Source organism: Streptomyces sp. CT34 (assembly GCF_000805335.1).
Taxonomy (GTDB): domain Bacteria; phylum Actinomycetota; class Actinomycetes; order Streptomycetales; family Streptomycetaceae; genus Streptomyces.
In genome coordinates, this window is record NZ_KN708638.1 from 1,388,383 (window position 1) to 1,444,596 (window position 56,214).

General features: G+C 72.3%; 51 protein-coding genes, 4 pseudogenes and 1 riboswitch. Of the genes and pseudogenes, 21 read left to right on the top strand and 34 right to left on the bottom strand.

The genetic code is table 11. The features are described from left to right. From RZ84_RS40720 to RZ84_RS06250, 6 genes and pseudogenes are all read right to left on the bottom strand, one after another. Window positions 1–110 (bottom strand): annotated as a pseudogene (locus RZ84_RS40720) (cytoplasmic protein); the annotation flags it as partial. Window positions 111–121: 11 nt separating this feature from the next. After that, window positions 122–700, bottom strand: coding sequence for a transglutaminase-like domain-containing protein (locus RZ84_RS06230; RefSeq protein WP_043269262.1), 579 nt, complete (start codon window positions 698–700; stop codon window positions 122–124). Between the two features lie 48 nt (window positions 701–748). Further along, complete coding sequence (locus tag RZ84_RS06235; RefSeq protein ID WP_043263429.1) at window positions 749–1,666, bottom strand: DUF2268 domain-containing putative Zn-dependent protease; 918 nt, start codon at window positions 1,664–1,666, stop codon at window positions 749–751. Window positions 1,667–1,766: 100 nt separating this feature from the next. After that, a complete protein-coding gene (locus RZ84_RS06240; protein ID WP_347232734.1) occupies window positions 1,767–2,837 on the bottom strand; it encodes a threonine aldolase family protein in 1,071 nt (356 codons plus the stop codon). After that, on the bottom strand, window positions 2,834–3,595 hold the full coding sequence (locus RZ84_RS06245; protein WP_198540124.1) for an SDR family NAD(P)-dependent oxidoreductase: 762 nt from the start codon (window positions 3,593–3,595) through the stop codon (window positions 2,834–2,836). The genes RZ84_RS06240 and RZ84_RS06245 overlap by 4 nt, the downstream gene beginning before the upstream one ends. A 59-nt stretch (window positions 3,596–3,654) precedes the next feature. Continuing rightward, on the bottom strand, window positions 3,655–5,052 hold the full coding sequence (locus tag RZ84_RS06250; protein ID WP_043263432.1) for a DUF6421 family protein: 1,398 nt from the start codon (window positions 5,050–5,052) through the stop codon (window positions 3,655–3,657). Between the two features lie 479 nt (window positions 5,053–5,531). On the opposite strand from RZ84_RS06250, the gene RZ84_RS06255 reads away from it, so the two are divergent. After that, window positions 5,532–6,215 carry a glycerophosphodiester phosphodiesterase gene (locus RZ84_RS06255; protein ID WP_043263433.1) on the top strand — a complete coding sequence of 228 codons (684 nt, stop codon included), beginning with the start codon at window positions 5,532–5,534 and terminating at the stop codon, window positions 6,213–6,215. A 268-nt stretch (window positions 6,216–6,483) separates the two neighbouring features. Here RZ84_RS06255 and RZ84_RS06260 read toward each other — a convergent pair whose 3' ends face one another. Further along, complete coding sequence (locus RZ84_RS06260) at window positions 6,484–7,017, bottom strand: GNAT family N-acetyltransferase (RefSeq protein ID WP_043263434.1); 534 nt, start codon at window positions 7,015–7,017, stop codon at window positions 6,484–6,486. A 145-nt stretch (window positions 7,018–7,162) separates the two neighbouring features. Between RZ84_RS06260 and RZ84_RS06265 the strand changes: the two genes are divergently transcribed. After that, window positions 7,163–7,549, top strand: coding sequence for a VOC family protein (locus RZ84_RS06265; RefSeq protein WP_043263435.1), 387 nt, complete (start codon window positions 7,163–7,165; stop codon window positions 7,547–7,549). Between the two features lie 1,076 nt (window positions 7,550–8,625). Then, entirely contained in the window at window positions 8,626–9,879 is a 1,254-nt protein-coding gene (locus tag RZ84_RS40725; RefSeq protein ID WP_241777606.1) for a hypothetical protein, read from the top strand. Between the two features lie 446 nt (window positions 9,880–10,325). Here the strand turns inward: RZ84_RS40725 and RZ84_RS06275 are convergent, their stop codons facing one another. The 3 genes and pseudogenes from RZ84_RS06275 to RZ84_RS06285 all read right to left on the bottom strand — a co-directional run. Then, complete coding sequence (locus RZ84_RS06275) at window positions 10,326–11,051, bottom strand: hypothetical protein (RefSeq protein ID WP_157878778.1); 726 nt, start codon at window positions 11,049–11,051, stop codon at window positions 10,326–10,328. A gap of 189 nt (window positions 11,052–11,240) precedes the next feature. Continuing rightward, the gene (locus tag RZ84_RS06280) at window positions 11,241–12,548 is read right to left on the bottom strand and encodes a chymotrypsin family serine protease (RefSeq protein ID WP_052229806.1); all 1,308 of its coding nucleotides are present in this window, start codon (window positions 12,546–12,548) and stop codon (window positions 11,241–11,243) included. A 547-nt stretch (window positions 12,549–13,095) separates the two neighbouring features. Beyond that, window positions 13,096–13,347, bottom strand: a pseudogene (locus tag RZ84_RS06285) (TetR/AcrR family transcriptional regulator); the annotation flags it as partial. Window positions 13,348–13,402: 55 nt separating this feature from the next. Here RZ84_RS06285 and RZ84_RS06290 point away from each other — a divergent pair. The 6 genes from RZ84_RS06290 to RZ84_RS06315 all read left to right on the top strand — a co-directional run bounded on the left by RZ84_RS06290 (window position 13,403) and on the right by RZ84_RS06315 (window position 19,139). Then, entirely contained in the window at window positions 13,403–13,681 is a 279-nt protein-coding gene (locus RZ84_RS06290; protein ID WP_043263438.1) for a hypothetical protein, read from the top strand. Window positions 13,682–13,855: 174 nt separating this feature from the next. Next, window positions 13,856–15,391, top strand: a complete 1,536-nt coding sequence (locus tag RZ84_RS06295) for an FAD-dependent monooxygenase (protein WP_043263439.1) — start codon at window positions 13,856–13,858, stop codon at window positions 15,389–15,391. A 353-nt stretch (window positions 15,392–15,744) separates the two neighbouring features. Continuing rightward, a complete protein-coding gene (locus tag RZ84_RS06300) occupies window positions 15,745–16,332 on the top strand; it encodes a DUF5134 domain-containing protein (RefSeq protein WP_043263440.1) in 588 nt (195 codons plus the stop codon). Window positions 16,333–16,474: 142 nt separating this feature from the next. Further along, entirely contained in the window at window positions 16,475–17,410 is a 936-nt protein-coding gene (locus RZ84_RS06305) for a M56 family metallopeptidase (RefSeq protein ID WP_043263441.1), read from the top strand. 33 nt (window positions 17,411–17,443) lie between these two features. Beyond that, window positions 17,444–18,205: an HAD family hydrolase gene (locus RZ84_RS06310; protein WP_052229807.1), complete on the top strand. Its 762-nt coding sequence runs from the start codon at window positions 17,444–17,446 to the stop codon at window positions 18,203–18,205. A 157-nt stretch (window positions 18,206–18,362) separates the two neighbouring features. Beyond that, window positions 18,363–19,139: an SDR family NAD(P)-dependent oxidoreductase gene (locus tag RZ84_RS06315; RefSeq protein ID WP_043263442.1), complete on the top strand. Its 777-nt coding sequence runs from the start codon at window positions 18,363–18,365 to the stop codon at window positions 19,137–19,139. Window positions 19,140–19,350: 211 nt separating this feature from the next. Here the strand turns inward: RZ84_RS06315 and RZ84_RS06320 are convergent, their stop codons facing one another. Then, the gene (locus tag RZ84_RS06320) at window positions 19,351–19,698 is read right to left on the bottom strand and encodes a hypothetical protein (protein WP_043263443.1); all 348 of its coding nucleotides are present in this window, start codon (window positions 19,696–19,698) and stop codon (window positions 19,351–19,353) included. A gap of 70 nt (window positions 19,699–19,768) precedes the next feature. Between RZ84_RS06320 and RZ84_RS40730 the strand changes: the two genes are divergently transcribed. Continuing rightward, window positions 19,769–21,784, top strand: a complete 2,016-nt coding sequence (locus RZ84_RS40730) for a LysM peptidoglycan-binding domain-containing protein (RefSeq protein WP_063772663.1) — start codon at window positions 19,769–19,771, stop codon at window positions 21,782–21,784. Between the two features lie 11 nt (window positions 21,785–21,795). On the opposite strand, the gene RZ84_RS06330 is transcribed toward RZ84_RS40730, so the two are convergent. Continuing rightward, window positions 21,796–23,190 (bottom strand): peptidase C39 family protein, encoded by a 1,395-nt coding sequence (locus RZ84_RS06330; RefSeq protein ID WP_043263444.1) that lies wholly within the window; start codon window positions 23,188–23,190, stop codon window positions 21,796–21,798. A gap of 175 nt (window positions 23,191–23,365) precedes the next feature. On the opposite strand from RZ84_RS06330, the gene RZ84_RS06335 reads away from it, so the two are divergent. Both RZ84_RS06335 and RZ84_RS06340 read left to right on the top strand, forming a co-directional pair. Next, a complete protein-coding gene (locus tag RZ84_RS06335) occupies window positions 23,366–23,950 on the top strand; it encodes a uridine kinase family protein (protein WP_043263445.1) in 585 nt (194 codons plus the stop codon). A gap of 497 nt (window positions 23,951–24,447) precedes the next feature. Continuing rightward, window positions 24,448–26,337, top strand: a complete 1,890-nt coding sequence (locus RZ84_RS06340; protein WP_043263446.1) for an AAA family ATPase — start codon at window positions 24,448–24,450, stop codon at window positions 26,335–26,337. Between the two features lie 170 nt (window positions 26,338–26,507). On the opposite strand, the gene RZ84_RS06345 is transcribed toward RZ84_RS06340, so the two are convergent. The 10 genes from RZ84_RS06345 to ribD form a co-directional block, all read right to left on the bottom strand. Next, window positions 26,508–27,635, bottom strand: a complete 1,128-nt coding sequence (locus RZ84_RS06345; RefSeq protein WP_043263447.1) for a hemolysin family protein — start codon at window positions 27,633–27,635, stop codon at window positions 26,508–26,510. After that, window positions 27,632–28,990, bottom strand: coding sequence for a hemolysin family protein (locus RZ84_RS06350; RefSeq protein WP_043263448.1), 1,359 nt, complete (start codon window positions 28,988–28,990; stop codon window positions 27,632–27,634). Before RZ84_RS06350 ends, RZ84_RS06345 begins: the two co-directional genes overlap by 4 nt. A 174-nt stretch (window positions 28,991–29,164) precedes the next feature. Continuing rightward, a complete protein-coding gene (locus tag RZ84_RS06355) occupies window positions 29,165–29,635 on the bottom strand; it encodes a PH domain-containing protein (RefSeq protein ID WP_043263449.1) in 471 nt (156 codons plus the stop codon). A 60-nt stretch (window positions 29,636–29,695) separates the two neighbouring features. Continuing rightward, window positions 29,696–30,544: an ATP phosphoribosyltransferase gene (hisG, locus tag RZ84_RS06360; protein WP_043263450.1), complete on the bottom strand. Its 849-nt coding sequence runs from the start codon at window positions 30,542–30,544 to the stop codon at window positions 29,696–29,698. Window positions 30,545–30,598: 54 nt separating this feature from the next. Next, on the bottom strand, window positions 30,599–30,871 hold the full coding sequence (locus tag RZ84_RS06365) for a phosphoribosyl-ATP diphosphatase (protein WP_043263451.1): 273 nt from the start codon (window positions 30,869–30,871) through the stop codon (window positions 30,599–30,601). A gap of 129 nt (window positions 30,872–31,000) precedes the next feature. After that, window positions 31,001–31,486 carry a 6,7-dimethyl-8-ribityllumazine synthase gene (gene ribH, locus RZ84_RS06370; RefSeq protein ID WP_043263452.1) on the bottom strand — a complete coding sequence of 162 codons (486 nt, stop codon included), beginning with the start codon at window positions 31,484–31,486 and terminating at the stop codon, window positions 31,001–31,003. Window positions 31,487–31,531: 45 nt separating this feature from the next. Beyond that, window positions 31,532–32,860 (bottom strand): bifunctional 3,4-dihydroxy-2-butanone-4-phosphate synthase/GTP cyclohydrolase II, encoded by a 1,329-nt coding sequence (locus RZ84_RS06375; protein ID WP_043263453.1) that lies wholly within the window; start codon window positions 32,858–32,860, stop codon window positions 31,532–31,534. A gap of 91 nt (window positions 32,861–32,951) precedes the next feature. Beyond that, window positions 32,952–33,608, bottom strand: a complete 657-nt coding sequence (locus RZ84_RS06380) for a nicotinamide mononucleotide transporter family protein (RefSeq protein ID WP_043263454.1) — start codon at window positions 33,606–33,608, stop codon at window positions 32,952–32,954. Next, window positions 33,605–34,240 (bottom strand): riboflavin synthase, encoded by a 636-nt coding sequence (locus tag RZ84_RS06385; protein ID WP_043263455.1) that lies wholly within the window; start codon window positions 34,238–34,240, stop codon window positions 33,605–33,607. Before RZ84_RS06385 ends, RZ84_RS06380 begins: the two co-directional genes overlap by 4 nt. A gap of 1 nt (window position 34,241) precedes the next feature. After that, window positions 34,242–35,369, bottom strand: coding sequence for a bifunctional diaminohydroxyphosphoribosylaminopyrimidine deaminase/5-amino-6-(5-phosphoribosylamino)uracil reductase RibD (gene ribD / locus RZ84_RS06390; RefSeq protein ID WP_043263456.1), 1,128 nt, complete (start codon window positions 35,367–35,369; stop codon window positions 34,242–34,244). A gap of 150 nt (window positions 35,370–35,519) precedes the next feature. Next, a riboswitch (FMN riboswitch) is annotated at window positions 35,520–35,650 on the bottom strand. Window positions 35,651–35,828: 178 nt separating this feature from the next. Here ribD and RZ84_RS06395 point away from each other — a divergent pair. Together RZ84_RS06395 and RZ84_RS06400 are read left to right on the top strand one after the other, a co-directional pair. Next, complete coding sequence (locus RZ84_RS06395) at window positions 35,829–36,605, top strand: SDR family oxidoreductase (RefSeq protein WP_043263457.1); 777 nt, start codon at window positions 35,829–35,831, stop codon at window positions 36,603–36,605. 140 nt (window positions 36,606–36,745) lie between these two features. Further along, window positions 36,746–37,981, top strand: a complete 1,236-nt coding sequence (locus tag RZ84_RS06400; RefSeq protein WP_043263458.1) for an MFS transporter — start codon at window positions 36,746–36,748, stop codon at window positions 37,979–37,981. 57 nt (window positions 37,982–38,038) lie between these two features. Here RZ84_RS06400 and RZ84_RS06405 read toward each other — a convergent pair. Continuing rightward, window positions 38,039–38,430: pseudogene (locus RZ84_RS06405) on the bottom strand (acyl-CoA thioesterase); the annotation flags it as partial. Window positions 38,431–38,835: 405 nt separating this feature from the next. Between RZ84_RS06405 and RZ84_RS06410 the strand changes: the two are divergent. After that, window positions 38,836–39,069 carry a cold-shock protein gene (locus tag RZ84_RS06410; RefSeq protein ID WP_043263459.1) on the top strand — a complete coding sequence of 78 codons (234 nt, stop codon included), beginning with the start codon at window positions 38,836–38,838 and terminating at the stop codon, window positions 39,067–39,069. A 139-nt stretch (window positions 39,070–39,208) separates the two neighbouring features. Here RZ84_RS06410 and RZ84_RS06415 read toward each other — a convergent pair whose 3' ends face one another. After that, window positions 39,209–39,562, bottom strand: coding sequence for a hypothetical protein (locus RZ84_RS06415; RefSeq protein WP_157878779.1), 354 nt, complete (start codon window positions 39,560–39,562; stop codon window positions 39,209–39,211). A 362-nt stretch (window positions 39,563–39,924) separates the two neighbouring features. On the opposite strand from RZ84_RS06415, the gene RZ84_RS06420 reads away from it, so the two are divergent. From RZ84_RS06420 to RZ84_RS06430, 3 genes are read left to right on the top strand one after another with little or no spacing between them, the layout of a single operon-like run. Next, a complete protein-coding gene (locus RZ84_RS06420) occupies window positions 39,925–40,428 on the top strand; it encodes a hypothetical protein (RefSeq protein ID WP_157878780.1) in 504 nt (167 codons plus the stop codon). Between the two features lie 37 nt (window positions 40,429–40,465). Then, a complete protein-coding gene (locus RZ84_RS37945; protein ID WP_043263462.1) occupies window positions 40,466–40,975 on the top strand; it encodes a hypothetical protein in 510 nt (169 codons plus the stop codon). A 45-nt stretch (window positions 40,976–41,020) separates the two neighbouring features. After that, a complete protein-coding gene (locus RZ84_RS06430) occupies window positions 41,021–41,272 on the top strand; it encodes a hypothetical protein (protein ID WP_043263463.1) in 252 nt (83 codons plus the stop codon). A gap of 169 nt (window positions 41,273–41,441) precedes the next feature. Here the strand turns inward: RZ84_RS06430 and RZ84_RS36250 are convergent. Then, a pseudogene (locus tag RZ84_RS36250) lies at window positions 41,442–41,937 on the bottom strand (solute carrier family 23 protein); the annotation flags it as partial. A gap of 395 nt (window positions 41,938–42,332) precedes the next feature. Here RZ84_RS36250 and RZ84_RS06440 point away from each other — a divergent pair. Further along, window positions 42,333–42,986 (top strand): DUF5995 family protein, encoded by a 654-nt coding sequence (locus RZ84_RS06440; protein WP_043263465.1) that lies wholly within the window; start codon window positions 42,333–42,335, stop codon window positions 42,984–42,986. A gap of 243 nt (window positions 42,987–43,229) precedes the next feature. On the opposite strand, the gene RZ84_RS06445 is transcribed toward RZ84_RS06440, so the two are convergent. From RZ84_RS06445 to RZ84_RS06455, 3 genes are all read right to left on the bottom strand, one after another. Further along, window positions 43,230–44,936: a flavin monoamine oxidase family protein gene (locus RZ84_RS06445; protein WP_043269272.1), complete on the bottom strand. Its 1,707-nt coding sequence runs from the start codon at window positions 44,934–44,936 to the stop codon at window positions 43,230–43,232. Window positions 44,937–45,224: 288 nt separating this feature from the next. Then, window positions 45,225–46,052, bottom strand: a complete 828-nt coding sequence (locus RZ84_RS06450; protein WP_043263466.1) for a carbon-nitrogen hydrolase family protein — start codon at window positions 46,050–46,052, stop codon at window positions 45,225–45,227. Window positions 46,053–46,571: 519 nt separating this feature from the next. Then, the gene (locus tag RZ84_RS06455) at window positions 46,572–47,486 is read right to left on the bottom strand and encodes a LysR family transcriptional regulator (RefSeq protein ID WP_043263467.1); all 915 of its coding nucleotides are present in this window, start codon (window positions 47,484–47,486) and stop codon (window positions 46,572–46,574) included. Window positions 47,487–47,541: 55 nt separating this feature from the next. Here RZ84_RS06455 and RZ84_RS06460 point away from each other — a divergent pair, with 55 nt between their 5' ends. Both RZ84_RS06460 and RZ84_RS06465 read left to right on the top strand, forming a co-directional pair. Next, on the top strand, window positions 47,542–49,137 hold the full coding sequence (locus RZ84_RS06460) for an MFS transporter (protein ID WP_198539943.1): 1,596 nt from the start codon (window positions 47,542–47,544) through the stop codon (window positions 49,135–49,137). Window positions 49,138–49,197: 60 nt separating this feature from the next. Beyond that, a complete protein-coding gene (locus RZ84_RS06465; protein ID WP_241777607.1) occupies window positions 49,198–49,884 on the top strand; it encodes a nuclear transport factor 2 family protein in 687 nt (228 codons plus the stop codon). A gap of 158 nt (window positions 49,885–50,042) precedes the next feature. Here RZ84_RS06465 and RZ84_RS06470 read toward each other — a convergent pair whose 3' ends face one another. From RZ84_RS06470 to RZ84_RS06495, 6 genes are all read right to left on the bottom strand, one after another. Then, a complete protein-coding gene (locus RZ84_RS06470; protein WP_043263468.1) occupies window positions 50,043–50,498 on the bottom strand; it encodes an Lrp/AsnC family transcriptional regulator in 456 nt (151 codons plus the stop codon). 10 nt (window positions 50,499–50,508) lie between these two features. Next, window positions 50,509–51,900 (bottom strand): amino acid permease, encoded by a 1,392-nt coding sequence (locus RZ84_RS06475; RefSeq protein ID WP_107068239.1) that lies wholly within the window; start codon window positions 51,898–51,900, stop codon window positions 50,509–50,511. Between the two features lie 446 nt (window positions 51,901–52,346). Continuing rightward, the gene (locus RZ84_RS06480; RefSeq protein WP_043263470.1) at window positions 52,347–53,810 is read right to left on the bottom strand and encodes a GuaB1 family IMP dehydrogenase-related protein; all 1,464 of its coding nucleotides are present in this window, start codon (window positions 53,808–53,810) and stop codon (window positions 52,347–52,349) included. A gap of 168 nt (window positions 53,811–53,978) precedes the next feature. Then, on the bottom strand, window positions 53,979–54,422 hold the full coding sequence (locus RZ84_RS06485; RefSeq protein ID WP_043263471.1) for a barstar family protein: 444 nt from the start codon (window positions 54,420–54,422) through the stop codon (window positions 53,979–53,981). 106 nt (window positions 54,423–54,528) lie between these two features. Continuing rightward, complete coding sequence (locus RZ84_RS06490; RefSeq protein WP_043263472.1) at window positions 54,529–55,002, bottom strand: guanyl-specific ribonuclease; 474 nt, start codon at window positions 55,000–55,002, stop codon at window positions 54,529–54,531. A gap of 127 nt (window positions 55,003–55,129) precedes the next feature. Then, the gene (locus tag RZ84_RS06495) at window positions 55,130–56,119 is read right to left on the bottom strand and encodes a sugar-binding transcriptional regulator (RefSeq protein ID WP_043263473.1); all 990 of its coding nucleotides are present in this window, start codon (window positions 56,117–56,119) and stop codon (window positions 55,130–55,132) included. Window positions 56,120–56,214 lie beyond the last annotated feature (95 nt).

The window sequence follows — 56,214 nt, forward strand, 5'->3', positions numbered from 1 at the left end:
CCGGTGTCGTCGCTCGGCCCGTTGGTCAGGCCGTGTGCCTCCACCGCGAGGTAGCCGAAGCCGGGGGCGAGCGCGCGGACCTCGTCGGACACGTGCAGGGGGCGGGGCATGGGTCGGCACCTCAGAGTTCGGTGGGGAGCAGCTTCCAGAGGTGAGACCGGTCGACGGCCTCCCGGAGGCATTGGAGCACGACGGGGTGTGGTTCAGCAAACAGCACCGGGTAGTCCACTTCATTGCACTCCGGACGCACCGGGAACGCGATCCGCTCCCGGTCCACCCGGAACTCCGCCGCCGCCCCCGGCTCACCGCCCCGCGGATCCTGCCGCACCCAGCGCTCCGCCCCCGGCAGCCGGACCGCCACCAGACCGTGGACGACCTCGAACTTCTGGTAGCACAGCGCCGCCGGAATCCCCTCCGCACGCAGCAGCGCGACCAGCGCGTGCGCCTTGGCGCAGCAGATCCCGGTCCGCTTCTCCAGCACGTCGGAGGCCCGCCAGGTCACCCGCGGGTCGCCGGTGTCGGCCGAGTGCGGAATGCGGTCGCGGACGAACGCGAAGGCCGCCTCGGCGTATGCATATGCATCGTCGACCGCGGCGGACAGCTCCGCCGCGGTCGCCCGGACGCGCGGATGCCCGTGGTCGATGGCCTCGGATTCCGCCAAGTAGGCGGAAATATCAGGGTCGTTCTGGATCAGCTCCACGAAGGGGAGCGTAGCCAGGCCCACAGACACGGGTCAATAATATTCCCTTCACTCGCATTTCCATCCATCCCGCTGTGCGGTGGTCGGAACGCCCGCGTTGGTGAGGATCTCGCCCGCCGGCAGCGCGACGCTGCGTGCGGCGGTCAGCCCGGTGGCCGCCAGGTGGGCGTCGACGATCCGCAGTCCCACCCCGTATCCGGCGAAGTCCGGCAGTCCCACGCTCGGCTGGCCCATGCGCTCCGCGGTGGCGTCGCCGAGCATGTACGCGGTCAGGTTGCGCATCCCCGCCAGGTCGATGTCACCGGTGATCTTCTCGTAGGCGCTGTCCAGTTCGGCGCCGGTCAGTGCCGCGGTCCACGGGCCCATGGCCCGCTCACCGGCCAGCTCCCGTACGAACGCCTCGGCCAGCCCCTCGGCGACGACCCATTCGCCGAGCGTGACGGTCATCGGGTTCCAGGCCACGTTCGCGTAGCGCACGTTGTGGTGGAGCTCGTGCGCGGCGGCGTGGCCGATCTTCTCCAGGGTCATGTCGGTGGGCCACATGACCAGTTGGATCGCGCCCGGGAAGCCGCCCAGGCCGAAGTATCCGGCGCTGCGGACCATCAGGTGGTCGTCGTCCGGGTTGCCGAGCACCACGACGACATGCACGGTCTCGGCGTGCTCGACGCCGGGCGCCGCACTGCTGATCCGCTCCCAGGCGGTGGTGAGCGAGTCCTCGATCCGGCTCCACACGCCCGCGTCCCGCATCCGGTGCAGGGCGGACACGTACCGGCGATCGTCCCGGTCGAGCCGGAAGCCGCTGCCCAAGCTCCGGTGCTGCTGGACCAGGTCCAGATCACCGACCACCGTGGACATCACGCTGTGCAGGGGGGCGAGCATCTCCCGCAGGGCGTCGGGGCGCTCGTCCTGGGGGAGATGCAGGAGGTCGAGCATGGCGGTCGCGGTGTCGTGAACAACAATCTTCATGGCCCGGGACCGTAGGGCCTCCTGTTACCGGAGGGTCAAGCGCGATGGCCGGCGCGGTCGGCGGGGAGCCGCGGGATGTGCGGCTCCCCGCCGACCGCGGCTAGCGCTTCATCTCCTCCCGGAGCGCTGCCAGGAAGCCGTCGACGTCGTCCTCCGTGGTGTCGAACGAGCACATCCAGCGGACGTCGCCGGCCCGTTCGTCCCAGAAGTAGAAGCGGTAGCGCTTCTGGAGGCGTTCGCTGACGTCGTGCGGGAGGCGGGCGAAGACGGCGTTGGACTGGACGGGGTAGAGGATCTCCACGCCGGGGATCTCGCGGACGCCGGCGGCCAGCCGCTGGGCCATGGTGTTGGCGTGGCGGGCGTTGCGGAGCCAGAGGTCCTTGGCGAGGAGGGCCTCCAGCTGGACGGAGACGAAGCGCATCTTGGACGCCAGCTGCATCGACAGCTTGCGGAGGTGCTTCATCGCCCGGACCGCTTCGGGGTTGAGGACGATGACCGCCTCACCGAAGACGGCGCCGTTCTTGGTGCCTCCGTAGGAGAGGATGTCGACGCCGACGGCGTTGGTGAAGGCGCGCATCGGGACGTCGAGGGAGGCCGCGGCGTTGGTGATGCGGGAGCCGTCGAGGTGGACGAGCATGCCCCGTTCATGGGCGTGGTCGCAGATCGCCCGGACCTCCTCGGGGGTGTAGACCGTGCCGAGTTCGGTGCTCTGGGTGATCGAGACGACCTGCGGCATGGCCCGGTGCTCGTCGTCCCAGCCGTGGGCCTCCCGGTCGATGAGGTCGGGGGTGAGCTTGCCGTCGGGGGTGGGGACGGTGAGGAGCTTGAGGCCGCCGACGCGTTCCGGGGCACCGCACTCGTCCACGTGGATATGGGCCGTGTCGGCGGCGATCACCGCGCCCCAGCGGTCGGTGACCGCCTGGAGCGCGACGACGTTGGCGCCGGTGCCGTTGAACACCGGGAACGCCTCCGCGCGCTGGCCGAAGTGGCTGCGGACGACGCGCTGGAGATGTGCGGTGTAGTCGTCCTCGCCGTAGGCGATCTGGTGGCCGCCGTTGGCGAGGGCGAGCGCGGCGAGGATCTCCGGGTGCGCACCGGAGTAGTTGTCGCTGGCGAACCCGCGTATCCGGGGGTCGTGGTGCTGCCGGGCGTCGGTCTTCGCTCCGGTCACGGCTCGGGGGTCAGCCACAGACGCTGTCCATTCACTTCCTGGGCGGGCCGGCTCCAGACTCCGGCGATGGCCTCGGCCAGCTCCTTGACGTCCGTGAAGCCCGCGAACTTGGCGTTCGGTCGCTCGGCGCGCATCTGGTCGTTGACGAGCGCCTTGACGATCAGGATGGCAGCCGCGGCGCGCGGCCCCTGCTCGCCCCCCGACTTGCGGAAACCGTCCGCCATGGCGAGCGTCCACGCCTCGGCGGCGGCCTTGGCCGCGGCGTAGGCGGCATTGCCCGCGGTGGGCTTGCTGGCGCCGGCCGCGCTGGTCAGCAGGAAGCGGCCGTTGCCGCTGCGTTCGAGGGCCTCGTTGAAGGCGAGGGAGGTGTGCTGCACGGTACGGACGAGGAGCTTGTGGAGGACGTCCCAGTCCGCGAGGTCGGTCTCGGCGAACGTCGAGCAGCCGCGCCAGCCGCCCACGAGGTGCACCAGACCGTCGACCCGGCCGAACTCCTTCTCCGTACGGGCCGCCCATTCACGGGTCTGGTCGACGTCGAGGAGGTCCACGGTTTCGCCGATGACGGTGGCGCCGCCGTGGGCATAGCGGGCCGCGTCGACGGCCTCCGCGAGCCGTTCGGGGTTGGAGTCCGAGCCGACCACCACCGCGCCGGCCTCGGCCAGTCGCAGCAGCGTGGCACGGCCTGCCGGGCCGGCCGCTCCGGCCACCGCGATGACCGCACCCTCCAGCGGCCCCTGGCCGCCCGTCGAAGTAACCATCTCCGTCGCCTCCTCGTCCTGCCCCTGGGCGGCCGTCCGCCGGGTCTTCCGGTCGGTCCTCACGCCGCCGCCAGCGTGTCACTGTGGGCCGTGATGCCCTTGGTCGATGCGATCACAGCACGCAGCTTCTTGGCGAGCGCTTCGTAGAACATGCTCAGCGGGAACTCGTCGGGAAGCACGTCGTCCACGAGCTTGCGCGGCGGCTGGTCCAGGTCGAGGGCGTCCGGCCCCTTGGCCCAGACCGAACCCGGGTGCGGAGCGAGGTAGGTCGAGACGAGGTCGTAGGCGGCGAACCAGTGGACCAGCTTCGGCCGGTCGATGCCGTCGCGGTAGAGCCGTTCGATCTCGCCGCACAGCTGGTTGGTGACCTTGGGCGCCCGCTCCCAGTCGATGTGCAGTGTGTTGTCCGTCCAGCGTACGACGTCGTGCTTGTGGAGGTATGCGAAGAGCAGCTGGCCGCCGAGGCCGTCATAATTGCGCACCCGGGCGCCGGTGACGGGGAACCGGAACATCCGGTCGAAGATCACCGCGAACTGCACGTCGCGCGCCTGCCGGTAGCCCTCGGCCTCCAGCTTGACGGCTTCCCTGAAGGCGGTGAGATCGCAGCGCAGCTCCTCCAGGCCGTACATCCAGAACGGCTGGCGCTGCTTGATCATGAACGGGTCGAACGGCAGGTCGCCGTGGCTGTGGGTGCGGTCGTGGACCATGTCCCACAGGACGAACGCCTGCTGGCAGCGCTCCTGGTCACCGATCAACGCGGCGACGTCCGGCGGGAGTTGCACGCCCAGGGCCTCGACGGCGGCCTCGGTGACGCGGCGGAAGCGGGCGGCCTCGCGGTCGCAGAAGATGCCGCCCCAGCTGAACCGCTCGGGGGCCTCGCGGACCGCGATGGTCTCGGGGAACAGGACGGCGGAGTTGGTGTCGTAGCCGGCCGTGAAGTCCTCGAAGGTGATGCCGCAGAAGAGGGGGTTGTCGTAGCGGGTGCGCTCCAATTCGGCGAGCCACTCCGGCCAGACCATCCGCAGGACGACGGCCTCGAAGTTCCGGTTCGGGTTGCCGTTCTGGGTGTACATGGGGAACACGACCAGGTGCTGGAGGCCGTCGGCGCGCTGCCGGGCGGGCTGGAAGGCGAGCAACGAGTCGAGGAAGTCGGGCACGCCGAAGCCGTCGTCGGCCCAGCGGCGCAGATCGGCGGCGAGCGCCCGGTGGTAGGCGGCATCGTGCGGTAGCAGCGGGGCGAGTTCGCCGATGGCGGCGATGGCTCGCTCGACCTCGTCGCGGACGGCCTCGGCGCGCGGTGCGCCGTCCGCCGCGAGGTCGATCGAACCGTCCTTGGACTGCCAGGGGCGGATCGTTTCCACGGCGTCCTTGAGCACGGGCCATGCCGGGTGCGCGACCACACATTCGGTCGCGGCGGAGCTGTCCCGGACACCCACAGGCGAAAGAATTTCCGTCATGACTGCCCTCCGGCGGTAGATCGTCCTGTCAGAACACCGTAACCAGCCGAGGATCGCCCGTTCAAGTGGGGTCGATGAAAATTATTCTGTTCGGACCCCATGATCACGCTCAATCTTCCTGCTACTGAAGCTCTTCACAACATTTACTGCCAGTAGAACCCCGCCTTCCCGCACTTCCTCCGGAAGGAGCGACAGATCCGGAGAGCCGTGGCCCTTCGCGGGGCGGCGCCACCGGACGACCTTGAACGCCGGCCTCCGGGAGCCGCGCGGCACCGGCCGCGCCCCCGTCGCCGTCCGGGCCTGCGGACGGTGCGTAGACGGCGGAATACGGGGGCACTCGTACGGGCTAGGAGGCACTTGTCCCTACGGCTCCGCCGCTCGTGAACGGATTAGGCTGTGGGCCATTTCGGGCAGCAGATCGCCGGCGGCCGACACGTGCACGGACCGACAGCAACCGATCCGACAGAATCGAGGCAGCCTTGACCTTCCTGACCATCGGGCACCGCGGGATGATGGGTGTGGAGCCGGAGAACACGCTGCGCTCCTTCGTGCGCGCCGAACGCGAGGGCGTCGATGTCATCGAGCTGGATCTGCACCTGAGCAAGGACGGCGCGCTCGTGGTGATGCATGACGCGGACGTGGACCGGACGACCGACGGCACCGGCCCGATCGCGGAGCGCACCCTCGCCGAGCTGCGCGAGCTGGACGCCGGGCTGGGCGAGCGGATTCCGGTCTTCGAGGAGGTCGTGGACGCGGTCCGCGTGCCGCTCCAGGCGGAGATCAAGGACGTGGCGGCGGCGCAGGCGCTGGCCGAGGTGGTGCGGACGCGCGATCTGGCCGGCCGGGTGGAGGTGATCTCCTTCCACGACGAGGCGCTGGCGGCGATCCGCACGCTGCTGCCGGCGGTGCGGACGGCGCTGGTGGGCGACCGCTACGGGGCCGATGTCGTGGACCGCGCGAAAGCGGTCGGCGCGGGCACGCTGTCGCTGAACATCCGGCGGCTCACCCTCGAACTGGTCGAGCGGGCGCATGCCGCGCAGCTGAAGGTGCTGGGCTGGACGGTCAACACCCACGACCAGCTGCGGCTGGCGCGCGGCCTGGGGCTGGCGGGTGTGGTGACCGATCAGCCGGAGATCCGGCGGGCGGTGCGCTTCACCGCCTGAGGCCCGCGGCGGGCGGGGCGTACGGGCGGCCGGGGCTCCGCGGCAGAGCGGAAATCCGCGGTTCGCAGGAGAGTTCACAGGGGCGCAACGAGCTTCCGCCATAGGGACGTTCGGCCCGGTGGTCGCGCGGGACGGCCCGGTGATCTCGGCAGGCGGCCGGGGCGCCGGCGCTCTCCGGGCGCGCGACCGCCCCCTCGCCCCGTACGCCTCGCCGGGTGCGCCACCACCGAACATCGAGGCGGGGCGGGGACAGGGGCCATGCGGTGGGTCAGCCGAGGGGCTTGACCAGGAGCTCGAATTCCAGGTCGTCGCGCTGCGGGATGCCGAACCGCTCGTCGCCGTACGGGAACGGGCTGAGCTGTCCGGTGCGGCGGTAGCCGCGGCGCTCGTACCAGGCGATCAGCTCGGCGCGCTGCCGGATGACGGTCATCCGCATCTCCGGGGCGCCCCAGGTGGCCAGCGCGGTGCGCTCGGCCTCGGCGATGATCACCTTGCCGAGGCCGCCGCCCTGGAGGGTGGGGCGCACCGCGAACATGCCGAAGTAGGTGTGGTCCCCGCGGTGGTCGAGCTGGCAGCAGGCCACCAGTTCGCCGTCCCGCTCGGCGACCAGCAGCCGGCCGTTCTCCTGGCGCACCACCTCGGCGACGCCGGCCGGGTCCGTGCGCTGCCCCTGGAGGAGGTCCGCCTCGGTCGTCCAGCCGGCCCGGCTGGCGTCCCCGCGGTACGCCGATTCGATCAGCTCGACGAGGCCGGGTATGTCGGCGTCGGTGGCGGTGCGGAAGGTCAGCGGGCTGGTGGGCATGGGTGCGGGGTCCTCTCGGGCCGTACGAAGGGCTGCCGCGAGGCTAACAAGGGGGGGGCTGCGGAGGTCAGGGGCTTTCGTCCTGCGGACCGCGGCGGTGCGCCGCGGCGGGGACCGCCCGGGCGCGCGGCGTAGGGTCCGTGCCATGGTGCAGGTACTGAGCAGCAGGGTGCTGGTGCGGCCGAGCGATCCGGAGCGGTCACGGGCGTTCTACGGCGAGGCACTGGGGCTGGCGGTCTACCGGGAGTTCGGTACGGGCCCGGAGCGCGGCACGGTGTACTTCCTCGGCGGCGGCTTCCTGGAGGTCTCCGGCCGGGCCAGCGGCGCGGCCACGCCGACCCTCCAGCTGTGGCTCCAGGTCGCGGACGCGGCGCGGGCGCACGAGGAGCTGGTGGGGCACGGGGTGGAGGTGCTGCGGCCACCCGTGCGGGAGCCGTGGGGACTGATCGAGATGTGGATCGCCGATCCGGACGGGCACAAAGTTGTAATCGTGGAAATCCCGGCGGACCATCCACTCCGATTCCGACCCTGACGAAAACGCAGCCTAACGGGACCTCGGGTCACATTCCATAGGCTCTTCGAAGCCGCCGCCCTTGCCGGAGGCACTGCGCACCCCACAGCCAATCGTGTGCGACCACGGGCTCTATCTCCCGTGCCGAGATGCTCAATCACTAGGCAGTGTTCCTGGTTCGGATCAAGGTATGAGGGGGGTGTGCTGCCAGTGCTTCGTGCCGTCTCCGTCATGGGCGTGTGGAGCACGGGCAGCGCCCGTCGTACGCGCAAGGTTCCCGCGGCGTCGATCCGGCACGGGGGCGCCGCGGCACGTGAAGCGCCGGTACGGCACGTGGTCCATGAGAGCCGGTGGGAGCCGGCCCGGCTGCTGCTGGCGGACTTTGGCAAAGGCCCGTCCGAGGTGCCCGGAACCGCCGGTGATGACAGGCAGCCGCGGGACCAGCGTTGGCGCAGCGAGCTACGGTGGCCAGGCGTCGGTGCAGGAGTGCCGGGCGTTTGCCAACAGTGCGATCCGGTCGACGTCGGCCTGGCGCACCGTCCTTTCGCGCTGCAGTACCACCTCCCGCGCGCCGCCCTCCGGAGCGCCCCACCCCACCGTTCCAGACCTCCCGTGCCGCCCCTGTTCACGGCTCATTTCGGCATTCCAACGTCCCAAACTGCCTAGCTCCCCTGGTAATTGCAATGGACTCTCTGCAAGCTCTGGTCGTGCACAAACTCCCGGGCCGGCCACAGCCGCTGAAAATGCCCCCTTCGTATTGACGTGGGCCTGACGAGTGTGCGGATCGTGTCTTTGTTTGTTCGATTCCAAAGCTCTGAACGAGGGGGACCCTTCATGCGATTACCGGCGGTGCTGCGCCCCAGCGCCTCGTCGCGCTCCAGACCGCACAGGTCACGGCTGGCAGCGTTCTTCGCTGCCATGCTGCTGACCGCCGGCCTGTTGTCGGTGCCGTGCCCGGCTCGGGGGGTCCCGCGGCGCGCGCGGACGACCGGTCGACGGGGGCGTCAGGCCCGACCTCCGGCGACGCCCGGTCGTTCGCCACGTACAGCATGCAAGGATCCAACAACGGAGAGCGCTGGACCGGCGGAGTCGCCCCGTTGTCGGAGCGTCACCCAGTCGTCGCCCTCCAGGAGGCCGGCAGCGGCCCACCCCCTCCTGCGTACGAGACCCAGCGTGAGGAGATCCCCATCACCGGGGACGACTGCCCCCCAGGGCTGCCGACCTCCATCGTCCACACGCAGTGGCAGTACGATGTGAACAGGGAACGTCGTCGCGTGCACGTGTACTTCCTGCAGACCGACCCGCAGCACAGCAGCACGACGGAACAGGACAGTTGGATAGGCGGCCGGGTCAATCTGGCGATCGTCAGCCACGAACCCGCCACCGAAGCCGATGTCCGCGTCATCGAGAACCCGCTGTACAACGGGGCCGAACCCGCGGGGCGCAGCTCGGACCACTACCCCGTCGAATTCGAACCGGCGCCCACCCCCGTACCGGCCCCGCCCAACGTCGAACGCGACTTCTCCACCGCTCTGGAGAACGCCCAGAACGGGTGGGTCGCGGGCGTGACCAACGACGGCCAGGTGATGAGCACCAGCGATGGATTCAACGCCAGCCAGCGGTTCCGTGTCGGCACCGTGGCGGGGCACTGGTGGCGCTTCCACCCCGGCGACAGCCCGCCGGTCGATTCCGCCACCCACGGCGCTGTCGCCGGCCGTGCGGCTGCCGACGAGTGCCTCGCCCTCAACCCGATGCTGCCGCTACAGGTCATGTTGATGCCGTGCGACTCTCGCGTCGCCCAGTGGCGCCCCGAGCCACCTGAGGTGCCCGACGGCACGTTGAGCTGGCACAACTCCGCCTACCCGGAGCTGTGTCTGACCGGTTCGCCGCTGCTGGATCCGATCGGGGCCCTCCCGTGCGACGGCAGCCGATACCAGCAGTGGTGGGACAACTCCCGCGCGGTGCCCGACAAGGCGTGGCAGCCCGGTGCGAGCCGGGTTCGGCTGCGCGCGTCGAACGGCCTCTACCTGTCCGCCGAGAACGGGGGCAAGAAAGACGAGACCCCACTGACCGGCGACTCGCACGGGGCCATCGATCGATGGGACATGACATCCAGTACGCCGGTGCCGGCGACAACATCGCCCGGATCCGGGGGATCGACAGCGGCAAATGCGTCGACGTCCTGGACGGCAAGCATGCCGGTGAAGGCACCGCTTCCGTGCTCGGCGACTGCGGCAGCCGCAACAGCGGGAACGATGGCACGGGCCGCCGGTGGTTGGTGGAGACCTACGCCGACGGCGGCGTCCGCCTCCGCAACGAGGCCGATCACCTGTGCCTGGTACGGCCGTTGAAGGAGCAGAGCTACGTGACGGTCGACGAATGCCGCAACGAAGCGCGCCAGCGCCGGACGATCGAACCGTGACGCAGTAGCGGCGAGACGAACAGGGCTCGGACCGGTCGCCCACGCGCCCGGTCCGAGCCCCAGCCGCGCTCACGGTCGGACGAGCCCCGCGACTCGATCGTCCATCACTGTCCGACTCACCCTGATACGCCCATCATCCCGACCCCGGTGGTCGCCAGCCAGCCCACTGACTGTCACAAGCCCGGCCCTGGAGGTGCCCGTGATTATCAACGATAGGCCAACGGCGTCACTGTCAACTACACGCGGATTCCACCGTTTCGGCCGGAGCCAATGCCAACGAATCCGCGCACCCTACAGCAGACCGGGGTGGTGGCCGCCCCAGGTGGCAGCCGTGGCCGCCCGGGCCGTCCCTCGCGTCAGGCGATGCCGTTCCCGTCAGGCGGCGATGCCGTTCGCGACCTTCATGAGTTCGTCCGCCGACAGCACGTGCTGTGCGTCGTCGCTGAGCACGTTGAAGGTGTACGTGCCGTCGAACCACGTCAAGGACCGGAAGGAGACATTGTCCGCCTGCGGCCCCTCACGGAGTCGGCCCCGGTGCCCGTGGACGTCGACGGGTGTGCCGGTGGCGTCGGCGGACTTTCCGGTGATCTGGGTGATGCTCAGGTAACCGTGGTGGGGTTCGCGCTGGTAGAAGCGTTCCCACGTCGGGGTCGGGGGCTTGGCGTAAGGGCGGGGGATCGCGTCGCCCTGGGGATTGGAGAACGGGATGAGGTCGGTCGGGGTGAAGCCCGCGGGCAGGTAACGGGGAGTGGCGAGCCGTCGCTCGTCGAAGGACGCGATGGCGTCGTGGCCGACGGCATCGGTGAGCCGGCGCGAACCCAGCGGCGCGGACAAGGTGACGGTCAGCTGTCTGGCACCGCTGTTGCCGCAGACGGTGTCGGGGCGGGAGTCGTCCTCCCGGTGCAGCGAGAGGGTGACGCCCTGCGCGGACTCCTGCGCCACGAGCCGCGGTTGCGTTTCACAGTCGTCCCACCGCGCCCCGATGGTGAGCGTGCGGCCGTCGGCGCCGAGCAGTACCTCCCCGTCGGCCTCGCTCTCGTAGCGGTGCCCGTGGGGCTGGGACGTCCAGGCCGCGGTCACGGCCAGGGACACGGCCGCCACGGCACCCGCCACCATCGCTGTGACGCGCGTCGCGCGCCGCCGCCGGTGCCATAACTTCGCGCTGAATGAGCTCATGTCCCCTCCGGGCGGACAGCGTACCGAGACGCCGACACGGTAACCCGCCACGGGCGGACTGCCGTCGGACGATCGAAGGCAGTCCGCCGCGCGCGGATCAGGCCGTCGAGTGGATCAGGCCGTGTTGATGCTCCAGTGCATCTCGGTCAGGGTCTGGTAGATCGGCACGAAGTAGAGGCCGCCGTAGCATGCCTTACTCGTGTCCTGCAGAGCGATGTTCGCCGGGCACGAATCCATCCCGTACTTGTTCATGCTGATGGTGCCCCGCGCCTCGTCGGCGGTGTAGCCGTTGACTCCCGCGAAGACCGGCCCGCCACTGTCTCCGTCGGCGGAGGCGATATGCGTGGCCCAGGTATCCGTCTGCATGGCCAGATCCACGATGGGACGGGTATACCCATCGGGGCCCGTTTCGGAGATGTCGGTCTGCTGAACCGCAAGGTTGCAGTGCGCTCCCGAGTTCGCCCCGGAAGAGCAGAGGTAATCACCCACGAAGTTGTGCCCCCACCCGGTGACCGGCTTGCTGTATCCGGTGGAGTCGTCCGAAGGACCGTCATAGACATACCCGGCGGTGGCCCCGCTGTCAGGAATGATTCCGACGGTGTCTATGGTGTGGATCGCCAACCCGTTGGATTGTCCGATGTACCTCTTCGGGTCGCCGTCCCAGGTGCTCCACCGCCAGCCGTTTCCGTCACAGTGCGCGGCCGCCGTGAGCAGTTGCCTCCCGTCCTCGTTGCTGGTGACACCGAAGCCGCTGGAGCAGATGCCGCCCGTCGGGTTGGTCATTCCCGCGCCGCCGAACCAGGGGGACGCGTCGAACTGCCGCGTATTCCCCGACGTCATGGGCGACGTGCTCTTGGCCCGGTTGGCAACCGGGCGTTCCGCGGCGGGAGTTGGGCTCACCGGCTGGTAGGAGACGCGGGTGTCGACGCCCGTCAGGTGTTGCGTCGCCGTCTCGACCTCCCGTGTCTTGGCCTGCCGTGTCGGCTTGCCCAGCGGATCGGCGAGAGACGGCTTCGCCTCGGCCGCACCATCGTCGTAGCCGATCTCCAGGCCACTGCCGTCAACGGCCGGGGCGATGCTGGTGATGCGGCTCGGCTGAGCGGTGAGCCGCGAGGGGATGGCCCCGAGAGCCCCGTTGTGCATCAGCTTGTTCCTGGCCGCGTGCAGCTCGGCCTTGGAGTACTTGGCGGGAACGACATCCGCCGTCACGCCCGAAGGGAGCTTGTGAAGGGAGTCGCCGACCGCCTTCGGGACCGCGCCCTTCCAGTGCAGATGAATTCGGTTGTGCACGGGGTCCACCCGGACTTCGGTGAATCCCGGAATCCTTGCCCGCTCGGCCTCGGAGAGTCCCTGGGTCAACCGACCGGCAATCTTGTCGAGGACTTCCTGCCTGTTCATGATCTGGATGTCGGCGGGACTCACGCCTCGCGGAGCCGTACCGCCGGTGGGTTTTCCACTCGGGCTCGCCGCGCCGGCCAGTGTTGCGGTAGCCAGCGGAAAAGCGGCGAGAAAGGCTAAGACGGCAATGCCGCGTCGACGCCCGGAAGATCCTGGCAGCTTCATTCAGTTCCCCCAATTCCGCCCATGACGGTCGGTTACGCCATGGGGAAATCGCGAGGACATCATGTGTCAGGCAGGTGCCGCAATGCATTACTCTCCCACAACAGCAGGCATAGCTCCCCATATTGGGCATTAGGGTCGAGTCAAGTACTGGGATCCAGCCATTGTTTGGCCATATCGCGTTGTCGTCCGGCATCGAACTCTTCGTCCCCGGCCGACCGCATTTCGCCGCCTGCGTTCGGCGGACGTGGCCCGGTTCGACGGACGCGTCCCGGTTCGGGCGCATCATCATCCACGACGTCAAGCAGGAGGCGACGGAGGGGAGTTGGCGCGGGGGCCTGATCTGTGATCGAGTCCGCCTCCCCCTTCGGTCCGCGTCACCGCGCGGATCCGGCCATTTCGCCACCGGTCATATCGCGATGACGGCGATGACCGTGCGCACAACCTTCTCAACGGCTCCGGCCTCCAATGGTGCGCCCTCGCGGCCCGCGAACAGCAGGTGCGCAGCCCCGATCAGCGTGGGCGCGAGCACGTCGGGGCCGGCGTCGGCCGCGACGCGGCCCAGGTCGCGCTCGGCGGCGAAGTAGGAGGCGACCATGCCGGTGGCCTCCCGCAGGGCCGGGATGCCTCCTCCCCCGGCCTGGCGCAGCCGGGCACGCAGGCGTCGCGGGATAGGAGAGCCGGGCGCGGCCGGTCTCGGGGCACCTACGGACACCGTGCCGCTCAAGATCCTGCGGGGCGACGGGCCACGCATGGCCTGGTACGCGCACCTGGTCGCTGCCGTGGACCGAATCGGCGACCTGAAGGGCTGGACCGGCGACGTACGCGACAGCGCCGCCCTCACGCTGGACGCCGTGGTCGCCCTCCACGAAGCGGGCACCCCGGTCTACTCGGCATCCCCATCACCCGCCCTGGCGACGGAGGCCATCGCAACGTCGTGCGAGGTCGTCATCGTGGAGGTACCGGCGGATCACCCGCTGCGGTACCGGCCCTGATTCCGGCACCAGAATCCCCCGGAAATCCGCCCCGGACTTCCGTTCCGGAGCGGGCCCGGGACGGTCCCGGCAACGGCCCTGGGCAAGGCCCTCGGCCCGGGTTGCGTCGGGTGCAACTGTGGTCTGCACGGCGGGAACTGGTGGGGAATTCCGGTGGCCGCTAGCGTCCCGGCCATGGGAACTTCCGAATATCCCGGCAGGGAGCACGTAAACGTTGTCATCGCGGGCGGCGGGCCAGTCGGGCTGCTGCTGGCCGGTGAACTGCGGCTCCACGGAATCGAGACGCTGGTTCTGGAACAGGGACAGCAGGGGCAGGGCGAACCGAGAACGCTGAGCCTGCACGCGCGCACCCTGGAATCCCTTGACCGGCGCGGCCTGTTGTCCGACTTCGCCGCCGCCCAGGACGGGATCGCGGGCCTGGCGGACTACCGCCGGCAGCTCAACGACCACGGCACGCGCGGCCACTTCGCCGGCATATACCAACTGGGCCGGAACGAGGCGGAGGCGGAGCAGCCGCACGGCCTGCTGCTCCCCCGCGAGATCGTCAAGGAACTGCTCGGCAAGCGGGCCGAGAGCCTGGGGGCCGTCGTCCGCTGCGGCCAGGAGGTCACCGGACTGGAACAGGACGAGGCGGGGGTGACGGTCACCGTCCGTACGGCGGAGGGGAGTTACCCGCTGCGCGCGGACTTCCTGGTCGGCTGCGACGGCGGGCGCAGCACCGTCCGCAAGAGCGCCGGTATCGCCTTCCCGGGAACGGGGCCGTCGGTGGTGTCCCGGATGGGCCGCGGGGTGTTCGAGGTGGCGGGCGGGGGCGAGCTGCCGGTCGGCTGGCAGCGGACCGATGGGGGCTGGTACATGCGGATGCCCGACGGGCGGATCGCGGTCACCGAATGGGAGGTGCCGGACGACCTGGAGAGCCCGGTGACGGTCGAGGAGCTGGCGGAGGCCATTCACCGGGTCACCGGGCGGCGGGTGACGCTCTCCGAGCCGGAATTCGTCACGCGCTTCACCGACAGCGCCCGGCAGGCGAGCAGCTATCGCGCCGGACGGGTGCTGCTGGCCGGGGACGCGGCGCACATCCACTTCCCCGCCGGGGGCCAGGGCGTCAATCTCGGCATGCAGGACGCGTTCAATCTGGGCTGGAAGCTGGCCGCACAGTGCCGCGGCGGGGCTCCGCAAGGGCTGCTGGACAGCTACGGCGCGGAGCGGCATCCGGTCGCCGCGCGGGTGCTGCAGAACACCCGGGCGCAGGTGGCGCTGATGCGGCCGGGTCCGCAGGTCGACGCGCTGCGGGAGATGTTCGTCGACCTGATGGGCATGGACGAGGTCAACACCTATCTCAGCGAGATCATTTACGGCACGGGCATCCGTTACGGCGGCGCGCCGGACGACCACCCGCTGGTGGGGACGTTCGCCCGCGACCTCCCGCTGACGACGCCGGGCGGGCCGACGCGGCTGGCCGAACTCCTGCGCCCCGGGCGCCCGTTGCTGCTGGGGCTGAACAGCGCCGGGTCCGCGGCGCTGGACACCGCCGCACCCTGGTCGGACCGGGTCGCGCTGGTACGGGCCGAGGCCGAACGGCCGTATGCCGCCACACTGCTGGTGCGCCCGGACGGCTACACCGCGTGGGCCGCCGAGGGTGCCGTGGACACGCAGTCGCTGCGGGCCGCGCTCACCGCGTGGTGCGGCCCGGAGCGCGCGGCGGGCTGACCGGGGCGGCGCGCGCCGTCGCCGGACAGCTCGCCGGGCCACGGTCGGCCGGTCGCCGGGCCACGGTCGGGCGGCGAGCTCTCCGGCAGTGGCGGCGCGCCGGCTCCGCGGGGGCACGCGACGGTCCGGCCGACCGCACCGGCCGTCTCCCCCTGCTCCGAGGGCTCCGCCCACCGGGGCGCCCGCCAATCCCGCCTGCGCCCGGCTCACGCACTCCGCACTCCCTGCGCTCCCCCGTTGCGCCCGTGCGCTCCCGTGTGCCGGGTTCCGGACGGGCATTCTGCGGGCGTACCGCACCGACCGTCGCGATCCGGCCGTGATCGCGCTCGGCACGGATCCCCGGGGAGGCGCCCGTGCACACACCTCCACTGGTCGGCTGGCTGCTGGTACTGCTGTACGCCGCCGCCGGCGTGTACTGCCTGACCCGTATGCGTGCCGGTCCGGCGGCGGTGCGGACGACGGCACGCGCCGAGAGCCTGATGGCGGGGGGCATGGCGGTGATGGCGCTGCCCGCGTCCGCCGTGGCGCCGCCCGCGTGGTTGCCCTGGCTGTTCACCGCGGTCTTCGGCACGGCCGGGCTGTGGGCGCTGGCCCGCCGCCACCTGCACCATGCGGTGGGCATGGCGGCGATGGTCTACATGGCGCTCGCGATGGCCGGCATGGGGGGAACGGGTGGCACGCACGGTGCCGGCGGCATGGCCGGAATGGCGGGTGCGGGCGGCATGGCGGGCATGGGCGGAACGGGCGGGATGGCGCATGCGGCCCCGGCCGGGGTGCCGTTGCTGACCGGAGTGCTGCTGGCGTACTACACGGTGTACGTGATCGCCGCCGGGATCCGGCTGACCCCGGCCACCGGGACCGCCACCGAAGCGCCCGTCGTGCTGCGGGCCTGCCAGGTGGCCATGGGCATCGGCATGCTCGCCATGCTGCTGGCACTGTGAACCCCCGGGTGGAGCCGGGGTATGCCGCCCCGCCCGCACCGCTCCGTATCAGCCACGCCCGGCACCGCGGCCGCCGGTGGCGTGCGTCACATCCTCCGTACGACCGTACCAACCGGTAGCGGGCCGCTCATAGGGTGACGGCATGATGGTCCCCCTCGCGCTGATGATGCTCGGCGTGCTGGCCGCGGCCACCGCGCCCCGCCTGATGGCCCGTTCGGACTGGCCCGACCGCGAGCCGGTGCTGGCTCTGTGGGTGTGGCAGTGCGTGGTCGCCGGAGTCCTGCTGTGCTGTGTGCTGGCCATGGCGCTGACCGCCGCCGCCGCATGGGAGCAGGTCCGCAGCCCGGTGTTCGGACCGGCCCCGCGGGTGGTCGTCGAGGCGTACGCCCTCAACACGTACGGGCCCTGGGCCGGGGTGCTGGCCGCCCTGCTGGCTGGCGGCGGCGCCTGGACGGCGTTCGCGCTGACCCGTGAGGTGGGGGCGGCCCGCGCGCGCCGCCGGCAGCGCCGGGCCGATCTGCTGCGGCGCGCGCCTCAACTGCCCGGCGAGGACCCCCGCGACGGCCGCCTGGTGGTGCTGGAGGACGGGCGGCCGGGCGCCTGGTGGCTGCACCACTCCTCGCCCCAACTGGTCATCACGACCTCGGCGTTGCAGCGCCTGAAGGGGCGTCAGCTCGATGCGCTGATCGCCCACGAGCAGGGCCATGTCCGGGCCCGGCACGACGTACTGCTGCACTGCGCGTCGGCGCTGGCCGCCGGCTTCCCGCAGATCCCGGTCTTCGCCGCCTTCCGCGACCAGGTGCACCGGCTGGTCGAGATGGCCGCCGACGATGTCGCCTCACGCCGGTTCGGCCGGGTCACGATAGCCCTCGCCCTGGTCCAACTGAACGAGGACCGCGGGGTGTTCGGGCCCTGCCCGGACCAGCACGCGCAGGTCCCGCAGCGGGTCGACCGGCTGCTGGCCCCGGCCGCCCGCTTCACCCCGGCCCGGCGGCTGCGGATGACCGCGTGCGCGCTGCTGGTCCCCGCGATCCCGCTGCTGGTGACCTTCATGCCGGGTCTCAGCGCGCTGACCTGACCTGACCGCCGCCGACCCGTCAGGATGGCGACCATGACGACCAGCGAGGACAGCGGCGCCCACGGGACCGCCGCGGGCCGGATCCGGGGCGTGCTCTTCGACTTCTCCGGCACCCTGCTGCGCATCGAGCCGGCCGAGTCCTGGCTGCGCGCGGCCCTGGCCACGTCCGGTGCGGCCGGTGCCGCCGCGCTGGACGACGCCGAGATCGCCCGGCTGGCCGCCGCACTGGAGCACGCCGGCGCCCTCCCCGGCGGGGCCTCCCCGGCCGAACTGCCCGCCGGGCTCCGTGCCCTGTGGGAGAACCGGGACCGTGACGCCCGTGCCCACCGCGCGCTCTACACCGGACTTGCCCTCCAGGTCCCGCTCCCCCGGCCCGAGTTGCCGGACTCCCTCTACGACGCGCTGTACGACCGCCACCGCACCCCGGCCGCCTGGATCCCCTACCCCGACGCCGCCGAGGTGCTGGCGGAGCTGCACCGCCGCGGCATCCGCACCGGCGTCGTCAGCAACATCGGCTGGGACCTGCGCCCGGTCCTGCGCGCCCACGGTCTCGACCGCTATCTGGACTGCTGTGTGCTCTCGTACGAACACGGCCGCCAGAAGCCCGACCCGGCCCTCTTCGCCCTCGCCTGCCGGGAGCTGGGCGTCACCCCCGCCGACGTCCTGATGGTCGGCGACGACCGCACCGCGGACGGCGGCGCCACGGCCCTGGGCTGCGCCTACCTGCCGGTGGACCATCTCCCCGTGGACCGCCGCCCGAACGGCCTGCGGCCGGTGCTGGACCTGGTCGGCTGAGACCGGGTGCGCACCCCGCGGGCAGGGAGCACCGTAGGGAGCCCGTCGTGACCGGACAGACGGGCGGCCGGTCGTGACCCGACGGACGGGCTGCGCTCCCGCCGGCTGTCCCGCCGCCCCGGACACCCCGCCCGCCACCCACAGGAGGTCAACTCCCATGTCCGCCGCCTACCTTGACGCGCTCTTCTCCCTCACCGGCCGCCGTGCCCTGGTCACCGGAGGCAGTTCCGGGATCGGCCGGGCCGTCGCCGAGGCCCTCGGCCGCGCCGGAGCCGAGGTGGTCCTGATGGCCCGCCGGGAGGATCCGCTGCGCACCGCCGCCGGGGAGCTGCGGGCGGCGGGCTGCGCGGCGGACTGGGTCGCCGCCGACCTGGGCGACCGGGACGCGCTACGGGCGGGCGCCGAGGAGACGGTGCGGCGCTTCGGCGAGCCCGACATCCTGGTCCATGCCGCCGGCGTCAACCCCCGGCCGCCGATGGACGAGTTGAGCACCGCCGACTGGGACCGCACGATGGCCGTCAACCTGGATGCCGCGTTCCTGCTCGGGCAGCGCCTCGGCCCCGGGATGGCGGACCGCGGCTGGGGGCGGATCCTGCACATCGCCTCCCAGCAGTCGGTCCGGGCGTTCGGCAACAGCGGCGCGTACGGGGTCTCCAAGGCGGGGCTCGCGGCCCTGACCCGTTCCCAGGCGGAGGCGTGGTCCCGGCACGGCGTGAGCGTCAACGCGCTGGCGCCCGGCTTCGTCCACACCCCGCTGACCGAGGCGGTCTTCGCCGACCCGGTGCGCACCGAGGCGATCGCCCGCCGCACGATGGCCGGGCGCAACGGCGAGCTCACCGATTTCGCGGGCGCCGCGGTGTTCCTGGCCGGCCCGGGTGCGGCATATGTGACCGGCCAGACGGTGTTCGTGGATGGCGGCTTCTCGGTGACCTGACGGGGACCCGGCGCGCGGTTGTCGCAGGTCACGAACTCCTTGCGGTCGACGTCGGGTGCCCGTGCGCAAGCCACACCCCGCGCCTCGCACTCCTCGGCCGCTACGGCGACGTGTTCCGCATGGGCACCTGCCGCCTCCACTACCGCCGGTTCACCTGCCACGCGCCGGCGGCCCCGCAGCGCCTCGGTGTCGAGCGGGTGCTCCGCCACCGTCACATCAGGTCGTGCGGCGGGGAGGCGGAACGGTGGCTGTTGAGGTCGGCCGGCGCGGTGCCGGGCGTGGTGGCGAGGGGGCCGTCCGGGCCGAAGACGGCGCACGCCCCGTCCGACGGCCCGTACGCTCCCCGTTCCGGGAGGCGCCCGCACCTTTCGCCGGGCGGGCGACGGATCACGGAAGCCGGCCGTGCGGTGCCGTGGTGGGCGCGGCGCCCGGCCGACCCACGCGGCCGTTCGGCCCAGCAGCGGTGGTGGGCGCCCCCGCCGGCGGCCAGGGTGAGAACCGGTAGCCGGTTCGCGTGCCGGGCGGTGGTACCCGTACCCCGGCGCTCGGGCCGCCTCACCGGACACCTCCTTACTCACCCTTCTCCCCCTTCTCCTCCTTGAACTACGCACAGGGAACGGTTCGGAGCTATGAGTACCTCAGGCATACCCCCGCGCAGGCGCGCACCCGCCACCGCCCGCCGCGCACGCATACGGCCCCGGCCGTGGCACCTGGCATCGGCCGCCGTCGCCCTGGGCGCGGTGTGCATCCCGGCGGCGCCGCTCGGTGCCGTGACGGCCCCGCTGCACGGCACCGTCACCGCGGCGGGCAGACCGCTCCGCGGAGTCCGCGTCACGCTCTTCGCCGGTTCGCGTACCGGGGTCCGGGAACTGGACCACGCGACGACCGACGGATCCGGATCCTTCACCCTCGCCGCCGCCGGGCCCGCCGGCGGCGTGCTGTATGTGGAGGCCGGGGACGGGCGGCGCCTCCGGCTCCGCTCCGTGGTGGGGATCGGCGACGGCGCCGGGGTCCCCGCCCGGTCGGTGAGGACCGTGACCGTCAACGAGCTGACCACCGTCGCCACCACCTACGCCATGGCCCAGTTCAGCGGCCGGCGCGGTATCGCCGGGCCCGGCCCGGGGCTGGAGAACGCCGCGGCGACCTCCTTCGACCTCGCCGACCCGGCCACCGGCCGGCCCGGAGGGGCGGTCACCGCCGACAGCGCGAACAGCGAGACCCTCGCCACCCTGAACACCCTCGCCGACATGGTCTCCCTCTGCGCCACGGGTACCCCGCGCTGCGCGGAACTGCTGCGGCTGGCCACACCGCGCGGCGGGGCCGCTCCGGCCGACACCGTGCAGGCGGTCCTCAACCTCGCCCACCACCCGACGCTGTCCCCGGCCGGCCTGTACGCCCTGGCGGGTGCGGCCAGGGTCTTCGCCCCCGGGCTCGGCGCGCCCCCGGCGGCCTGGGTCCTGGCGCTGCGCCATACCGCCACCGACCGCTACGCCCTGGCCCGCAGGGACCTGGCCGTCGACCGCAACGGCGCGCTCCGGGTGCCCGGTTACGGCGGCAACGCCATGGCGGCGTACCCGGCCGCCGGCATCCCGCTGTCACCGTCCACGGGGTGGCTGAACGGCGGGCCGGTCCGCCCGCAGGGCGTCGCCGTCGACCGGCGCGGCAACGTGTGGATCGCCAACTCCCAAGGCCGCAGGGGCGCGGCCGACCCGGGCAGCGTCGTCGTGTACCCGCACGGCGACCCGTCGCGGGCGTTCACGATCACCGACGGCTCCTTCCACCATCCGTTCGCCCTCCGGATCGACGGCCGCGGCCGGGCCTGGGTCACCAACAGCCATGTCCCCTTCACCGGTCGGCTCTCCTTCGCCCAGCTCACGGAGACCCGGCAGGCCGGTGCCCCCCGCCGCGTCGGCGGCAGCGTCACCGTCCTGGGCCCCGACTTCCGGCCGATCAGGACCATCCGCGACGACGCGCTGCAGGGGCCGGTGGGGCTCGCCCTGGACTCCAGGGGCAACGCCTGGGTGGCCGGCTTCTTCAGCGGCGCGCTCACCGAGATCCGGCCGGACGGCGGCGTCGCGGGCGTCCACCGGCTGCCCCGCCGCATCCGCCCGTGGTCGGTCGCCGTCGACGGCCGGGACCGCGTGTGGGTCGCCGGTTTCGGCGACTCCTCCGTATCGTCCGTATCGCTGCTGTGCGGCGCCGACACCGCGGCCTGCCCGCCCGGCGCCACCACCGGCACCCTCCTGTCGCCCCCGATGGGGCTGCGGAACAAGGCGATCCGGCAGCTCACCGCGGTGCAGATCGACGCGTCGGGCAACGTCTGGCTCGCCGACCACCGGTCGCAGCTCCTCGCGCCCACCGGAGGCGAGGGCCCGGTCCAGCTCATCGGCCTCGCCACCCCGGTCTGCACCCCGCCGACGCCCCTGCCCGTACAGCCCTCGTCCACCGGCTGCTCCCCGGGGACCGCGGTGGCCGGCCCGGCCACCGGCAGCGCCGACCACTACACCGTGCGCCCCGGCGACACCCTGACCGGTATCGGCCTCATCCACGGCGAGCCCTGGCGGACGCTCTACCGCAGCAACCTGGCCGTCCTCGGCCCCGACCCGCACCGGATCCGCCCCGGCCAGCGCCTCACCCTCCCCTGACCGGCAGCCGCTCAGCGGATCCCCAGCTCCGCCAGCACCCGCCGCTGCGTCGGCGCCGGGCGGGCCGGGAAGTAGAGGTAGCAGACCCCTCCGGAACCGCTCTTGACCTTGCCTTTGTCGTCGTGGCGCTTCGTGCGGAGCCAGATGTTCTCGAACTGCCGGCGCTTGTAGACGCGGCGGACGGCCGGGTCGCTCGGGGACGCCGGGTCGTTGGCGATGACATCGCCGGCCCTGGTGAAGCCGATGACGGTCATCAGGTGGCCGGCGGTGCCGTAGCCGGCGCCGTCGAGTTCCTTCTTCACGAAGGACTGCGAGGTGATGACGGGGATGCCCGCATGGACCAGGCGCTCGATGTCGTTGAGCGAGGCGAGGCGGGTGACGACGGACTGCATGTCGCGGTAGGTGGCGGCGTAGGCGGCGTTGAAGGGCCAGTTGCCGCAGCCCTTGTACTGGTAGTCGAAGGTGTGCCGGGCGGCGTTGCAGACCTGGGGGTCGGCGTAGCCGGGGTCGACCCAGGCGAGCTGCTCGCGGGTGGGCCGGCGGCCCCAGTACTCGATGATCATCTCGGACGAGGTGGGGCTGCACCACGCCTCTCCCCCGTTGTCGTACTCGGGGTACTGGCCCTTGTGGATCTCCTGCGAGTAGCGGGGGACGCGGAGTTCGCGGCCGACGAGGCAGGGCGTGGAGGCCGGCACCCCGAAGCGGTCGGGGATGGCCGAGCCCATCGCGCCCAGCCGCCAGACGGTGGGGGTGAGCGGGGTGCCGGGCCTGCGGTAGAGGGTGAGCCGGAGCTGGTAGGAGACCAGGCGCAGACCGCTCGACGGGGTGTCGATGGCGAACGTGTCGGTGGAGATGCTGCTCCTGCCGTCCTTCTGGCCGTCGACGGAGGTGCGCCGGATGTCGGCCTCCCCGTCGCCGGCCGTCCAGCGGCCCATCACGTACCAGGGCGTGTGGCCGCCGTCGCCGTAGGTGCCGCGCAGTTCGACGGCGATCCAGGTCCCGGCCGGGGTGTGCGCGTTCCAGGAGGCGACGACCTCGGTCGCGGGGACCGCGAGGCGGTGCGCCGGCCCGGTCCAGGTGGCGTACTCCCAGGGGGCGGCCCTGCCGGTGTGCGGGTCGTGGTAGACGGCGATGCCGGCGGCTCGGCCGATCCGGACGCCGGGGCGGGGCCCGTGCAGGACGGTGGCGCCGGCGCTCCGGCCATGGTGCCAGTCGGCTGCGGTGGTCCAGGCGTGATAGTCCACGAGGCTCTTCGGTCGGTGTGGGGCGGCGGCTTCGGGCGTGGTGGCGGCGGGCGGGGCCGCCGGGCCGGGCGCGAAGGCGGCCCGTGCCAGGGGGGCGGCGGCGCCCGCCGCGGCGGCGAGCGCGGCGGCCAGGACGGTGCGCCGGGGCGCGGAGCTGGTCATGTGAGGTCCCCCAGTCGGATGTGTCGAGCGGATGGCGGCGTCGGTACCGAGCGGTGTTCGGGCACGTGCATGTCAGCAGGGGTCAACTATCTCCGTTCCACCTGGCCTTCGGAAGCCGGTCCGGCGCGCGTCGCGGCACGAATATTGGTGTGGACCACTGACGTACGCTGACCGCATGGACCCCGCGCTGACCTCGCTCGCCGCCCGGCTGCACACCCTTCCGCCGTCCTGCGGACCGGTGCGGCTGGTCGCGGTGGACGGGCACGCCGGGTCCGGCAAGACCACCTTCGCCGGCCGGCTGGCCGCGGCGCTGGGCGGGGCGCCGGTGGTGCACACCGACGACCTGGCGACGCATGAGGAGCTGTTCGCCTGGAGCGACCGGTTCCGCGAGCAGCTGCTGACACCGCTGTCCCGGGGCGAGCCGGCGCACTACGGGATCTACGACTGGGTGCGCCGGGAGTTCGCGACGGTGCGGGAACTGCCACCGGCCCCGGTGGTCCTGGTGGAGGGCGTGGGCGCCGGGCGGCGGGCGCTGCGGCCGTATCTGGCGTGCCTGCTGTGGATGGAACTGGCGAGCGAGCATTCATGGGAACGGGGTCAACTCCGCGACGGGCCGGGGCTGTCCGCGTTCTGGGATGGCTGGATTCCGGCGGAGCGGGCGCACTTCGCGGCGGACGCTTCGCGCCCCTACGCCGATCTGCTGGTGCACCAGGGGCAGTTGGGGTATGAGGTACTCGTGGGGCCCGCCACGCGGCCATGACCGGGCCCGGATTTCACGCTGGGTAGCCGACCGTGGCGGACACGCCGAGCATCGCCGACCGGGACCCGCCGAGTCCGCCAACTCGGCTTGACCTGGGGGGCGTACAGGACTTACGTTCTCAATGTGCGGTTCAACGGACCGCCCGCAGACGCGAAGCCCCCGGTTGTTCCCCCGTGATCGGGGGCTTCGTTCTGTGCGGAATCCCATCCGCCGCCCCCGTCGCGCGGCGTCTCCCTCACCCAGGGTCACCGCATCCTTCACGCCGATGCGCCCCCTTCCGCGCCCCCGCTTCTGCCCCGTGCGGCCCTCTACGACCTGCACCGACAGCGCAGGTACGATGCGAGTCTGTGCCACCGCAGGATCCGCACCGAGCTGCGCGGTGACGGCAACTCCCGCCCGCCGCAGGCAGGTTCGGCCAGGGCCGGCCAGGCCCCGGTCCCACGGCCCGGCACACGTCCGGTGGTACACCACGGGGGGACGTTTTGTAGGGGGACGGGATGGATGTCGGCACTCAGGTTTCGCCCGCCCCGGCCGAACTCGCCTGGCTGCGCGCGGTCGACGCCTACACCGTGGGCGCCTACCCCCAGGCCGAGGAGGAGTTCCGGGCCGCGGTACGGCTCGATCCGACGATGGCCGATGCCTGGCTCGGATTACACGCGCTGCGCGCCGACACCTCCATGGCCCTGCTGCGGATGCACCAGCACCGCCACCGCTTCGGCGAGCAGCGCGCCCGCCACCGACGCACCCTCAACTCCTGGTACTGGCTGGGCTGGGGGGGCCAGCCGGTGCTGGAGACCGGCCGCGACCTGCTGCTGGCGCACGCCTCCCACTGGCTCGACGGCCGCCATGTCGCCGAGCTGGACCAGGCGCTGGCCGGCTGCCCGCCGGTGGACACCGACCCCCAGGTCCGCTTTCTGCACGCCTGCCGCGCCTACCTCGTCAAGGACTGGGACCAGCTCGTACGGCACACCGAACCGCTGCTGGGCGATCCGGTGCTGGGCATCGAGGCCGGGCTGTTCGGCGGGATGGCGCGGGTGCGGCTGGAGATGTACGGGCAGGCCGAACCGCTGCTGTCCGCCGCGCTGATGCGCTGCCGCAGCGAGCAGCCGCAGCGCAAGGAGCTGCGCTACTGGCTCGCCCGCGCCCATGAGGGCACCGGTCGCAGCGCCGCGGCGCTCCCCCTCTACCGGGCGGTGCACCGGGTCGACCCCGCGTTCATGGACACCGCGGCCCGGCTGGCCGCCATAGCGGAGGCGGACGGACTGGACGAGGGCGCCGATCTCGCGGCGGTCTCCGCCGCGGGCCCGGTCCAGGAGGCCGCCGGCGATCTCGACCCGCTGGCCCCGCTCGATCCGGTCGACGGTCGTGAGCTGCTGGTGGCCGGGGAGGCGGACGGGCCGGAGGGCGAGCCGGCCGGGGGCGAGACCGCGGCCCGGGTCAAGTCCGCGATGCCGGGGCGGCGCGGCGCCGAGCGGCTGCCCGCCGGCCCCGCCGACCCGGTGCTGCTGGAGCGGGCGCTGGCCGAACTGGAGCGGATGGTCGGCATGGAGCCGGTCAAACGGCAGGTGCGGGCGCTGTCGGCGCAGTTGCGGATGGCGCGGCTGCGGGCGAGCCAGGGGCTGCCGGTGGCGCCCCCGAAGCGGCACTTCGTCTTCTCCGGCCCCTCGGGCACCGGCAAGACGACCGTGGCCCGGATACTCGGCCGGGTCTTCTACGCGCTCGGGCTGCTCGGCGGCGACCATCTCGTGGAGGCCCAACGGGCCGACCTGGTCGGCGAGTTCCTGGGACAGACCGCGGTCAAGGCGAACGAGCTGATCGACTCGGCGCTGGGCGGGGTGCTCTTCGTCGACGAGGCGTACAGCCTGTCCAACTCCGGCTACAGCAAGGGCGACGCCTACGGCGACGAGGCCCTCCAGGTGCTGCTCAAGCGCGCCGAGGACAACCGCGACCGGCTGGTGGTGATCCTCGCCGGCTACCCCGAGGGCATGGACCGGCTGCTCGCCGCCAACCCCGGCCTGTCGTCCCGTTTCACCAGCCGCGTCGACTTCCCCAGCTACCGGCCGCTGGAACTGACCAGGATCGGCGAGGTGCTGGCCGAGGAGAACGGCGACCACTGGGACGAGGAGGCCCGCGACGAGCTGTGCAGCATCAACGGCCATGTCGTCGAGCAGGGCTGGATCGACGAGCTGGGCAACGGCCGCTTCCTGCGCACCCTTTACGAGAAGAGCTGCGCCTACCGCGATCTGCGGCTGTCCATGTGGCCGGGCACCCCGACCCGCGACGACCTCGCCACCCTCCGGCTGCCGGACCTGATGCAGGCGTACGGCGAGGTGCTGTCCGGCCGCGGGCCGGGCCCGCAGGCACCGCCGAAGGGGCTGGACCTGTAGGCCCGGTCGTCGAACTGCCGCCTGCCGGCCCACGCCCCGCACGCGCTCCCGCCGCACCGGACACGCCCGGCCCGCCCATCGGGCGGACGACGGGAGTGTGACGACAGGGCCTGGCGTCACAGGGGCGCGCGCCGGCCCGAAACGTCGGCCGGCGCGCGCCCGGTGGCCGGTCAGCCGGCCAGCGCCGGGCCCCCCGCCGGCCGCGGCAGGCCCTCACGCGGTTCGCCGACCCGCTCGTTCCGCGGCGCCGCGCCGGCCGCCGCCGGACCGGTCCGGTGCGCCGGATCGCGCATCTCGCCGACCAGCATCTCCAGGACGTCCTCCAGCGCCACCAGGCCGAGCACCCGCCCGGCCGGATCGGCCACCGCCGCCAGATGGGAGGCGGCCCGGCGCATCGCGGTCAGCGCGTCGTCCAGAGGCAGTTCGGCGCGGAGGGTGGTCATCGGGTGCCAGATGCGCTGCGGCACCGCCCGGTCCCGGTCCTCCAGGTCGAGCACGTCCTTGACGTGCAGATAGCCCATGTACGTGCCGCCGGGGGCGCACACCGGGAAGCGGGAGAAGCCGGTCCTGACGGTCAGCTCCTCCACCTGGCGGGGCGTCACGGTCGGGTCGACGGTGAACAGCCCGGCCCGGTCGAGCAGGACGTCCGTGACCGGACGGCTGCCGAGCTCCAGGGCGTCGGACAACCGCTCCTGCTCGACGGGGTCCAGCAGGCCCGCCTGCCCGGAGTCCTCGACGAGATGGGTCAGCTGCTCACTGGTGAAGACCGCCTCCACCTCGTCCTTCGGCTCGACCCGGAAGAGCCGCAGCACCCCGTGGGCCAGTGCGCCGAACAGCGCGGTGACCGGGCGGCACAGCCGGGCGAAGGCGACCAGTCCCGGGCTGAACCACAGGGCGGTCCTCTCCGGCGCGGCCATGGCCAGGTTCTTGGGGACCATCTCGCCGATGACCAGGTGGAGGAAGACCACCAGGGCGAGGGCGATGACGTAGCCGAGCGGATGGATCAGCGCCTGGGGCAGCCGGACGGCCGCGAACACCGGCTCCAGCAGGTGCGCGACGGTCGGCTCGGCGACCGCGCCAAGGGTCAGGGAGCAGACGGTGATGCCGAACTGGGCGGCGGCCATCATCTGCGGCAGGTTCTCCAGGCCGTGCAGCACCCGGCGGGCCCGCTTGGAGCCCAGGGTGGCCAGCGGCTCGATCTGGCTGCGGCGTACCGACACCAGGGCGAACTCGGCCCCGACGAAGAAGCCGTTGGCGAGCACGAGCAGCGCCGCGAAGAGGAGTTGGGCCACGGTCATCGGGCCACCTCCGCACCGGCCGCGACGGGCTCCCGGGGCTTCTCGACGGCGGGGGCCCTCCGTACCAGCCTTATCCGCTCGGCGCGGGGGTGCGAGACCAGCCGCACCCGCAGCCGCCAGCCGTCCAGTTCCGCGGTGTCGCCGGGCGCCGGGATCCGGCCGAGTATGTGCGCGACCAGCCCCGCCACCGTCTCGTACGGGCCCTCCGGGGCGTCCAGGCCGATCCGCCGCAGGGTGTCGACCCGGCAGCCGCCGTCGGCGTCCCACGCGGGGCGGCCGTCCTCGGCCGGGGCCTGGCCCAGTTCGGGCAGGTCGACCCGGTCGTGCTCGTCGCGGACCTCGCCGACGAGTTCCTCGATGATGTCCTCCAGGGTCACCACGCCGGCGGTGCCGCCGTACTCGTCGACGACCACGGCGATCGGCTGCTCGCTGCGCAGCCGTTCCAGCAGCGGCTGCACCGGGAGCGTCTCGGGCACCAGCAGCGGCGGTACCGCTATCCGCAGCGCCGGGGTGCGCAGCCGGTCCTCGGCCGGGACGGCGAGCGCGTCCTTGAGGTGGACCATGCCGACGATCTCGTCCAGCCGGGTGCGGTAGACGGGAAAGCGGGAGAGCCCGGTGGCACGGGTGAGGTTGACGACGTCCTCGGCGGTCGCGGTCGACTGGAGGGCGCTGACCCGTACGCGGGGGGTCATCACGTTCTCCGCGGTGAGGTCGCCGAGCGAGAGGGTGCGTACGAACAGGTCCGCGGTGTCCTGTTCGATGGCGCCGGCCCGGGCGGAGTGCCGGGCCAGCGAGACCAGCTCGCCGGGGGTGCGGGCGGAGGCCAGCTCGTCGGTGGGCTCCACGCCCAGGGCGCGGACCAGGCGGTTGGCGACGGTGTTCAGCAGGGTGATCACCGGCCGGAAGAAGCGGGAGAAGGCGTCCTGCGGGCCGGCGACGAAGCGGGCCACCTGGAGCGGCCTGGAGACCGCCCAGTTCTTGGGCACCAGCTCGCCGACGACCATCTGGACGGCGGAGGCCAGCAGCATGCCTATGACGACGGCGATGCCGGGAACCGCTCCCGCGGGCAGGCCGGTGGCGTGCAGCGGTCCTGACAGGAGCCGGGCCAGCGCCGGCTCGGCGAGCATACCGACCACCAACGAGGTGATGGTGATGCCCAGTTGGGTGCCGGAGAGCTGGAAGGAGAGTTCGCGGAGGGCGGAGACGACGGTGCCGGCGCGGCGGTCGCCGCCGGCCGCGGCCCGTTCGGCGTCCGCCTTCTCGACGGTGACGAGGCCGAACTCTGCGGCCACGAAGAAGCCGTTGGCCAGGATCAGCGCGAGTGCCGCCGCGAGCAGGAGCAAGGGGCCGGTCATGCCGCCGCCTCCGTCGTATACGGGGGTTGGGGAGGGGCGGCGCAGGTACTACAGGACGATCCGTCCATTGCCGGAGGGAGTCACTCCTCGGGTTGTCGTGGTCCCACTGAGGGGCGGGGTGCGGGGCGCATCCCGGAGAACAGAGTAAACAGCGGCGCCCGCGTCAGGGCAGGCTCATCCGGCCGTGTGGTCGACGGCACCCCAGCTCTCGGCGAGGTCGCGCAGCGCGCGGGCGTCCCGGATGGCCTGGTCCTTCGCGATACCGGGCTGGATTCCCATCGCGGGCAGGCTGGTGCCGTCGGCGAGGTCCAGATGGACCCACGGGTCGCCGGCCCGGAGGTTGACGCGCACGACCTGGGCCCAGGCCAGTTCGCGCTTGGTGGTGAGGTTGACGACGGTGATGCCCTCCGGCCGCGCGACCACCTTGGGGCGGGCGAGCAGCAGGAGGACGGCGGCCACCAGGACGCCGACCGCGACGAAGCTCATCCGCTCGCCGCCGCTCAGCTTCGGCAGCAGCAGCGCGATCACCACGAGGGCGGCGAGCTGGGCGATGCCGACGGCGTACAGCACGGCCCTGGTGCGGGACGGCCGGAAGGTCACCGGGAGGCCGGGCGGGGAGGCGGCGGGCGAGGCGGGCGCGGACACGTGTGGTCTTCCGTCAGGGTGTGCGAGAGGCGGCCGGGGGTGCGGGCGTGCGGCGGTGCGTCAGAGCCGGCAGGCGTGGATGCCGGTGGTCAGGATCGCGCGGGCGCCGAGGTCGTAGAGCTCGTCCATGATGCGCTGGGCGTCCTTGGACGGGACCATCGAGCGGACCGCGACCCAGCCCTCGTGGTGCAGCGGGGAGACGGTCGGCGACTCCAGTCCGGGGGTGAGCGCGACGGCCTTTTCGACCTGTTCGACCCGGATGTCGTAATCCATCATCACGTACCGGCGGGCCACCAGAACGCCCTGCATCCGGCGCAGGAACTGGCGCACCTTCGGGTCGTCGTCGGGTGCGCCGGTACCGCGGATGACCACGGCCTCGGACTTCAGGATGGGCTCGCCGATGATCTCCAGGCCGGCGTTGCGCAGGGTGGTGCCGGTCTCGACGACATCCGCGATGATCTCGGCGACGCCGAGCTGGATGGCGGTCTCGACGGCGCCGTCGAGGTGGACGACGGAGGCGTCCACGCCGTGGTCGGCGAGGTGCCGGGTGACCAGGCCGGAGAAGGAGGTGGCGATGGTCATGCCGCCGAACTCGCCGACGTCCTTGGCGGTGCCGGGGCGGGTGGCGTAGCGGAACGTCGAGCCGGCGAAGCCGAGCTGGAGGATCTCCTCGGCCGGCGAACCGGAGTCCAGCAGCAGGTCGCGGCCGGTGATGCCGATGTCGAGCTTGCCGGAGCCGACGTAGACGGCGATGTCGCGGGGGCGCAGGAAGAAGAACTCGACCTCGTTCTCCGCGTCGACCAGGACCAGTTCCCTGCGGTCCTTGCGCTGGCGGTAGCCGGCCTCATGCAGCATCGCCGACGCAGGCTCGGACAGTGAACCCTTGTTGGGGACAGCGATGCGCAGCATGAGAGCGAATTCCTTTGCAGCTAAAGGGAGTTGGCGGAGGAGCTGGGGGCTGGATCAGAGGTGGGCGTAGACGTCGTCGAGGGAGATGCCTTTGGCGATCATCATCACCTGAAGGTGGTAGAGGAGCTGGGAGATCTCCTCGGCGGCGGCCTCGTCGGACTCGTGCTCCGCGGCCATCCACACCTCGGCGGCCTCTTCGACGACCTTCTTGCCGATCGTATGGACACCCGCCTGCACCAGCTCGGCGGTGCGGGAGGTGGCCGGGTCGCCGGTGGCGGCCTTCTGCTGGAGCTCGGCGAAGAGCTCCTCGAACGTCTTCTTGGACATGATGCCGCCTACCCTACGCGGTGCAGTCACAGCGGCGCGCAGCGCCTCGTACGAAGGGTGGCGGCGGGCGACGGGCGGGCGGCGCGCAGCGCCTCGTATGAAGGGCGGTGGTGGGAGACGGGCGGGCACTCAGCGCCAGGGCTCCGAGACGGTGCGCAGGGTGGCGGCGGTGGCGACCGCGGCGGTGACCGCTTCGTGGCCCTTGTCCTCGGCGGACCCCGGCAGGCCCGCGCGGTCCAGCGCCTGCTGCTCGGTGTCGCAGGTCAGCACCCCGAAGCCGACCGGTACGCCGGTGTCCACGGAGACCTGGGTCAGGCCCTGGGTCACGCCCTGGCACACATAGTCGAAGTGCGGGGTGCCGCCCTTGATGACCACGCCGAGGGCGACCACCGCGTCGTAGCCGCGGCCGGCCAGCACCTTGGCCACCACCGGCAGCTCGAACGCGCCGGGCACCCGCAGCAGCGTCGGCTCGTCGATGCCCAGCTCGGCGAGGGCGCGCAGCGCGCCGTCCACCAGGCCGTCCATGACCTGCTGGTGCCACTGCGCGGCGATCACGGCCACCCGCAGGTCGCCACAGTTCTTCACGGTCAGTTCGGGTGCGCCCTTGCCGCTCACGGTTCTCCTCGTACGGGTGATGGTGCTGGATCTGGCTGACGGTGGTTACTGGTTGCCGCAGGTGGCCGCGCCATCAGGGGGCGCGGCGCCGGCCGCTCCGGTGGAGCCGGTGCCTGCACCGGGCAGCCAGGGCAGGTCGTGCCCCATCCGGTCGCGCTTGGTGCGCAGATACCGCAGGTTGTGCTCGCCGGCCTGGACGGGCATCGGCTCGCGGCCGGTGACCTCGAGGCCGTGCCGGACCAGGGCGGCGGTCTTCTCGGGGTTGTTGGTCATCAGGCGCAGCGAGCGCACGCCGAGGTCCCGGAGCATCTGTGCGCCGGCGCCGTAGTCCCGCGAGTCGGCGGGCAGTCCGAGCTCCAGATTGGCGTCGAGGGTGTCCCGGCCGCGCTCCTGGAGCTCGTAGGCGCGCAGCTTGGACAGCAGCCCGATGCCGCGCCCTTCGTGGCCGCGCAGGTAGATGACCACGCCGCGGCCGGCCTCGGTGATCCGCCGCAGCGAGGCGTCCAGCTGGGGCCCGCAGTCGCAGCGCAGCGAGTGGAAGACATCACCGGTCAGGCACTCGGAGTGCACCCGGACCAGGACGTCCTCGCCGTCGCCGAGGTCGCCGGCGACCAGCGCGATGTGCTCGACGCCGTCGACCGCGGAGCGGTAGCCGTACGCGGTGAACTCGCCGTGCGCGGTGGGCAGCCGGGTCTCGGCCTCGCGGCGGACGGTGGGTTCGGACGACCGGCGGTAGGCGATCAGGTCCTCGATGGAGATGATCGCCAGGCCGTGCTTGCGGGCGAACGGGACCAGTTCGGGCAGCCGCAGCATGGTGCCGTCCTCGCCGGCGATCTCCACGATGGCGGCGGCCGGGCGCAGTCCGGCCAGCCGGGCGAGGTCGACCCCGGCCTCGGTGTGGCCGTTGCGGACCAGTACGCCGCCGGGCCGGGCGCGCAGCGGGAAGATGTGGCCGGGCCGTACGAAGTCGGCCGGGGCCGCCGTACCGGAGGCGAGCAGCCGCAGGGTGGTGGCGCGGTCGGCGGCGGAGATGCCGGTGCTGACGCCGTGCGCGGCGGACGCGTCCACGGAGACGGTGAACGCGGTGCTCATCGCCTCGGTGTTCCGGTCGACCATCTGCGGGAGTTCCAGCCGGTCCAGCTCGTCGCCCTCCATGGGAGCGCAGATCAGTCCGCGGCATTCGCTCATCATGAACGCGACGATCTCCGGGGTGGCCATCTCCGCCGCGACGATCAGGTCGCCCTCGTTCTCCCGGTCCTCGTCGTCCACCACGACGACCGGCCGGCCGGCGGCGATGTCCGCGATCGCGCGCTCCACGGGATCCAGCACCGGTGCGTCCTCGGTCTCGTCGTACCAGCTCTGCAGTGCGGTCATGCCCCCACCCCATCGATAGCTGCTCCGCCCGGGCGGCGCGGAGGTGTGCCGTTCGTTGTCGGCCGCGGCCCGGTGGCCGCGCGTGCGTCGCTCACAGCAGAGCTCCTTCCAGGACCGGACCGGCGTCCGCGCTCCGCGAGCGCAGCCACCAGTCGCGCATGCCCCACACGACGAGGGCGAGATAGACGACGTAGACGAGACCGGAGAAGGCGAGCCCGCTGCTGAAGGCGAGCGGGACGCCGACGAGATCGACCAGCAGCCAGGCGAACCAGAACTCGACCAGACCGCGGGCCTGCGCGACCATCGCGGCGAGCGTGCCGACGAAGATGTAGGCGTCCGGCCAGGGGTTCCAGGACAGCTGGGGGACCAGGGTGAACAGGCCGCCGACGGCCGCGGTGCCCACGGCCGTGCCGCCGATCAGCATGCCGCGCTCGCGCCGGCCGGCGAACCGTACGGCGACGGAGCCGTCCTGCGCCTGCTGCCGGCCGCGCTGCCACTGCCGCCAGCCCCACAACGCCACGCCGATGACCAGCAGTTGCTTGCCGACGCCGCCGCTGAGATGGGCGGAGGCGTACGCGGCGACGAGGATGACGCCGGAGAGGAACTGGGCGGGCCAGGTCCATATGGAGCGCCGCCAGCCGAGCGCGAGGGCGGCCAGCCCGATGGTGTTGCCGAGCATGTCCGACCAGATGACGCGCTGTCCGAAGGCCGTGAAGGCGGGACCGTTCAGCCAGGCCAGGAGGCTCACCGGTCCATCTCCTGGATCTCCGCGAGGACGCCGGTGTCCCGGGAACCCCGGCCGAGCAGCCGCTCCACATACTTGGCGAGCACGTCGACCTCCAGGTTGACCGGGTCGCCGGTCTGCTTGAGGCCGAGGGTGGTCAGCGCGAGGGTGGTCGGGATGAGGCTGATGGTGAAGGAGTCGTCGGCGGCCTCGACGACGGTGAGGCTGACGCCGTCGACCGTGATGGAGCCCTTCTCGACGACGTAGCGGGCGAGTTGGTCGGGCAGCGAGATCCGCACCAGCTCCCAGTGTTCACCCGGGGTGCGCTCGACGATCGTGCCGGTGCCGTCGACATGGCCCTGGACGAGGTGCCCGCCGAGCCGTCCGCCGAGCGCCATCGGGCGCTCCAGGTTGACCCGCGAACCGGTCGACAGCGCGCCGAGGCTGGAGCGCTTGAGGGTCTCGGCCATCACGTCGGCGGTGAACTCCCCGCCTTCGGTGTCCACGACGGTCAGACAGACGCCGTTGACGGCGATCGAGTCCCCGTGCCTGGCGCCTTCGGTGACGACGGGGCCGCGGAGCCGGAAGCGGGCGGCGTCACCGAGGTCCTCGATGGCGGCGACCTCACCCAGTTCTTCGACGATTCCGGTGAACACTTCAGTTCTCCTCGGGACGGGAGTGGCGAATGGGGGTGGCGGTGATGCGCAGATCGGGGCCCAGCCGGGCGGTCTCGGTCACGTCCAGACGCAACGCCTCGGCGATGGTGGTGATTCCGGCGTCGCCGACGGCGGCCGGGCCGGCGCCCAGCAGCACCGGCGCGAGATAGCCGACGACCTTGTCGACGGCGCGGGCGGCCAGGAAGGCGCCGGCGAGCGTGGGCCCGCCTTCGAGCAGTACGGAGCGCACATCGCGCGCGTGGAGGGCCTGGAGCAGTGCGGGGATGTGCAGCCCGCGCCCCTCGGCGGCGCGCGGCAGCCGCACGATGGGGGCGAGCCCTTCGAGGTGGGCCGCGTCGGCGTCCTCGGCGACCGCGATCAGGGTGGGCGCGGTGCCGTCCAGCACGCGGGCGCCGGCCTTGACGGCGCTGGCGCCGGAGTCGACCACCACCCGCAGCGGCCGGCTGATCTCGTCGTCGGACAGCCCGGCGATCCGCACGCCGAGCTGCGGATCGTCCGCGCGGGCGGTGCCGGAGCCGACGATCACCGCGTCCGCGGCGGCCCGCAGCCGGTGCACGTCGGCCCGCGACTCGGGCGAGGAGATCCAGCGGCTGGTGCCGTCGGCGGCGGCGACCCGGCCGTCCAGGGTGGCGGCGTACTTCCACAGCACGAACGGGCGCCCGCGCAGCACCGAGGTCAGCCACGCCTCGTTGCCGGCCGCGGCCTCGTCGGCGAGCAGTCCACCCTCGACCTCGATCCCGGCCTCGGCCAGCGTCAGGGCGCCGCCGGTGGCGGTCGGGCTGGGGTCGGCGACGGCGTAGACGACGCGGGCGACACCGGCGTCGATCAGCGCCTGGGCGCACGGTCCCGTACGCCCGGTGTGGTTGCAGGGTTCCAGGGTGACCAGCGCGGTACCGCCCCGGGCCCGCTCGCCCGCGGCGCGCAGCGCGTACACCTCGGCGTGCGGCCCGCCGGCCCGCCGGTGCCAGCCCTCGCCCGCCGTACGGCCCTCGGAGTCCAGGACGACACAGCCGACGACCGGGTTGGGACTGGTGTGCCCGAGGCCGCGGGCGGCGAGCTCGATGGCTCGGCGCATCGCCGCGATCTCTACGGGGGCTGCGGTGGCCACCGGGTCCTCCTGCCTCTCAGGGCACGGACTCCGGGGCTGTCTGGACGACAGAAGCGGAAACGGAGCCACGGGGACACCGGGGCCGGAGAAGAGGCCCGCCCGGAACACGACCGGACGCGCCGCCGACGGCGGTGTACCGAAGCTCGCCCGCCGCGCACTGCCTCCCATCCGGACTTTCACCGTCGGTGCAGGAATTCCACCTGCTCAACCGGCCGCTGGCTGCGGACGGGTCGCGGACTGTTACCGCCGGTTCGGAATTACACCGACCCCGGAGTGCGCTGCTGCTCTTATGTCAGTACAGGGCCAGTGTGCCACGAGTGATCGTGACCCATGCGGGCGAAGCCCTGTGGGCTGCCTCACAAGATCCGGCGCGCCGCCTGTCACAGCCGCCCTCGATGTTCCGTCATGAGGGCCGTGTCTCTCCGGTTTCCCCTCTCCCACCTCAAGGACTGATCCGCGATGGCGACAACGGCGACGATTCTCGTCACCGGCGGCACGGGCACGCTCGGCCGCGCCCTGGTCGACCGGCTGCTCCGCGACGGCCACCACGTACGGCCGCTCAGCCGGCGCCCCCATACTGGCACCGCGCGACCGCAGCTGCGGTCGTACGCCGTCGACCTGCGCGACGGCACCGGCCTGGCGGACGCGGTGGCGGGCGTGGACACCGTCGTGCACTGCGCCACGACCCCCACGGGCGGTGACCAGGAGTCGGCACAGCGGCTGGTCGAGGCGGTACGGCGGGCGGGCGTCCGGCACCTGGTGTACATCTCGATCGTCGGCGTGGACCGGATCCCGCTCGGCTACTACCGCACCAAGCTCGCGGTGGAGCGGCTGATCGAGGAGTCCGGGGTCGGCTGGACGGTGCTGCGGGCGACGCAGTTCCACAACCTGGTGCTCGGGATCGTCAAGGCGCTCGCCAAGTCGCCGGTGGTGCCGGTGCCCGCGGGCGTCCGCATCCAGCCCGTCGAGGTGGGAGAAGTGGCGGACCGGCTGGCCGAGTTGGCGCTCGGCGCACCGGCCGGGCGGGTCCCGGACATGGGTGGGCCCGAGGCGCTGGGGTTCCGGGAGCTGGCCCGCCTGACCCTTGAGGCGGGCGGCCGGCACCGGCTGCTGCTCCCGCTGCCGCTGCCCGGTGCGACCATGGCGGCGCTGCGGCGGGGCGCGAACCTCGTACCGGACCACGCGGACGGGCGGCGGACCTACGCGGACTTCCTGGCGGAGCGGATGGCCCGCTGAACAGCCGGGCGGTGGCCGGCAGGGCCCTGCCGACGACGACCGCCGCGCGCCGTGCACACATGGCGGAATCCCCGTCGCCCTCCCCTCCCCACGCCATAATTCCCTTAGTACCAGGCGGAGTTCCCGATAATTTACCGCGCATGGCTGACAACGGCGGTCCCGACGTCACCCCTCTCCCCCGCCCGGTTCTGCGCCGCGCACGCCGGTCCGTCGCCGCGGTGTTCCTCGTGCACGGCGCGGTCACCGGGAGCTTCGCCACCCGCATCCCCTGGATCCAGGACCACACCGGCATCTCCCCCGGCCAACTCGGCCTGGCCCTGGCCTTCCCAGCGATCGGCGCCTCGCTGGCGATGCCGCTCGCGGGCCGGATCAGCCATCGCTTCGGCGCCCGCACCGCGCTGCGCGGCCTGCTCACCCTCTGGACGCTGTCCCTGCTCCTGCCCGCCCTCTCCCCCGACGTCTTCGTGCTGTGCCCGGCACTGCTGGCGTACGGCGCGAGTTCGGGCATGGCGGACGTCGCGATGAACGCGCTGGGCGTGGAGACCGAGGACCGGCTCGGCCGGCCGATCATGTCCGGGCTGCACGGCATGTGGAGCACCGGGGCACTGCTCGGCTCGGCGGCCGGCACCGCCGCCGCACACGCCGGAACCGACGCCCGGCTGCATCTCGCCGGTGCGGCCCTGGTCCTCACCCTGCTCGGCGCGCTCGCCTGCCGGGGCGTGCTGGACCTGCGCAGCACCCCCGAGGAGCACCCGCCGCCCCGCTTCGCACTGCCACCCAGGTCGGCCCTGATCATCGGCGCCGTCGGGTTCTGCGCGGTCTTCGCGGAGGGCTCCGCCCTGGACTGGTCGGCGGTCTACCTCCGCGACCGGCTGGGCACCGACGCGGGCCTGGCCGCCGCCTCCACCACCGCCTTCGCCTGCACGATGGCCGCCGCCCGGCTGGCCGGTGACAAGGTGGTGGCCCGGTTCGGGCCGGTGCGCACGGTCCGTGCGGGCGGCGCGCTGGCCACGGCCGGCGGCCTGCTGATCGTCGCGGCGCGGCACCCGGCCATGGCGGCGGCCGGGTTCGGCCTGGTCGGGCTAGGCGTCGCGGTCGTGGTCCCGCTGGCGTTCGCCGCCGCCGGGCGCAGCGGCCCCACCCCGAGCCAGGCCATCGCGGGCGTCGCCACGATCACCTACACCTCCGGCCTGATCGCCCCCTCGGCCATCGGCGGCATCGCCCAGGCGACCTCACTGACCGTCTCCTTCATGCTGGTCACGGCGCTGGCCTTCGGCCTGGTAGTGGGCGCACGGGCGCTGCGGGTCCCGTCCCGCACCGCGTCCGGGGGTGCGGCAGCCGTGACCGGCGACCTGAAGCGGTCCCGGCCGCGGTGAGTCAGGCAGCGTCCGCCGCCGTGCCCGCCTCCGCGTCCGCAGACTCCGGCCGAGCGGATCCGCGGCGATCGCGCGGGCCCGGTCCGACCAGGGAGTGGGGCGCAGCGTCCCCGCGTCGACGCGCACGAGCACCCGGTGGCCGTGGGCGTGGGTGCCGGTGCCGTCGGCGTCGCAGATCCGGAAGCCGTGGTTGAGCCCGGTACGGCCCGGGCGCTCGACCCACAGGTGCGCGGCGTAGCGGCCTGCGCTGATGACCGGCCGCTCGCAGGAGACCCGCATCTCTTTACTCACATTGCACATGTCGCGGCGGCGGCCCGGTCACCGTCGAACCCGAACCCGAACCCGTGCCTGTACTCGGCCCGGGCCCGCTCGACCAGCAGCGGGTAGCGGGAGTTGTGGAGCATGCCGAGCGCGTCGAGACCGTCGAAGTGGACGGTGACGGGGACCAGTTGCCCGTATGGGACGGGGGTGGCGGCCCGGTGGGGTTCGGCGCTCGCTGCTGATGCTCCTGGGTTCCTTCGTGCGGCGACCGGTGCTCGTGGCACCGGCGGGGCTGCCGCGACAAGCCCGAGTCGTCGTAAGCGACTGCTCAGAATGCTTCTCCGGCGAGTCACCGGCAGCATCCGCGCCCCAGGTCACCGCCCGCGTGCGCGGCGCAACGGCCACCACCCCACATCGCTTCCACCCACGCCCGCCTCGCCCCGCGTCGCCCCGCCTCACCGATGCCCTGCCCGCGTGATCGCGGCACTGTAGCGAAGTTAAGACATCTCACCAGGTACACCCCACATCACGGCGGGAATGACCCGATGTGACAGTCAACAGCGTGCTCACAAACCTCGGTTGGAGGCGAACAGATGGCTGACAGGGTCAGCGGTGTGGTCCGGTGGTACAACCAGGCCCGGGGTGTCGGGTACATCGACGGGGACGACGGCCGCGAGGTAAGGGTGGACAGGCGGTCCATCGAGGACGGAACCTTTGTCGTCGAGGGGCTGCGGGTGACCTACGTGCCGGCGGAAGACGAAAACGGCTGGCACGCGGAGCACTTGAGCATAGTCAGGCACTCACCGGGCGCCGCCCACCCCCAGTAACCCGCACGTCCGGCAAGGCACCATCCGGGGGTGAGCGGACAGACCCGTTCACCCCGCAAGGGTGGAGGGTCTGTCGCCCGGCATCAGGCCAACTGCGCGGGCCGCCCGGCGGCTCCAGGCAGGGCCTGCCTTCTGCTCACTACTTGACGCACCGCGCGTAGACGGTGCCGGTCACATGCGGAATCGACGCTCCGTGCCCCAATCCGGGGTCGTTGATCGTCACCTTCCAGGAGCGGGACGTGTCCGGGTACGACTCGGTGATGCTGCCGTTGGCGTCCTGACCCCGGGAGGTGAAACCGCCGCCGGTCACCGTCATCCCGCGCGTGCACTTCGCCGTCCCCGTGAAGGTACCCTTCCCGTTGGCAACCAGCGGCGCGGTCACGGTCGTCGCAACTCGGCCCGGACGCTCCTGCGCGGATGCCGTCACCGGAACCGCCGTCACCAACGCCGTCACCGCGAGGCCCAGCATCAACCGGCTCACTGCTGTACGCATGAGTTCAACCCCCACCTCTGTCGGGAAACGGGCCCCCGCCTGTCGCGGACGCCCCTCCCATCTCTGCGCAGCACGACCGCCCCTTATGCCAATGATCCCGAAATACAGATAACCATGATTATCTGACCCGGTTGTCCCGATGTCCGCAGGCAACGAAGACGCCCGGCGAGCGCGACGCGCGTGGGCCGGCGGCGCAAACCGGGTATACGGCGGGCGTACAGACGAACCGGCGCGCGTCCCGCCGCCCAACGCGACAAATGCCCCTGCACGCCGGAACTGTCCCGTCGCCCGCTGCACTAGATTCCCTGCCACCGTCGTGCCGTCCGGTCCCGTACCCGACGACGGGCCCTGAAGGGAACTCCATGAGCAGTCCGCGGACCGACCCCGGAACCGCCCCTTGCGCCCCGCCCACCTCTTCCGCCCACTCAACTCCCGCACCGGGGACCGCGCCCACCCCCGGGCGGCCGCGGGCCCGCAGGCACCGCGCGCTCCGGATGGCCGCCGCGCTGTCCGTACTCCTCGCCGGCACCTTCTTCACCACCGGCGCCGCCCCGCCCCGGGCCGCGAAGGCCGGTCTCACCTGCACCTCGATCGGCCGCACTTTTCAGGACGGCAACACCGTCTCCGGCTCCGGCGCCATCATCGCGCCGTGCAGCGGCGGGGCGACCCTCGTGATCCAGCGCTCACGCTGGTACGGCTGGGAGGACATGGCCACCCAGAACTTCACCGGGCGGCACTCGCAGACCATCACCTACAACTGCGGCGGAACCGGCATCCACGACTTCCGTACGTACATCAACTCCCAGCATGCCGATGGGAGTTACGAGTTCCACGAGTCCAACCGCATCAATGCCAATTGTGGTTGACCGCACAGAGCTCCAGGGCCGTCGGAAAGGAGCCCCCGTGCACGTCCCGCCCCGCACCGCCCGCCGCTGCGCCACGCTCACGGCCACCGCGCTGCTCGCCCTGACCCCCACCGCCGCCACCGCCGCCCCGGCACGCGCCCCGTCCGCCAGCTCCGTGCAGGACGTCGCCGTCTGCACCGCCCAGGTCGACAACCCGCACTTCTCCAACGGCGCGGGCAGTGTCATCTTCAAGGCCCGGATGAGCTGTACGGCCAACGGAAACGTCCCCACGGTCAACCTCCGGGTGTGGGGCACCCTCGGCTACGTCTACGGCGGCTCGCCCGGCCACCCCGCACAGGGCCCGCCCTCCACCGCCGCGACCTCCGACCAGACCCAGACCGTGCCGACCAACGGACAGCAGGTGACGTACTACACGCCGGTGCCCGACGATCGCAGGAAGGTCACCGCGGCCGGGACCTACGTCGGCTCGGTCACCTTCCAGATCGTTGCCCCCGCCCCCGGCACCGTGGGCCGCGAACAGGGCAACTACGTCTACGTACAGCGCTGACCGGCCTCCCGCGCCCGGCGTCCGGCGCCCGCTACGGTGGCTGCCATGACGGACGCCGAGCACTGGGTCCCCGACGCCCGAACCCTCCTGTGGTGCTTCGGCCGCGCCGACGAGCACCGGGTGATGCCGGCGATCCGGGCTGATGTGCGGCTCCGGTCGCAGGGCGTGGAGCCGGGCTCGGACGCGTACTGGCTGCTGGTCTCCGAGGCCGCGATCGAGGCGGTGCTGTACGACCTGCTGGAGCGCGCCAGGGCGGAGGGCACCGTCTTCGGCGACCGGCCGCGGCCCCCCGCGTGATTCCGCGTACGCGCGACTGCGATCGACCCACCCCGGGTCCGGGTCCGGAAGGTCGCCCGGCATCAGGAGATCCGACGAATTCACCCTGCATCCAGGTGATTTGACGCATGCCCGACGGATTGCCGAAAGCCCCTCGGCCCTCACTCCTTCGCCCTCGGTCCCTCCCCCCTCAGTCCCGCAGCCCTCGCTCCGTCCTTGCGGTCAGCGGTCCCGTCGCATCGCTGGTTCCGGCATCGAGGGGCGGTATGCGCCGCTGCCCGGCTGCCCGAGAGAGCCAGCGCACGGAGTGGTGGCCGCTCAGCACGATGAGCGTCCCGAGAGCGATGCCGCCGAGTTCGAAGTGCCGCGTGACCTTCAGCGAGACGCCGCCGATGGCGATGATGATCCGGCCGCGGCGGGAACGAGGTTCAGCGGCACGGTGAAGTCCACCTTGCCGCGGATCCGGATTCGGGCACCCGGCAGGCCGGTCATGCCGTAGCGGATGACGGTGATACCGCCCAGCACGCCGCCGGGAATCGCGGCCACCACCGCGCCGACTTCGGGCACGGACCGAACAGCACCGCAAAAGCCGCTGCCGCGGAATAGGCGGCGGTGGAATAGCCCCGGGTCGCCGTCATCACACCGATGTTCTCGGCCCACGTCGTCGTGGCCGGACCGCCGACCGCAGCACCGCCAGAAATGGGGCCGGGGCGCGGCGGGGAAACTCGGGCCGTGGCCAACCTCCGGAATTCTGCGTCACGTTCACCGAGGCGTATCCCGGTACACCGAACGAACAGGGGTTTCGCACGGGGCATTTGCTCATGCGGAATGGCCCGCCGGAAGCCCGTGACAAAGGTCGTCACACATCCCGGAATCCGGCGGAGGCACCACAGCACGGCGCGCCGATTATTACTCCGATCCGGTCAACGGACCGCGGCCAACGGCATATTCAGGGGTTTACCGATGCCACGCTGAGCGGATGACGACGATTCAGCAGCACGGCGGAAAGGGCCCGCGGCACACCGCGGAGAGCCCCGCCGCACGGCCCCCCAACGGCGCCGGAACCGCAACCACGGCAGGTATGGCCGATGTTCTGGCGCGGATGCGCGCGCTGGACGCATCGCTGCCCCCGCAGGACGGGGTGGCGGTGTTCAACCGGGTCTACCTGACGGTCACCGAGGCCATCGCGCAGCGCGTAGGGGGTGGCGCCTTCGAGGACCCGGAGGCCACCGGTGAACTGGACGTCCTGTTCGCCCACCGCTACTTCACCGCCGTGGACGCCGACGCCGCGGGACTGCGCCCACCGGCCTGCTGGCGCCCGCTCTTCCAGTTGCGGCGGCACCCCGGAGTCCATCCGCTGCAATTCGCGCTGGCCGGCATCAACGCGCACATCGGCCACGATCTGGCGCTCGCCGTACTGGACACCTGCCAGGCGCTCGACTGCGAACCGCTCGCCCTGGAGGGCGACTTCGACCGGATCGGGACCGTCCTGGCCGGCCTGGAGGAGGGCATTCGGGAGACGCTGATGCCCGGTCCCGACGTGCTCGACATCGCCGATCCGCTCATGCATCTGGTCGGCTCCTGGAGCCTGGAGATGGCCCGGGACGGCGCCTGGGCCGCCGCCCGGATGCTGTGGGGCGTCCGCCGGCTGCCGGAGGTGGCCGAGGAGTTCGCCGAGCGCTTGGACGCGAGCATCGGCCTGATCGGCAGGTGTCTGCTGACGCCGCTGAACTGACCCCGCCGCCGGGCAGGGGACACACCGGGCGGCGTCGGGCCGCCGCGACCGCCATCGGGCCGGCCTCGGTCGGCCCGGGCCCGCCCGTCCGATCCCGGTCTACCCGGCCGGGGCAGCGGCGGCCGGTGCCGACGAGGTGCTGCTCGATCTCCCGGTCCGCTGCCGGGACGGCGGCGAACCGGCCGACCGCGCCGCCGGGCTGCACGCCCTGATCCGCGCGGCCGGCCTCTGGGGTCGGCCCGGTCAGTCCTCGGGGAGTTCGACCGGGGCGATCTCGTCGTAGACGTCGCCCGGGCCCGGGTTCGCCGCGTCCGTGGCGCCGCCGAAGTGGTGCATCACGCCCCACACCGCGTTCAGCGCGGTCTGCACGGCGCCCTCGGCCCAGCCCGCGGTCCAGGAGATGTCGTCGCCGGCCAGGAAGATGCCCCGCTTGTCCTCGGGGAGCAGGTCCTGCATGAAGTGGGTGAACAGGCGCCGCTGGTAGCGGTAGTGGCCGGGGAGGTTGGCCTTGAACGCGCCCATGAAGTAGGGCTCGTTCTCCCAGGAGACGGTGACCGGGTTGCCGATGATGTGCTTGCGGATGTCGACGTTCGGATAGATCTCCGACAGCGACTTCAGCATGACCTCCATACGCTCGTTGGCGTTCAGCGGCAGCCACTTGAGGCTGTCGTCGCACCACGTGTACGAGAGGCAGATGACGGCCGGCCGGTCCGGCCCGTCGTCCAGGAGGTAGGTGCCGCGGGTCATCCGGTCGGTGAGCGTCATGCTCATCACGTCCCGGCCGGTGGGCTCGCCGTTCTCGTCGACGGCCTTGTCCAGCCAGAACGGCCGGTCCACGGGCACGAAGAGCTTGCTGGACTCCATGTAGTGGGTCCGCTCCATCGCCGTCCAGTGGTCGATGGGGAACAGCTCGTCGTCACAGGCGATCTTGCTCAGCAGCATCCAGGACTGCGCGGTGAAGACCGCGGCCTCGTAGGTGCGGATGTCGCCGGCGGCGTCGGTCACGGTGACCCGGTTGCCCGCGGTGCGGTGGAGCCGGGTCACGGCCGGGCGCGGCGCGCCGTCGTGCAGCGTGGCGAGCGAGGTGCCCGGCGCCCAGTACACGATCTTCTCGGGCTCGCGCTCCCACAGGCGCAGCGGCAGCTGCTGGCTGCCGCCCACGATGCCCCGGTGGTGGTCGTCGGCCTCGGTGTAGACGACGCGCAGGATCTCCAGGATGGAGTTGGGGAAGTCGGTGTCCCAGCCGCCGGTGCCGAAGCCGACCTGGCCGAAGATCTCCCGGTGGCGGAAGGAACGGAAGGCGGTGGAGTCGCAGAGGAAGCCGTAGAAGGTCTGGTTGTCGAGCTTCTCGACGAGCCGGGACCAGATCTCCCGGATCCGCGGGACGTCGCGTTCGCGCAGCGCCCGGTTCATGTCGGAGAAGTCCGCGCCCTCCTCCAGGCAGGCGTTCCAGGCGTCCATGACCTGGGTGTAGACCTCCGGCAGGTCCTCGACGGTGCGCGCGTAGTGCGACTCGCCCTTGAGGTCCACGACCGTCGACGGGGTGTCGGGGGCCAGCGGGTTGGGGAACGGCTTGGTCTCCAGGCCCACCAGGTCGATGTAGTGCTGGAGCGCGGTGGAGCTCGGCGGGAAGCGCATCGCGCCCATCTCGGCGGTCAGGCTCGGGTCGCAGCCCTCGAAGCCGACGGTGCGCAGCCGGCCGCCTATCCGGTCCGCCTCGTAGACGACGGGCTTGAGGCCCATCTTCATCAACTCGTAGGCGGTGACGATGCCGGAGAGGCCGCCGCCGATGACCGCGACCTCCTTGCCGTGCTCGGTGGCGGGGACCTGACCGAGGCCCGCGGGGTGCGCCAGGAAGTCGTCATAGGCGTACGGGAAGTCCGGGCCGAACATGGTGATCGGCGGCTGGGCATCCGCGTGGTGGGCGGCGGTGGGCACCGTGGACGTCATCGGGGCGGACTCCTTGCGGGCGGGGGCGGTGTGTCGGGACAGGCCGGAGCGGGGCTCGGCGGGATACGGGGCCGGGGGCGGCTCGGCGGGGCGGGCCGGGGCGGCCACCCGCGGCCCGTCGTGCGGCGGGGCGGATCAGGTCACGTCAGGGGCGGTCACGTCAGGGGTGGTCACGTCAGGGGGTGGTGGCATCGGGCAGGTGACATCAGGTCGGCGGCCGAGGCACGGCGGCGCTGCGGTCATGTCGGCGGCCGGTGCGCATCCGGGGGCCGGTCGCGACGGTGGGGGTCACGCCAGGTGGCCGTACAGCTCGGGCCGCCGGTCGTGCAGATAGGGGTTGTTCTCCCGCGACTCCTTGAGGAAGTCCGGGTCGACCGCGGCCTGCACCAGCTGCTCGGAGCGCCCGGCGCGGGTCCGTACGACACCGTCGGGACCGGCCAGGCAGCTGAGCCCGACGAACTCGAACTCGCCTTCCTCGCCGACCCGGTTGACGTACGCGAGGTACATCTGGTTCTCGAAGGCGCGCACGGGGATGACGGACTCCGCGACGAACTGGAAGGGGTGCATCTGCGCGGTCGGCACCAGCAGCAGGTCCGTGCCGGCCAGCGCGTGCGCCCGGACGTTCTCCGGGAACTCCACGTCGTAGCAGATCAGCAGGCCGATCCGGACCCCGGCGAGCTCGGCCTGTACGACGGGCCGGTCGCCCGGCGTGAACCATTCGCGCTCGAAGCAGCCGAAGAGATGGGTCTTACGGTAGTTCGCGAGCCGCGCGCCGTCCGGGCCGATCAGCTGCGCCGAGTTGTGGACCATGGCCCGGCCGTCGCCCGCGTCGCGCTCGCCCTGCGGGGCGCGCTCCGGGTAGCCGTAGAGGATCGCGATGCGGTGGGCGGCGGCGATACCGGCGATGGCCCGGGCGCCGGCGCCGTCCGCGGTCTCGGCGAGGCGGTGGACGTCGCCGCCGATGGCATAGCCGGTGAGGAACAGCTCGGGGCAGGCGAGCAGCCCGGCGCCGGTGGCGGCTGCCTCACGGGCCGCGTCGTCCAGCAGCCGCAGGTTGTGCGCGACGTCGCCGGGCCGTCCCGAACTCTGGAGCAGGGCGGTGTGCAGCGGCGGCATGGGACCTCTCGGCGGGACGGTGCGGGCGGGACGCAATGACGGTACGGGCCGCCGCCGAGCCCGGACAAGGCGCCACCGTTGCGCGCCGACGGACGATTCGTTGCGCGTTCAATGGCTTGTCCGGCGATTCGTTGTGCCGGGCGTCCGTGCAGGTGGGGCCGGGGCGGGACGGCTCCGGTAGCGGGGGCGGGACAGCTCCGGCGGCGGGGAAGCCGCCCCCTGGCATGACGGGCTGATCAACCCGTGGTGTGAGCGGAGCGGGTGTCTGGTCCCCCAGGTCGGCGCGCACCTTCACGCCGCGGTGCGATGTGCGGTTGGGGGATGCGGCGGGAGCCTGTGAGCATCCGGCGGCCGACCGGCGACCGCCACATCGGCCCTCTCGAAAGGACAGCCGCAGTCATGATCCATCCGCGCCTCTCCCCCGCCCCCGGTCCGCTTCGCTCCCACCCCCCGGGCGTCTCTCCGCCCCGGGGCAGCCGCCTCCGACCCCCGCACTCGCGCGGCACCGCGCGCGCCTCCTCAGCCGACCACCGCGGCGACCGTCCTCCGGACCAGTCCGCGCAGCCATGCGTGCCCGGCGTCGGCGTCCTGGCGCGGGTGCCAGGCCATCGACATCGACACCGGTGGCAGCGAGAGCGGGATCGGCAGGGCGCGCAGCCCCAGCCCGCGGACCGTCGCCGCCGCGATCCGCTCCAGGGCCATGCCCACCGCATCGCCGTCGCGCACCATCAGCAGCGAGGCCGCGAAGGTCGGAACGGTGGCGATCACCCGCCGGTGCAGGCCGAGTTCGGCCAGCGCGGCGTCGATCGGGCCGGTCAGCCGCCCGCGGCGGGAGAAGTTGATGTGCGCGGCATCGGCGAAACGCCGGGCGGTGACGTTCACGGTCGTGAGCGGATGCCCCTCGCGCACGACCGCGACTCCGCGATCGGCGAAGACCTCCTCCGTACGGATTTCCGGCTCACGCCCCGCGACGCTCCCGAACTCCAGATCCGCGGCGCCGTCCCTCAGCACCGGCAGGTCGATATGGCTCTCGCCGAGGAAGCGCAGCACGACCCGCGGAGCCTCCTGCGCGGCCCGGGCGACCAGTGCCGGGCCGACGGCGGTGACGAAGAGATCGCTGGCGGCGATGGTGAACACCCGGGCCAGTTCCGCCGGATCGGCCGGCGCCGACGGCGTCAGCACCCCGTGCGCCTCCTCCACCAGCCGCCGCACGTCGGCCTTGATCTCCAGGGCGCGCGGGGTCGGCACCATATGGCGGCCGGAGCGTACGAGGACGGGATCGCCGATCGTCCGCCGGATGCGGCCGAGCGCCCGGCTCATGGCGGGCCCGGAGAGCCCCAGCCGGTCGGCGGCGGCGGTCACACTCTCTTCTTCCAGCAGCGCGTCCAGCGCGATCAACAGGTTGAGGTCGATGTTTGCGTTTCGCGCAATCATGCAGTGCACACCTTGCAATTGAGATCAACTAACCGGGACTCTAGCGTCCCCGCCCATGACCTCGTCAGCGCCCCCGCCGCCCACCGGCCGCACCCGGTCCGCCGGGCCCTCAACCACCGCCCCGCGGACCGCAGATGACCCGCCCACCGCCAGCCCCGCCACCGGCGCACCGGCCACCGGATCCGACGCAGCAGCTACCCCCGCCGGACGACGCTCGGTGACCGCCGCCATGTGCGCCGGTGTCCTCGTCGCGCAGTCACTCGTGGCCGCGATGAACCTCGCCATCCCCAAGATCGCCACAAGCGATCTCCACCCGACCCCGTCCCAACTCCTCTGGATCGTCGACACCTACGTCCTGGTCTTCGCGGGCCTGCTGATCCCGGCCGGCGCCCTCGGCGACCGATGCGGCCGAAAAGGCATCCTGCTGACCGGACTGGGCGTCTTCGGCGCGGGCGCGCTGCTGAGCGCACTGGCCCCCGGCCTCCCGGTCCTGCTGGCGGGCCGCGCCGTCTCGGGGGCCGGCGCCGCGCTGCTCGTCCCGGCCACGATGTCCGTCCTGCTGTACTCCACCCCGCCCGCGCGGAGGGCGTCGGCAGTGGCGGCATGGAGCGTGGCGCTCGGTGTCGGCGGAATGGCGGGCAACGCCGGCGGCGCGCTGATACTCCAATACCTGCCCTGGCAGGGGCTGTTCTGGGGGTATCTGCCGCTGGCGCTCGTCCTGTTCGCCTGGGTGGCGCGGTCCGCGCCCCGGGTGCCCCGCCAGACGGCGACGCTCGACCCGGCGGGGTCGGCGCTGCTGGCGCTCGCTTCGGCGGCGCTGCTCTTCGGCATCATCGAGGGCCCCGGGCTCGGCTGGGTCTCACCCCCGGTCGCCGGTGCCTTCGCGCTGACGCTCGCGCTGCTCGCGGGGTTCGTCCGCCACGGCCTGCGGGCCGCGCACCCGGTGCTGGATCCGCGGCTGTTCCGGCTGCCGCGGCTGCGGGGCGGCAGTATCGGTATCACCGTGGCCTTCTTCGGCATGTTCGCGCTGTTCTATGTCAACGCGCAGTTCCTGCAGTATGTGAAGGGCTATTCACCGCTCCAGACCGGCTTTGCGAACGTGCCGATGGCCTTCGGGATGATGGCCGTGACGACGTACGGCATGAGCCTGACGCGGCGGATCGGCGAGGCCGGCACGGCCGGCACCGGGCTGGCCCTGATAGCCGCCGGCCTGCTCCTGCTCTCCACCGCCGACGCCGCCACCCCCTACGTCCTCTACCTGGCGTTCCTCCTGGTGCTCGCGACCGGCGCGGGCCTGGCGATGCCGACCCTGTCCCACGCGATCGTCGCATCGGTGCCGGCCCACCGGTCCGGTATGGGCTCCGGACTCCAGGGCGCGGCACGGGAGTTGGGCGCGGCACTGGGCATCGCCGTGGTGGGCACCGTCCTGTCCGTCCGCCTCACCTCGGGGGCGGGCCACGGCGCGACCACGGCCGGTGCCTTCGCCGACGCCGCGGCGCTCGGCTACCGCATAGCGGCGGGCGTGGTACTGGTGGCGGGCGCCGTGGTGATATCCGCCCTCCGCACCGGAAGGCACCCCACCGGAACAGACCCGGCCACACCACACCGACACCGGTCCGGCGCCCGGTCCGAGGTCCGGTCCGCGCCCTGATCCACAACCCGAACCCACCACACTTGACCTCAAGTTCGCTTGAGGTAACAAGATCGCCGCATGAGCGGAGACGAGAACGCGACGCCGGAAAAGCCGGAAAGGAGCGCCGCCGGCGACAACGCCGTCCCCACCTACCAGCCCGCCACCACCCACCAGACCACCACCCGGGATCAGACCGAGACCACGGACCAGGCCATGACCACCACCGAAGTCCCCTCCCCCGTACCGGCACAGCACCGGGCCCGGCCCCAGCCGCGGCCCGAGGCCGAACCCCGGTTCCCACCACAGCTCCAGCACCTCATCGACCGCGCCGAGATCACCGACCTCCTGAACCGCTACCTGCGCTCCCTGGACGAGGGGATATTCGACGAAGCCTGGGCCCGCGCCTTCCACACCGAGGAGGTGACCGCCGTGATGCCCGTCGGCACCGTCCACGGACGGGACGCCCTGCTCGCGAGCGTCGGCCAGGCGATGGCCCTGTTCGACCGGACGGTGCATCTGGGCACCAACGCCGTCATCGATATCGACGGCGACCGGGCCACCGCCCGCGGCGCCCAGCTCAGCACCCACGTCCTGGCGGATGGCTCCGAAGACCTCTTCATCTCCGCGGGTCATGCGGACAACGAGCTGGTGCGGCCCCCGGACGGCTGGCGGATCTCCGCGTCGTCCCTGCGGATCACCTGGACGCAGGGAACTCCGCCGCCGATAGCGACGGGGCCGGAGACCGGGAAGGGGGACACGGCCTGAGCCCCGCCCGAGGACAGGTCCGCAACTGGACGCGCACACACCAGGTCGGAGGCACGCGCCGGGTCGGAGGCCCGACCAGGTCGGAGGCCCGGACCGGGCCGGCCCCAACCGGCCCCGTCCCCAGGGCCGTTCCGAGGAGACGGACCAGGAGACAGCCCCTACCTGGGAGCCCCCGACCCGTAGCGGCGCAGCAGTGGCGAGAGGACGAGGACGGACTTGGTGCGCTCGACGAACGGTTCGCCGGCGATCCGTTCCAGGACGCGTTCGAAGTGCCGCATGTCCGAGGCGAAGACCTGGACGATGGCGTCCGCCTCTCCGGTGACGGTGGAGGCGGACGCCACCTCCGGGTAGCGCGACAGGCCGCGGTGGATCGCCTCGGGCGAGGTGTTGCGGCGGCAGTAGATCTCGATGAACCCCTCGGTCTCCCAGCCGAGGGCGGCCGGGTCGACCCGGACGGTGAATCCGGTGATCGCGCCGTCCGCCCGCAGCCGGTCCACCCGGCGTTTGACGGCCGGTGCGGACAGGCCGACCTCCTGGCCGATATCCGCGTAGCTGCGGCGGGCATCCTCGGCGAGGGCGTGCACGATGCGTTCGTCGAGATCGTTCAGTCGCACTGCGGGTGGGTCACTTCTCTGCGGTGGCCAATCGGGAGCGGCGCAAGCCGTATCCGAAGTAGATCACAAGGCCGACGACCATCCAGACTCCGAAGACCACCCAGGTCACGGCGCCGAGGTTGCCCATCATGAAGACGCAGAGGACGAATCCGACCGCCGGGAAGAGCGGCGAGAGCGGCGTACGGAAGCTCCGCGGCATGGTGGGCCGGGTGCGCCGCAGCACGATCACCGCGACGTTGACCAGCGCGAAGGCGAACAGCGTGCCGATGCTGGTGGCGTCGGCCAGCTGGCCCAGCGGGACGGCCGCGGCGAGCACGCCGCAGAAGAGGCAGACGATGACGGTATTGACCCGCGGTGCGCCGCTCTTGGCGTGCACCTTGGAGAACGCCTTCGGCACCAGCCCGTCGCGGGACATCGCGAAGAGGATACGGGTCTGGCCGTAGAGGACGGTCAGCACGACGCTGGCGATGGCGACGACCGCACCGAGGGCGAGCAGGACGGCCCAGAAGTTCTGGCCGGTGACCGACTTCAGGATGCCGGCGAGCGCGGCCTCGGAGCCCTTGAACTTCTGCCACGGCATGGCGCCCACCGCGACGGCCGCGACCAGGCAGTAGAGCGTGGTGACGATGACCAGCGACAGCATGATCGCGCGCGGCAGGTCGCGCTGCGGGTTCCTGGCCTCCTCGCCCGCCGTGGAGGCCGCGTCGAAGCCGATGTAGGAGAAGAACAGCGTGGCGCCGGCGGCGCTGACGCCGGTCATGCCCATCGGCATGAAGTTGGCGTAGTTGCCGGACTTGACCCCCTGGAGCGCGACGCCGCAGAAGAGCAGCAGCGCGACGATCTTGACGGTCACCATGATCGTGTTGGCCCGGGCGCTCTCCTTGGCGCCGCCCAGCAGGAAGACCATCGCGAGCATCACGACCAGCAGCGCCGGCAGGTTGAAGTAGCCGCCCTGGCCCGGCGGGGCGGCGAGCGCGGTGGGGATGGTGATGCCGAGGGTGCCGTCGAGCAGCTCGTTCAGGTACTGGCCCCAGCCGACGGCGACGGCCGCGACCGAGACGCCGTACTCCAGGATCAGACACCAGCCGCAGACCCAGGCGACCAGCTCGCCGAGGGTGGCGTAGGCGTAGGAGTACGACGAGCCGGAGACCGGTATGGTGCCGGCCAGCTCGGCATAGGAGAGCGCGGAGAACAGCGCGGTGACGCCGGCGAGGACGAAGGAGATCACGACCGCGGGTCCGGCGTCCGGGACGGCCTGGCCGAGCACCACGAAGATGCCGGTGCCGAGCGTGGCACCGATGCTGATCATGGTGAGCTGCCAGACGCCCATCGAGCGGCGGAGCGTGCCCCCCTCGCCCTTGCCGCCCTCGGCCACCAGGCGCTCGACCGGCTTGCGCCGCATCAGCCGGGTGCCGAGTCCTCCGGAGGGGGGCGACGGGGAGTCGCTGTTCCCCGGGGGCGGGGCTGCGCGGTTCTCCAACACTGGGTGGCTCCTTTATCGCTGCCGGTCGGGCGGACACATTCCGGCACAGTTCCGTGACGGCGACCGCAGCGGCCGTGTGCGGGCAGGACGAACCGCCCCAGCAGGAGACCGCCGAGCAGGCGGTCTCCGCCACTCCACGTACAGCGCATGACCTTACGGCCCGTAGTTGATCTGCCGTAATGCAGGTTCCTTGCGCAACCGCAGCTGATCATTGCGCACCGTGTCCGGTGGCGGTGGTTCGTTGCACACAAGGGCCCGGAATCGCGGTCCGCCGGGGGGACGCGAACGGCCCCGCACCGGATCGGTGCGGGGCCGTTGTGCGGCGCCTGCGGGAGCCGTACGCGGCTCCGGGCGGCCGGCGGGCGCTAGCTCCAGCTGTCGTGCAGCGGCTTGCCCTCGGCGTAACCGGCGGCGCTCTGCACGCCGACCACGGCCTTCTCCGCGAACTCCGCCAGGGACGCGGCACCCGCGTAGGTGCAGGAGCTGCGGACGCCCGCGATGATCGAGTCGATCAGGTCCTCGACACCGGGGCGCGCCTGGTCGATGAACATCCGCGAGGTGGAGATGCCCTCCTCGAACAGCGCCTTGCGGGCGCGGTCGTAGGCCGACTCCTCGCTCGTGCGGTTGCGCACCGCACGGGCGGAGGCCATGCCGAAGCTCTCCTTGTACGGCCGGCCCTCGGCGGTGTGCTGAAGGTCGCCCGGCGATTCCAGGGTGCCGGCGAACCACGAGCCGATCATGACGTTGGACGCGCCCGCGGCCAGCGCCATGGCGACATCGCGCGGGTGCCGCACGCCGCCGTCGGCCCAGACGTGCTTGCCGTACTTCTTCGCCTCGGCGGCGCACTCCAGCACCGCCGAGAACTGCGGGCGGCCCACACCGGTCATCATTCGGGTCGTGCACATCGCGCCCGGTCCGACGCCGACCTTGATGATGTCCGCGCCGGCCTCGATGAGGTCGCGGACGCCCTCGGCGGCGACGATGTTGCCCGCCACGATCGGGACCTGCGGGTCCAGCGCCCGGACGGCCTTGATCGCGCTGATCATCGACTCCTGGTGGCCGTGCGCGGTGTCCACGACGATGGTGTCCGCGCCGGCGTCCAGCAGCGCCTTGGCCTTGCCCGCCACATCGCCGTTGATGCCCACGGCGGCCGCGATGCGCAGCTTGCCGTTGGCGTCCGTGGCGGGGGTGTAGAGGGTGGCGCGCAGGGCTCCCTTACGGGTCAGGATGCCGACCAGCATGCCGTCCGCGTCGACCGCGGGCGCCAGCTTGCGGTTGGCGGCGTCGAGGCGGTTGAACGCCTCGCGGGGGTCGATGTCCGCGTCGAGGACCAGCAGGTCCTTGGACATGACCTCGGCGACCTGGGTGAAGCGGTCCACCCCGGCCAGGTCGTGCTCGGTGACGACGCCGACCGGCCGGCCACCCTCGACCACGATGCCCGCGCCGTGCGCCCGCTTGGGCAGCAGCGACAGGGCGTCCGCGACGGTCGAGATCGGGGACAGCACGATGGGCGTGTCCAGGACCAGGTGGCGGTGCTTGACCCAGGTGATGACCTCGGTGACGACATCGATCGGGATGTCCTGCGGAATGACGACCAGGCCACCACGGCGGGCGACGGTCTCGGCCATCCGGCGTCCGGCGATCGCCGTCATGTTGGCGACCACCAGCGGAATGGTCGTGCCCGAGCCGTCGGGCGAGGCGAGGTCCACACCCTGGCGGGAGCCCACGGCGGAGCGGCCGGGCACCATGAACACGTCGTCGTAGGTCAGGTCGTAGGGCACCGAAGAACTCTCTTCGAGGGCGCCGTTCTTCGGATTCAGGAATCGCATACCACCAGGATACGGGCCCTGACCTGGACTCATGTGATTGTCCTACGGGCCGGTGAGCCGTGTGGTGCGATCCGCCAAGCCCGTGCCCGCCCACCGGGACGGCGGCGGCTCACCGGATGTGCCCGTGACGTCGCGGAACGGCGTGCGGGACGGGGCGCCCGGTGGCCGCTACGCCCCCTGCCGGCCGCGTCCCCTGGCCATGATCACCGCGAGCCCGGTGCCGCTGTCCCGCCAGTACCCGACCGCGTCCGCCAGCACCTCCTCGACGACGCTCCAGTCCTCCGGCACGGCGGCGGCGTACCCCTGCCAGCCCGTGACGACCACCAGCCGGCCGCGGCCTGCGGGGCACCACGACAGATCGGTGAGGCAGTCGGCCAGCGCGTCCCAGTTGCGGCCGAAGTAGTCCGGCAGCCGCAGCGCACGCGCGCAGCGGTCCATGAACTCGGCCTTGTCCAGGGCCCCTTCGAGGTCCAGCGCGGCGGCGCGCCAGCCCGCGTCCCGGGCGGCGGCCAGCGCGTCCGCCATCGGGCGGTCCGCCGGCCAGGACAGCACCCCCGCGGGCGTGCTGCCGTCCAGCACCGCCGCGAGCGGCCGGGGCACCTCGGCCGTCATCGGAGCACCGCCCGACCGCGTCCCCCGGAGGACGCCCCCCGGGCCCCCGAGAGCGGCGCGTGTGGCCGGAATCCCCCTGTGTCTCCCCCGTCGAACACCCTGCACGTCATCGGAGCACCGCCTTGAAGGTCCGGTAGTGGTCGTCGGTGTAGAACGTCTCGTGGCTCTTGCCGGTGATCAGACGGCGCGCACCGCGGTCCCGGGCGCCCGGCGTGGAGACCGTGTACTCGTGGTAGTAGCCGCGCGGCTCCTTGGGCAGCCGCCGCTCGTGGTTGCCGAAGACGGTGCCGTCCTTCGGATACGGGAAGGGCCCGCCCGCGTCGATGAGCTTCAGGGTGTGCCGCGCCTCGGCGGGCAGCCGGCCGGCCTGGACGGTCGGTATCCCCTTCGCCCAGCCCGGCGTGCCGGAGGCGCCGGACGCACCCGTACCCGGCGTGCCCGTGGCGGCCGGCTGGTGCGCACCGGACGAACTCCCTTTGCCGCCACCGCCGGTGGAACAGCCGGTGAGAACGAGAAGCAGGGCGGCGAGCAGTGCGCCGGCGACGGCGGCGGCCCGCCGCGGGGCGGAGTGGATCAGCATGCGCCGATGCTGTCACAGCCGCGCGCGGGCTGCTCGCCGGTCCGCGCACCGGAGCGCACGCGGACGGGAACGGCGGGCGGGAGCAGCGAGGTGCCCGCCGCCCCGGAGGACCGAGCGGCCCTCGCCGTCACTTTCCGTCGGGGTCCGCCCGGTCGAGGGCGGGCCGCGGGCCGGGGCCGGTCTCCAGGAGGAGGTGGTCGGCGGCGGCGGTGTCCGTCACCAGGCTGGTGACCAGCCCGGAGCGCAGCACCGCGCCGATCGCCGCGGCCTTGCGCCGGCCGCCGGCGATCGCCACGACCTCGGGGATCCGGCGCAGCCGGTCCGCCTCGACCGTGATGCACCGCTCGCCCAGGTCGCGGCCGATGCGTCGACCCTCGGCGTCGAAGAGGTGCGCGGACATCTCGGCGGCGGCCCCCAGCGAGGCGTAGTGCTCCCGCTCGTCCTCCGACAGCATGTCGTAGACGGTCGAGACGCCGGGCTCCCAGGAGCCGATGGAGACGCAGGCGACGGTGACCTTGTCGAAGTACTCGAAGGCCCGGGCGATGCCCGTCTGGCCGCGCAGCGCGGCGGCGGTCGCCGAGTCGGGCAGCAGCATCGGCGCGTAGATCGGGTGCGCCTCGCCACCGGAGACGTCGGCCGCGCGGCGCACCGCCTCGACCGAGCCGCGGTCGGCGGTGCCGGCGTCGTACACACCGGTCAACTGGACGACCGTGCACGGCGGGAGCCGGTGCAGCGCGGCAGCCATGTGGATGGTCGAGCGACCCCAGGCGAGCCCCAGGACGTCGCCCTCGGCGACCAGTTCGCCGAGCAGGTCCGCCGCGACCTCGCCGAGGTTCTCCGGGTCGGCGGCGTCCTCCGAGGCATCCGCGGGCGATTCGACGACGACCGCGTGCCGCAGGCCGTAGCGGGCCCGCAGGGCGTCGGAGCGCTCCGCGTCCAGCTCGGAGGGCACCCGGATCTCGATCCGTACGAGATCGCGCTCCAGGGCCGTCTCCAGTACGCGGGCGACCTTGAACCGGCTGACGCCGAACTCCTCCGCGATCTGGATCTTGGACTTGCCCTCAAGATAGAAGCGGCGGGCCATCGCCGCGGCCTGCACCAGCTCGGCGGGGCCCATTCCGGACTGCGGGCGGCTGGCTACCACGAAATTCTCCCCTTTTGCGCATCTGATCGAGTCTTTGCTCATCCTTTCAGAAACCCGAGGTGTACGGG

Coding starts and splice junctions, on each gene's coding strand:
- RZ84_RS06235 (WP_043263429.1), bottom strand. CDS start 1,666: ATGAAGATTGTTGTTCACGACACCGCGACCGCCATGCTCGACCTCCTG.
- RZ84_RS06245 (WP_198540124.1), bottom strand. CDS start 3,595: ATGGTTACTTCGACGGGCGGCCAGGGGCCGCTGGAGGGTGCGGTCATC.
- RZ84_RS06250 (WP_043263432.1), bottom strand. CDS start 5,052: ATGACGGAAATTCTTTCGCCTGTGGGTGTCCGGGACAGCTCCGCCGCG.
- RZ84_RS06260 (WP_043263434.1), bottom strand. CDS start 7,017: ATGCCCACCAGCCCGCTGACCTTCCGCACCGCCACCGACGCCGACATA.
- RZ84_RS06265 (WP_043263435.1), top strand. CDS start 7,163: ATGGTGCAGGTACTGAGCAGCAGGGTGCTGGTGCGGCCGAGCGATCCG.
- RZ84_RS06295 (WP_043263439.1), top strand. CDS start 13,856: ATGGGAACTTCCGAATATCCCGGCAGGGAGCACGTAAACGTTGTCATC.
- RZ84_RS06305 (WP_043263441.1), top strand. CDS start 16,475: ATGATGGTCCCCCTCGCGCTGATGATGCTCGGCGTGCTGGCCGCGGCC.
- RZ84_RS06310 (WP_052229807.1), top strand. CDS start 17,444: ATGACGACCAGCGAGGACAGCGGCGCCCACGGGACCGCCGCGGGCCGG.
- RZ84_RS06315 (WP_043263442.1), top strand. CDS start 18,363: ATGTCCGCCGCCTACCTTGACGCGCTCTTCTCCCTCACCGGCCGCCGT.
- RZ84_RS40730 (WP_063772663.1), top strand. CDS start 19,769: ATGAGTACCTCAGGCATACCCCCGCGCAGGCGCGCACCCGCCACCGCC.
- RZ84_RS06330 (WP_043263444.1), bottom strand. CDS start 23,190: ATGACCAGCTCCGCGCCCCGGCGCACCGTCCTGGCCGCCGCGCTCGCC.
- RZ84_RS06335 (WP_043263445.1), top strand. CDS start 23,366: ATGGACCCCGCGCTGACCTCGCTCGCCGCCCGGCTGCACACCCTTCCG.
- RZ84_RS06340 (WP_043263446.1), top strand. CDS start 24,448: ATGGATGTCGGCACTCAGGTTTCGCCCGCCCCGGCCGAACTCGCCTGG.
- RZ84_RS06345 (WP_043263447.1), bottom strand. CDS start 27,635: ATGACCGTGGCCCAACTCCTCTTCGCGGCGCTGCTCGTGCTCGCCAAC.
- RZ84_RS06350 (WP_043263448.1), bottom strand. CDS start 28,990: ATGACCGGCCCCTTGCTCCTGCTCGCGGCGGCACTCGCGCTGATCCTG.
- hisG (WP_043263450.1), bottom strand. CDS start 30,544: ATGCTGCGCATCGCTGTCCCCAACAAGGGTTCACTGTCCGAGCCTGCG.
- RZ84_RS06365 (WP_043263451.1), bottom strand. CDS start 30,871: ATGTCCAAGAAGACGTTCGAGGAGCTCTTCGCCGAGCTCCAGCAGAAG.
- RZ84_RS06375 (WP_043263453.1), bottom strand. CDS start 32,860: ATGACCGCACTGCAGAGCTGGTACGACGAGACCGAGGACGCACCGGTG.
- RZ84_RS06395 (WP_043263457.1), top strand. CDS start 35,829: ATGGCGACAACGGCGACGATTCTCGTCACCGGCGGCACGGGCACGCTC.
- RZ84_RS06400 (WP_043263458.1), top strand. CDS start 36,746: ATGGCTGACAACGGCGGTCCCGACGTCACCCCTCTCCCCCGCCCGGTT.
- RZ84_RS06410 (WP_043263459.1), top strand. CDS start 38,836: ATGGCTGACAGGGTCAGCGGTGTGGTCCGGTGGTACAACCAGGCCCGG.
- RZ84_RS06415 (WP_157878779.1), bottom strand. CDS start 39,562: ATGCGTACAGCAGTGAGCCGGTTGATGCTGGGCCTCGCGGTGACGGCG.
- RZ84_RS06420 (WP_157878780.1), top strand. CDS start 39,925: ATGAGCAGTCCGCGGACCGACCCCGGAACCGCCCCTTGCGCCCCGCCC.
- RZ84_RS06430 (WP_043263463.1), top strand. CDS start 41,021: ATGACGGACGCCGAGCACTGGGTCCCCGACGCCCGAACCCTCCTGTGG.
- RZ84_RS06440 (WP_043263465.1), top strand. CDS start 42,333: ATGGCCGATGTTCTGGCGCGGATGCGCGCGCTGGACGCATCGCTGCCC.
- RZ84_RS06445 (WP_043269272.1), bottom strand. CDS start 44,936: ATGACGTCCACGGTGCCCACCGCCGCCCACCACGCGGATGCCCAGCCG.
- RZ84_RS06450 (WP_043263466.1), bottom strand. CDS start 46,052: ATGCCGCCGCTGCACACCGCCCTGCTCCAGAGTTCGGGACGGCCCGGC.
- RZ84_RS06455 (WP_043263467.1), bottom strand. CDS start 47,486: ATGATTGCGCGAAACGCAAACATCGACCTCAACCTGTTGATCGCGCTG.
- RZ84_RS06460 (WP_198539943.1), top strand. CDS start 47,542: ATGACCTCGTCAGCGCCCCCGCCGCCCACCGGCCGCACCCGGTCCGCC.
- RZ84_RS06465 (WP_241777607.1), top strand. CDS start 49,198: ATGAGCGGAGACGAGAACGCGACGCCGGAAAAGCCGGAAAGGAGCGCC.
- RZ84_RS06475 (WP_107068239.1), bottom strand. CDS start 51,900: ATGCGGCGCAAGCCGGTCGAGCGCCTGGTGGCCGAGGGCGGCAAGGGC.
- RZ84_RS06480 (WP_043263470.1), bottom strand. CDS start 53,810: ATGCGATTCCTGAATCCGAAGAACGGCGCCCTCGAAGAGAGTTCTTCG.
- RZ84_RS06485 (WP_043263471.1), bottom strand. CDS start 54,422: ATGACGGCCGAGGTGCCCCGGCCGCTCGCGGCGGTGCTGGACGGCAGC.
- RZ84_RS06490 (WP_043263472.1), bottom strand. CDS start 55,002: ATGCTGATCCACTCCGCCCCGCGGCGGGCCGCCGCCGTCGCCGGCGCA.
- RZ84_RS06495 (WP_043263473.1), bottom strand. CDS start 56,119: ATGGGCCCCGCCGAGCTGGTGCAGGCCGCGGCGATGGCCCGCCGCTTC.